The organism is Pseudoalteromonas sp. MQS005, assembly GCF_001661605.1.
Classification (GTDB): domain Bacteria; phylum Pseudomonadota; class Gammaproteobacteria; order Enterobacterales; family Alteromonadaceae; genus Pseudoalteromonas; species Pseudoalteromonas tetraodonis.
Window position 1 is genome coordinate 115343 of record NZ_LYRQ01000002.1, and the last position, 57671, is coordinate 173013.

General features: G+C 39.7%; 55 protein-coding genes (2 of these 55 running past the window's edge). 29 read left to right on the forward strand and 26 right to left on the reverse strand.

The genetic code is table 11. From position 1 onward, the window contains the following. The 6 genes in view from A9479_RS01600 to trpA are tightly spaced (at most 10 nt apart) and all read left to right on the forward strand, a layout consistent with a single transcriptional unit that may run on beyond the window. Positions 1-160, forward strand: the 3' end of a protein-coding gene (locus tag A9479_RS01600; protein ID WP_064662523.1) for an anthranilate synthase component 1. Its footprint begins 1409 nt before the window's first position; the window shows 160 of its 1569 coding nt (coding positions 1410-1569); its start codon lies beyond the left edge, outside the window; the stop codon is at positions 158-160. 1 nt (position 161) lies between these two features. Continuing rightward, positions 162-764 (forward strand): aminodeoxychorismate/anthranilate synthase component II, encoded by a 603-nt coding sequence (locus A9479_RS01605; protein WP_013465081.1) that lies wholly within the window; start codon positions 162-164, stop codon positions 762-764. Between the two features lie 10 nt (positions 765-774). Beyond that, positions 775-1812, forward strand: a complete 1038-nt coding sequence (gene trpD, locus A9479_RS01610; RefSeq protein ID WP_064662524.1) for an anthranilate phosphoribosyltransferase — start codon at positions 775-777, stop codon at positions 1810-1812. Next, positions 1805-3169: a bifunctional indole-3-glycerol-phosphate synthase TrpC/phosphoribosylanthranilate isomerase TrpF gene (gene trpCF / locus A9479_RS01615; protein WP_064662525.1), complete on the forward strand. Its 1365-nt coding sequence runs from the start codon at positions 1805-1807 to the stop codon at positions 3167-3169. Before trpD ends, trpCF begins: the two co-directional genes overlap by 8 nt. A gap of 7 nt (positions 3170-3176) precedes the next feature. Continuing rightward, on the forward strand, positions 3177-4361 hold the full coding sequence (trpB, locus tag A9479_RS01620) for a tryptophan synthase subunit beta (protein WP_010390233.1): 1185 nt from the start codon (positions 3177-3179) through the stop codon (positions 4359-4361). After that, positions 4358-5179, forward strand: a complete 822-nt coding sequence (gene trpA, locus A9479_RS01625; RefSeq protein WP_013465084.1) for a tryptophan synthase subunit alpha — start codon at positions 4358-4360, stop codon at positions 5177-5179. The genes trpB and trpA overlap by 4 nt, the downstream gene beginning before the upstream one ends. Positions 5180-5252: 73 nt before the next feature. Here trpA and A9479_RS01630 read toward each other — a convergent pair whose 3' ends face one another. Then, positions 5253-5831 (reverse strand): type 1 glutamine amidotransferase domain-containing protein, encoded by a 579-nt coding sequence (locus A9479_RS01630; protein WP_033103345.1) that lies wholly within the window; start codon positions 5829-5831, stop codon positions 5253-5255. Between the two features lie 222 nt (positions 5832-6053). Beyond that, positions 6054-6323, reverse strand: a complete 270-nt coding sequence (locus A9479_RS01635; protein WP_058154739.1) for an HU family DNA-binding protein — start codon at positions 6321-6323, stop codon at positions 6054-6056. A gap of 231 nt (positions 6324-6554) precedes the next feature. On the opposite strand from A9479_RS01635, the gene A9479_RS01640 reads away from it, so the two are divergent. Then, positions 6555-7196 carry a CPBP family intramembrane glutamic endopeptidase gene (locus A9479_RS01640; protein WP_064662526.1) on the forward strand — a complete coding sequence of 214 codons (642 nt, stop codon included), beginning with the start codon at positions 6555-6557 and terminating at the stop codon, positions 7194-7196. 53 nt (positions 7197-7249) lie between these two features. On the opposite strand, the gene A9479_RS01645 is transcribed toward A9479_RS01640, so the two are convergent. Further along, positions 7250-8674 (reverse strand): sodium-dependent transporter, encoded by a 1425-nt coding sequence (locus A9479_RS01645; protein ID WP_013465088.1) that lies wholly within the window; start codon positions 8672-8674, stop codon positions 7250-7252. Positions 8675-8862: 188 nt separating this feature from the next. Between A9479_RS01645 and A9479_RS01650 the strand changes: the two genes are divergently transcribed. The 5 genes from A9479_RS01650 (at position 8863) to A9479_RS01670 (ending at position 11998) form a co-directional block, all read left to right on the forward strand. Beyond that, positions 8863-9165: a YciI family protein gene (locus tag A9479_RS01650; RefSeq protein ID WP_016900387.1), complete on the forward strand. Its 303-nt coding sequence runs from the start codon at positions 8863-8865 to the stop codon at positions 9163-9165. A gap of 163 nt (positions 9166-9328) precedes the next feature. Next, the gene (locus tag A9479_RS01655) at positions 9329-9589 is read left to right on the forward strand and encodes a PepSY domain-containing protein (protein WP_016900388.1); all 261 of its coding nucleotides are present in this window, start codon (positions 9329-9331) and stop codon (positions 9587-9589) included. Between the two features lie 3 nt (positions 9590-9592). Continuing rightward, positions 9593-10267, forward strand: coding sequence for a response regulator transcription factor (locus A9479_RS01660; RefSeq protein ID WP_008109187.1), 675 nt, complete (start codon positions 9593-9595; stop codon positions 10265-10267). After that, a complete protein-coding gene (locus tag A9479_RS01665) occupies positions 10261-11598 on the forward strand; it encodes an ATP-binding protein (RefSeq protein WP_064662527.1) in 1338 nt (445 codons plus the stop codon). The genes A9479_RS01660 and A9479_RS01665 overlap by 7 nt, the downstream gene beginning before the upstream one ends. Then, a complete protein-coding gene (locus tag A9479_RS01670) occupies positions 11585-11998 on the forward strand; it encodes a hypothetical protein (protein WP_013465092.1) in 414 nt (137 codons plus the stop codon). Before A9479_RS01665 ends, A9479_RS01670 begins: the two co-directional genes overlap by 14 nt. Before the next feature lie 130 nt (positions 11999-12128). Here A9479_RS01670 and A9479_RS01675 read toward each other — a convergent pair whose 3' ends face one another. Both A9479_RS01675 and A9479_RS01680 read right to left on the reverse strand, forming a co-directional pair. Next, positions 12129-12479: a VOC family protein gene (locus A9479_RS01675; protein ID WP_064662528.1), complete on the reverse strand. Its 351-nt coding sequence runs from the start codon at positions 12477-12479 to the stop codon at positions 12129-12131. A 194-nt stretch (positions 12480-12673) separates the two neighbouring features. Continuing rightward, complete coding sequence (locus tag A9479_RS01680; protein ID WP_064662529.1) at positions 12674-14596, reverse strand: hypothetical protein; 1923 nt, start codon at positions 14594-14596, stop codon at positions 12674-12676. Positions 14597-14918: 322 nt separating this feature from the next. Between A9479_RS01680 and A9479_RS01685 the strand changes: the two genes are divergently transcribed. Next, positions 14919-16001, forward strand: coding sequence for an FAD-dependent oxidoreductase (locus tag A9479_RS01685; RefSeq protein ID WP_064662530.1), 1083 nt, complete (start codon positions 14919-14921; stop codon positions 15999-16001). A 39-nt stretch (positions 16002-16040) separates the two neighbouring features. On the opposite strand, the gene A9479_RS01690 is transcribed toward A9479_RS01685, so the two are convergent. After that, positions 16041-17084, reverse strand: coding sequence for an AI-2E family transporter (locus A9479_RS01690; RefSeq protein WP_058154751.1), 1044 nt, complete (start codon positions 17082-17084; stop codon positions 16041-16043). A 168-nt stretch (positions 17085-17252) separates the two neighbouring features. Between A9479_RS01690 and A9479_RS01695 the strand changes: the two genes are divergently transcribed. Then, entirely contained in the window at positions 17253-18143 is an 891-nt protein-coding gene (locus A9479_RS01695; protein WP_064662531.1) for a TIGR01777 family oxidoreductase, read from the forward strand. A gap of 135 nt (positions 18144-18278) precedes the next feature. Next, on the forward strand, positions 18279-19457 hold the full coding sequence (locus tag A9479_RS01700; protein ID WP_064662532.1) for a GGDEF domain-containing protein: 1179 nt from the start codon (positions 18279-18281) through the stop codon (positions 19455-19457). A 62-nt stretch (positions 19458-19519) separates the two neighbouring features. Here A9479_RS01700 and A9479_RS01705 read toward each other — a convergent pair whose 3' ends face one another. Both A9479_RS01705 and A9479_RS01710 read right to left on the reverse strand, forming a co-directional pair. Further along, positions 19520-20188 (reverse strand): DUF2987 domain-containing protein, encoded by a 669-nt coding sequence (locus A9479_RS01705; protein WP_058154755.1) that lies wholly within the window; start codon positions 20186-20188, stop codon positions 19520-19522. Continuing rightward, complete coding sequence (locus A9479_RS01710; RefSeq protein ID WP_064662533.1) at positions 20181-20990, reverse strand: glucosaminidase domain-containing protein; 810 nt, start codon at positions 20988-20990, stop codon at positions 20181-20183. The genes A9479_RS01705 and A9479_RS01710 overlap by 8 nt, the downstream gene beginning before the upstream one ends. A gap of 181 nt (positions 20991-21171) precedes the next feature. Here A9479_RS01710 and A9479_RS01715 point away from each other — a divergent pair, with 181 nt between their 5' ends. After that, positions 21172-22464: an anti-phage deoxyguanosine triphosphatase gene (locus tag A9479_RS01715; RefSeq protein ID WP_064662534.1), complete on the forward strand. Its 1293-nt coding sequence runs from the start codon at positions 21172-21174 to the stop codon at positions 22462-22464. A 68-nt stretch (positions 22465-22532) separates the two neighbouring features. Here the strand turns inward: A9479_RS01715 and A9479_RS01720 are convergent, their stop codons facing one another. Next, positions 22533-24689: a prolyl oligopeptidase family protein gene (locus A9479_RS01720; protein ID WP_064662535.1), complete on the reverse strand. Its 2157-nt coding sequence runs from the start codon at positions 24687-24689 to the stop codon at positions 22533-22535. Positions 24690-24846: 157 nt separating this feature from the next. Here A9479_RS01720 and A9479_RS01725 point away from each other — a divergent pair, with 157 nt between their 5' ends. Next, a complete protein-coding gene (locus A9479_RS01725) occupies positions 24847-25158 on the forward strand; it encodes a DUF962 domain-containing protein (protein WP_064662536.1) in 312 nt (103 codons plus the stop codon). A 177-nt stretch (positions 25159-25335) separates the two neighbouring features. After that, positions 25336-27891 carry a TonB-dependent siderophore receptor gene (locus A9479_RS01730; protein WP_064662537.1) on the forward strand — a complete coding sequence of 852 codons (2556 nt, stop codon included), beginning with the start codon at positions 25336-25338 and terminating at the stop codon, positions 27889-27891. 328 nt (positions 27892-28219) lie between these two features. On the opposite strand, the gene A9479_RS01735 is transcribed toward A9479_RS01730, so the two are convergent. From A9479_RS01735 to A9479_RS01745, 3 genes are all read right to left on the reverse strand, one after another. Further along, positions 28220-29221 (reverse strand): branched-chain amino acid aminotransferase, encoded by a 1002-nt coding sequence (locus A9479_RS01735; protein ID WP_288369064.1) that lies wholly within the window; start codon positions 29219-29221, stop codon positions 28220-28222. Between the two features lie 225 nt (positions 29222-29446). Continuing rightward, on the reverse strand, positions 29447-30499 hold the full coding sequence (locus A9479_RS01740; RefSeq protein ID WP_064662538.1) for an acyl-CoA desaturase: 1053 nt from the start codon (positions 30497-30499) through the stop codon (positions 29447-29449). Further along, positions 30496-31539: a flavin reductase family protein gene (locus A9479_RS01745; protein ID WP_064662539.1), complete on the reverse strand. Its 1044-nt coding sequence runs from the start codon at positions 31537-31539 to the stop codon at positions 30496-30498. Before A9479_RS01745 ends, A9479_RS01740 begins: the two co-directional genes overlap by 4 nt. 367 nt (positions 31540-31906) lie before the next feature. On the opposite strand from A9479_RS01745, the gene A9479_RS01750 reads away from it, so the two are divergent. The 3 genes from A9479_RS01750 to A9479_RS01760 all read left to right on the forward strand — a co-directional run bounded on the left by A9479_RS01750 (position 31907) and on the right by A9479_RS01760 (position 34182). Beyond that, a complete protein-coding gene (locus tag A9479_RS01750; protein WP_064662540.1) occupies positions 31907-33067 on the forward strand; it encodes a PQQ-dependent sugar dehydrogenase in 1161 nt (386 codons plus the stop codon). A 92-nt stretch (positions 33068-33159) separates the two neighbouring features. Next, a complete protein-coding gene (locus A9479_RS01755; RefSeq protein ID WP_024603117.1) occupies positions 33160-33339 on the forward strand; it encodes a DUF6435 family protein in 180 nt (59 codons plus the stop codon). 297 nt (positions 33340-33636) lie between these two features. After that, positions 33637-34182, forward strand: coding sequence for a hypothetical protein (locus A9479_RS01760; RefSeq protein WP_024603118.1), 546 nt, complete (start codon positions 33637-33639; stop codon positions 34180-34182). A 155-nt stretch (positions 34183-34337) separates the two neighbouring features. On the opposite strand, the gene A9479_RS01765 is transcribed toward A9479_RS01760, so the two are convergent. Then, positions 34338-35129, reverse strand: a complete 792-nt coding sequence (locus A9479_RS01765; RefSeq protein WP_064662541.1) for an SDR family oxidoreductase — start codon at positions 35127-35129, stop codon at positions 34338-34340. A 25-nt stretch (positions 35130-35154) separates the two neighbouring features. After that, a complete protein-coding gene (locus A9479_RS01770; protein WP_013465113.1) occupies positions 35155-35658 on the reverse strand; it encodes a DUF962 domain-containing protein in 504 nt (167 codons plus the stop codon). A gap of 181 nt (positions 35659-35839) precedes the next feature. Between A9479_RS01770 and A9479_RS01775 the strand changes: the two genes are divergently transcribed. After that, positions 35840-36238 carry a hypothetical protein gene (locus A9479_RS01775; RefSeq protein ID WP_064662542.1) on the forward strand — a complete coding sequence of 133 codons (399 nt, stop codon included), beginning with the start codon at positions 35840-35842 and terminating at the stop codon, positions 36236-36238. A 329-nt stretch (positions 36239-36567) separates the two neighbouring features. Here the strand turns inward: A9479_RS01775 and A9479_RS01780 are convergent, their stop codons facing one another. Both A9479_RS01780 and A9479_RS01785 read right to left on the reverse strand, forming a co-directional pair. Beyond that, complete coding sequence (locus tag A9479_RS01780) at positions 36568-36984, reverse strand: hypothetical protein (RefSeq protein ID WP_064662543.1); 417 nt, start codon at positions 36982-36984, stop codon at positions 36568-36570. A gap of 125 nt (positions 36985-37109) precedes the next feature. Beyond that, positions 37110-38054, reverse strand: coding sequence for a LysR family transcriptional regulator (locus A9479_RS01785; RefSeq protein ID WP_024603121.1), 945 nt, complete (start codon positions 38052-38054; stop codon positions 37110-37112). A 124-nt stretch (positions 38055-38178) separates the two neighbouring features. On the opposite strand from A9479_RS01785, the gene A9479_RS01790 reads away from it, so the two are divergent. Both A9479_RS01790 and A9479_RS01795 read left to right on the forward strand, forming a co-directional pair. Beyond that, complete coding sequence (locus A9479_RS01790; protein ID WP_058154774.1) at positions 38179-39126, forward strand: sodium-dependent bicarbonate transport family permease; 948 nt, start codon at positions 38179-38181, stop codon at positions 39124-39126. A gap of 316 nt (positions 39127-39442) precedes the next feature. Beyond that, positions 39443-40612 (forward strand): MFS transporter, encoded by a 1170-nt coding sequence (locus tag A9479_RS01795; protein WP_036954465.1) that lies wholly within the window; start codon positions 39443-39445, stop codon positions 40610-40612. Positions 40613-40658: 46 nt separating this feature from the next. Here A9479_RS01795 and helD read toward each other — a convergent pair whose 3' ends face one another. Then, positions 40659-42782, reverse strand: coding sequence for a DNA helicase IV (gene helD / locus A9479_RS01800; RefSeq protein WP_064662544.1), 2124 nt, complete (start codon positions 42780-42782; stop codon positions 40659-40661). Positions 42783-42988: 206 nt separating this feature from the next. Here helD and A9479_RS01805 point away from each other — a divergent pair, with 206 nt between their 5' ends. Further along, positions 42989-45031: a methyl-accepting chemotaxis protein gene (locus tag A9479_RS01805; protein WP_064662545.1), complete on the forward strand. Its 2043-nt coding sequence runs from the start codon at positions 42989-42991 to the stop codon at positions 45029-45031. Between the two features lie 72 nt (positions 45032-45103). On the opposite strand, the gene A9479_RS01810 is transcribed toward A9479_RS01805, so the two are convergent. The 3 genes from A9479_RS01810 to A9479_RS01820 all read right to left on the reverse strand — a co-directional run bounded on the left by A9479_RS01810 (position 45104) and on the right by A9479_RS01820 (position 47322). After that, positions 45104-45811, reverse strand: coding sequence for a pirin-like bicupin family protein (locus A9479_RS01810; protein WP_064662546.1), 708 nt, complete (start codon positions 45809-45811; stop codon positions 45104-45106). A 29-nt stretch (positions 45812-45840) separates the two neighbouring features. Next, positions 45841-46791 carry a glutathione S-transferase family protein gene (locus tag A9479_RS01815; RefSeq protein WP_064662547.1) on the reverse strand — a complete coding sequence of 317 codons (951 nt, stop codon included), beginning with the start codon at positions 46789-46791 and terminating at the stop codon, positions 45841-45843. A 78-nt stretch (positions 46792-46869) separates the two neighbouring features. Next, positions 46870-47322 (reverse strand): DoxX family protein, encoded by a 453-nt coding sequence (locus A9479_RS01820; protein ID WP_064662548.1) that lies wholly within the window; start codon positions 47320-47322, stop codon positions 46870-46872. A gap of 124 nt (positions 47323-47446) precedes the next feature. On the opposite strand from A9479_RS01820, the gene A9479_RS01825 reads away from it, so the two are divergent. Then, complete coding sequence (locus tag A9479_RS01825; RefSeq protein ID WP_064662549.1) at positions 47447-48346, forward strand: LysR substrate-binding domain-containing protein; 900 nt, start codon at positions 47447-47449, stop codon at positions 48344-48346. Between the two features lie 74 nt (positions 48347-48420). Here A9479_RS01825 and A9479_RS01830 read toward each other — a convergent pair whose 3' ends face one another. The 3 genes from A9479_RS01830 to A9479_RS01840 form a co-directional block, all read right to left on the reverse strand. Further along, complete coding sequence (locus A9479_RS01830; RefSeq protein ID WP_013465125.1) at positions 48421-48831, reverse strand: hypothetical protein; 411 nt, start codon at positions 48829-48831, stop codon at positions 48421-48423. Between the two features lie 207 nt (positions 48832-49038). Then, positions 49039-49884 carry an HDOD domain-containing protein gene (locus A9479_RS01835; RefSeq protein ID WP_033103322.1) on the reverse strand — a complete coding sequence of 282 codons (846 nt, stop codon included), beginning with the start codon at positions 49882-49884 and terminating at the stop codon, positions 49039-49041. Between the two features lie 182 nt (positions 49885-50066). Beyond that, positions 50067-51365 carry a porin gene (locus A9479_RS01840; RefSeq protein WP_064662550.1) on the reverse strand — a complete coding sequence of 433 codons (1299 nt, stop codon included), beginning with the start codon at positions 51363-51365 and terminating at the stop codon, positions 50067-50069. Positions 51366-51713: 348 nt separating this feature from the next. Between A9479_RS01840 and A9479_RS01845 the strand changes: the two genes are divergently transcribed. Beyond that, positions 51714-51959: a hypothetical protein gene (locus A9479_RS01845; protein WP_013465128.1), complete on the forward strand. Its 246-nt coding sequence runs from the start codon at positions 51714-51716 to the stop codon at positions 51957-51959. A gap of 76 nt (positions 51960-52035) precedes the next feature. Here A9479_RS01845 and A9479_RS01850 read toward each other — a convergent pair whose 3' ends face one another. Next, positions 52036-53379, reverse strand: coding sequence for an SPFH domain-containing protein (locus A9479_RS01850; protein WP_064662551.1), 1344 nt, complete (start codon positions 53377-53379; stop codon positions 52036-52038). Then, positions 53372-53710 (reverse strand): hypothetical protein, encoded by a 339-nt coding sequence (locus A9479_RS01855; protein ID WP_028835109.1) that lies wholly within the window; start codon positions 53708-53710, stop codon positions 53372-53374. The genes A9479_RS01850 and A9479_RS01855 overlap by 8 nt, the downstream gene beginning before the upstream one ends. Before the next feature lie 512 nt (positions 53711-54222). On the opposite strand from A9479_RS01855, the gene A9479_RS01860 reads away from it, so the two are divergent. After that, positions 54223-56355 (forward strand): pre-peptidase C-terminal domain-containing protein, encoded by a 2133-nt coding sequence (locus A9479_RS01860; RefSeq protein ID WP_064662552.1) that lies wholly within the window; start codon positions 54223-54225, stop codon positions 56353-56355. A 172-nt stretch (positions 56356-56527) separates the two neighbouring features. Here A9479_RS01860 and A9479_RS01865 read toward each other — a convergent pair whose 3' ends face one another. Further along, positions 56528-57340 carry an alpha/beta fold hydrolase gene (locus A9479_RS01865; RefSeq protein ID WP_064662553.1) on the reverse strand — a complete coding sequence of 271 codons (813 nt, stop codon included), beginning with the start codon at positions 57338-57340 and terminating at the stop codon, positions 56528-56530. Positions 57341-57589: 249 nt separating this feature from the next. On the opposite strand from A9479_RS01865, the gene sbcB reads away from it, so the two are divergent. Continuing rightward, positions 57590-57671: the beginning of an exodeoxyribonuclease I gene (sbcB, locus tag A9479_RS01870; protein WP_013465132.1), read on the forward strand. The gene runs 1364 nt beyond the window's last position; the window shows 82 of its 1446 coding nt (coding positions 1-82); the start codon lies at positions 57590-57592; the stop codon falls past the right edge of the window.

Sequence of the window (57671 nt, forward strand, 5' to 3'; positions counted from 1 at the left end):
TATTGTTATTCGTGCAGCCTTTGTTAAAAATAATATTGCTTATGTGCAAGCTGGCGCTGGGGTTGTGTTTGATTCAGACCCAATGTCAGAGGCTAACGAAACCCGCGCTAAAGCACAGGCGGTGATCACCGCGATTAAATCGACATATGAGGCTGTATAAAATGAGTGAAGCACACCCTATTAAAATTTACTTTTTAGATAACTTTGACTCATTTAGCTATAACCTTGTTGATGAACTAACAATGCTAGGTGCTGAGTTAGTTGTTTACAGAAATAACATTAGCGCTGAAGTAATATTCAACAAAATGCAGGCAGAGCATAAGCAGGTATTATTGGTTTTATCGCCAGGCCCAGGGGCACCGAGTGATGCGGGCTGCCTAATGGAATTAATTAGCCTGTGCAAAGGTAAATTCCCGATGCTGGGCATTTGTTTAGGCCAACAAGCACTAACACAAAGTTACGGCGGAGTAATCGGTCATGCTGGTGAAACCGTACATGGTAAATCATCAATAATTGAGTTAGACGATCACCCGGTGTTTAACGGAATGGGCAGCACTATGCCAGTGGCGCGTTATCACTCATTAATGGCCACAAAAGTACCTGATAACTTAGCGGTTATTGCAAAGTATCAAGATATTCCAATGGCTATTTATCATCATCAAGACACTGCGCTGGGTTATCAATTCCACCCAGAATCTATTTTAACGCCCAATGGCGCTATGCTGCTACAGCAAAGCGTTGCCTATTTAACGCGTGCCAAATAAAGGGAACATTATGACTACACAATTACAAAACTCGCTTAATGTTCAACAGGCTATTGAGCACGTTATTGCCAAGCAATCATTGAGCTATGCACAAGCAAAAACACTTTTTGATCAAATAATGCAAGGGAATATGAGCGATATTGAGCTCTCTGCACTGTTAATTAGCCTTAAAATGAAAGGTGAAATAAGCGATGAAATCGCTGGTGCTGCGGCCTCAATGCGTGAAAACGCCGTGGCATTTACAACCATTAAAACTCAACTTGCCGATAGCTGTGGTACCGGTGGCGATGGTTCAAACACTATCAATATCAGTACAACCGCGGCAATTGTCGCAGCCGCTGTCGGTGTTAATATGGTAAAACATGGAAATCGCAGTGTATCGAGTAACTCAGGGTCTGCTGATTTACTCAAAGCCTTGGGGATCAATATTGATATGACTCCCACACAAGCGGCTAAATGCCTTGAACATACAAATTTTACCTTTTTATTTGCACCGCACTATCACAGCGGCGTGCGCCATGCGATGAACGTACGAACCACTTTAAAAACCCGTACTATTTTTAATATTCTTGGGCCGCTAGCTAATCCCGCTGCTCCAGATGTTCAATTGCTGGGGGTATACGATGAATCTTTGTGCCTACCTATGGCGCAAACTCTTCATACTCTGGGCACTAAACGCGCTATGATAGTTCACGGCTCTGGCACCGACGAAATTGCCTTGCATGGCCCAACACAGGTTGTTGAGCTGGATAACGGCAAAATCACCCAATACACACTCAACCCTAGTGATTTTGACCTTGCAAACTATTCACTTGAACAATTAGCCGGTGAAGGCCCACAATACAATGCAAACGCCAGCCTTGCCATTTTACAGGGCAAAGGTAGCGAGGCACATAACGCCGCTATTATTGTTAACGTTGCTGCATTGCTGTACTTAACTGGCCAAGCACAATCGTTAAAACAAGGTGCACAAATAACACACTCATTATTACGTTCAGGCAAGGCCATGGACACACTAAATGCAATTATTGAGGTAAGTCATGGCTAATGTATTAGACAAAATTATTGCCGATAAAAAAATAGAACTCATTGAACGCAAAGCGGCACGCCCACTTGAGAGCTTTAAGCATCAAGCTGAACCGACTGAGCGTAGCTTTTATCAAGCGTTAGCAGCACCTGGCACGCAGTTTATTTTAGAGTGTAAAAAGGCATCGCCTTCTAAAGGGTTAATTCGTCAGCCGTTTGATTTAACAGAAATCACCCAAGCGTATAAGCAGTATGCCACTTGTATGAGTGTATTAACTGACGAAAAGTACTTTCAGGGTAGCTTTGATTACCTTGCGTTTGTGCGCAGCCAAGTAGAGCAGCCACTTATTTGTAAAGACTTTTTTATTGATGAATACCAAGTCTATATGGCACGTATTTATGGTGGTGACGCTATTTTACTGATGCTATCAGTGCTTGACGATGAGCAGTATAAAGCGCTGCATGCCGTCGCCGATTCGTTAAATATGTCGGTACTAACTGAGGTGAGTAACGAAGAAGAAGTGCATCGTGCACTGGCACTCAATGCACAAATAATTGGGATTAATAATCGTGACTTGCGCGATTTAAGCACCGACTTAGCCACAACCGAACGACTACGTAAGCTTATTCCTAACGATAAAGTGGTTATTTCAGAGTCAGGTATTTATACCCATCAAGATGTAAAGCATTTAGCGCCTTTATGTAATGGATTCTTAATTGGCAGCTCATTAATGGCTGAGGCTGATTTATTACAAGCGTGTCGCCGCGTAATCCTAGGCGAAAACAAAGTTTGTGGATTAACCCGTAATCAAGATGCCATTGCGGCTTACGACAACGGTGCCCTTTATGGCGGATTAATTTTTTATCCAAAATCACCGCGCTTTGTCGATTTAGATTGCGCCAAAGAAATCAGCCAAAGTGCCCCTTTAAAATTTGTTGGGGTGTTTGTTAATGCCGCCATAGCAGAGGTTGCTGAGCACGCTAAACAATTAAAACTGTCTGCTGTTCAATTACATGGCCAAGAAGATGAACATTACATTGCATCGTTACGTAATGAACTACCACGTCATTGTGAAATATGGAAAGCACAGGCCATCAAAGATGCTTTGCCTCAACCTATTACAGGAGCCGATCGCCATTTATACGACACCCACAGTGATTCACAGGCTGGCGGCACAGGCAAAACATTTGATTGGTCGGTGCTTCGCGATACCACGACCCCATTTATGCTTGCTGGCGGCTTAAACCCAGACAATATTAGCGATGCACTTTTTCAAGGTGCTCTTGGGCTTGATTTAAATTCAGGTGTTGAAGAGTCTCCAGGTAAAAAGTGTGCAAACAAACTACATCATGCTTTTACAAGTATCAGAAATTATTGAGGTTAAAATGCAAAATCCAGCTTATTTTGGCGAGTTTGGCGGTATGTTTGTACCCGAACTGCTTGTCCCTGCGCTTAAGCAGTTAGAAAACGAATTTAATAAAGCACAAAAAGATCCTGAATTTCAGGCAGAGCTAAGTAAATTACTTAACGAGTATGCGGGTCGTCCTACCCCGCTTACTTTAACGCGTAACTTAGTTAAAAACCCAAAAGTAAAACTGTACTTAAAGCGTGAAGATTTACTCCACGGTGGTGCGCACAAAACAAACCAAGTTTTAGGCCAAGCACTGCTTACCAAACGTATGGGTAAAAAAGAAGTGATTGCTGAAACAGGCGCCGGCCAGCACGGCGTTGCAACGGCACTTGCCTGTGCGTTACTTGGACTAAAATGCCGCATTTATATGGGTGCAAAAGATGTTGAACGCCAACAACCAAATGTATTTAGAATGAAGCTAATGGGCGCTGAAGTTATTCCGGTAACCGCAGGCTCGGGTACATTAAAAGATGCGGTTAACGAGGCACTGCGTGATTGGTCTGCCAATTATCAAGAGGCTCATTACCTTTTAGGTACTGCAGCGGGTCCTCACCCATTCCCGACTATTGTACGTGAATATCAAAAAATAATTGGTGAAGAAGCAAAACAACAAGTACTTAAAGCCGAAGGCCGTTTGCCTGATGCGGTTATTGCGTGTGTAGGCGGTGGGTCAAACGCAATTGGTATGTTTACCGATTTTATTGATGAGCCAAGCGTTAAACTCATTGGCGTTGAACCTGCAGGTAAAGGGTTAGACACGCACGAACATGGCGCAACTATCTGTAAAGGAACAAAAGGTATTTTGCACGGTACTTACACTTATATTATGCAAAATACAGATGGCCAAATTGAAGAGTCTTACTCTGTATCGGCGGGACTAGATTACCCCGCAGTTGGCCCTCAACATGCCTTTTTGCACGAAACTGGCCGTGCTCAATATGTCGGTATTACCGACACCAAAGCACTTGATGCCTTTCAAGCATTGGCTAAACACGAAGGGATTATTCCTGCGCTTGAATCAAGTCATGCGCTAGCCTATGCCCTCGAATATGCAGAAGAGCAAACGCAAGACAGTATCATTGTTATTAATTTAAGTGGTCGTGGCGACAAAGACTTAGCCCACGTACACAAGGTATTATCAGAGGAAGGTCAACTATGAGCCACGTAAAAACTGACCGTTACGGACAAATGTTTGCCGCACTAAAAGAGCAAAACCAAGGTGCGTTTGTACCGTTTGTGACCATTGGCGATCCGGGTAAAGCGCAAAGCATCGAAATTATTAAAAGCTTAATTGATGGCGGCGCTGACGGGCTTGAATTAGGTATTCCGTTTTCCGACCCGATTGCCGATGGCCCTGTCATTCAAAAAGCCAATATTCGTGCCTTAAACGTGCATATTAATACGCAAGACTGCTTTGATATTATTAAAGAGATCCGTGAATATAACGCCGACATTCCAATTGGTTTGTTATTGTATTCAAACTTAATATTTAAACGTGGCTTAGAAAAGTTTTACACCGATGCAAAAGCTGTGGGTGTTGACTCTATTTTAGTGGCTGATGTGCCATTGCATGAGTCTAAAATGTTTAGAAAAGCCGCCATGGCCAATGGTATAGACCCGATTTTTATCGCTACACCGAACGCCAGTGACGATACCCTGCGTGAATGTGCATCATACGGCCGTGGCTACACCTACTTGCTTTCTCGTGCTGGGGTAACAGGTACAGACACCAAAGCACAAATGCCAGCAACCCATGTGGTTACGCGCTTACAAGAGTACCACAGTGCACCTGCATTATTAGGCTTTGGTATTTCAACGCCTGAAGATGTAAAAGCGGCACTTAAAGCCGGTGCTGCGGGGGCTATTTCGGGCTCTGCTGTGGTAAAAATTATTGAAGCAAACTTAGATGATTTAGATGCGATGACCTCGCAGCTAAAAACATTTGTAAGCGATATGAAAGCCGCTACTGCGCTTTAATAGCGAGCTGTGTTTTATCATTATCAATAAAAAAGGGCATGTAATATGCCCTTTTCTATTTAAAAGCCCAGAGCTAGTGCGCTTGGTGCTTACCTTCGAGTATTTCTTCAATAAATTTTGCATTAAATGCATCTAAATCTGCAGGGCTGCGGCTAGTGACTAAGCCGTTATCAACACACACTTCTTGATCTACCCAGTGAGCTCCGGCGTTAATTAAATCGCTTTTAATACTAGGGAAGGAAGTCACTTTTTTATCTCTGAGCTTATTAATTTCAGCTAATAACCACGGCGCGTGGCAAATAGCGGCCACAGGTTTATTTTTTTCTGCTCCAAAAAAGCCATCAACAAACGCTTTGGCATCTGTATTTTGACGTAAGCTATCGGGATTAAACAAACCACCCGGCAGTAAAAGTGCATCGTAGTCAGCGGCATTGGCATCTGATGCTAATTTATCAACGGTTACTTTTTCACCCCAATTATCTTTATTCCAACCTGTGATCTGCCCTTCTTTAATAGACACCACCTCTATATCCGCGCCCGCCTCTAGTAATGCGCTTTGCGGCGAAAGTAGCTCGCTTTGTTCAAATCCATCGGTGGCTAAAATGGCAATTTTTTTACCTTGTAAACGGGTGCTGCTATGTAAATTACTCATTAAATACTCCTTATCTTATTTTTTGATACACAGAGAGGTTTGCATATCACATACCAAAAATAACATACTGATAATATTGGCGTTTTATATAAAGAGATGAGAGTGCTATGTAAATTATTTACAGTGGTTGCAGATACTACACAGCCATTTTTTAAAAATAAAAATAGCCTGCAAGGTACATGCTTTGTTTGAATAACAAAACTCCCTTACAAGCACTGACAATTAAAGGCTGTCTTTTAACGCTTTGGCTGGCTTAAATACGGCTTTATTAGCCCCTTCTATTTCTATTGCTTCGCCGGTTTGTGGATTACGACCCGTACGGGCTGGGTAATAACTTAATGCAAAAGTGCCAAAACCAGATATTTGTACCTGATCGCCTTCAGACAATGATTTGGTAATCACCTTTTGTAAGCTGGTTAAAGCTAATTGCGCCTCTTTTTTTGTTAACTCGCTCGTGTGTGCCATGGCTGTAACAAGTTCTGCCTTATTCATTTTTTGCTCCTAAATACACGCGCTGGCTTTAGCCAACTAGCGTGGCAATACAATGATGTAAAAATAAAAGCAGGCAGGCTAAGGGTTGCAAGGGGGTAAGTCAACCTTAACCAAGGGCTAAGGGCCTTAGTGAGAGTCATTGGGTTTAAATATAATCAGCTTGGCTGTTTTATAGTCATAAAGATGACTTAATCGCTTGCTAAGGTGAAATAAAAATCACCGTGAGCAAACGTGAACGCTAATCAATACCGCTGGTTTGAATTTACCTTTATTTTTATCATCCTGCCTTTAATTGGCTTTAATATTCGCCAGTATTTATCTAATTGGCTTATTCCAGCACTGATCATTTTAATGAGTGTGTGCTGTATTCTGCTGCTAAACGACATTCACTTTAAGCGCTTTAGATTAACCAGTATGGGGCAGTTTTCTGCTGTGAAGCGCCGTATGTTTAGCTTTTTCTTTATTGGCGCATTATTTTCAGGGGTGTTTTATAACTTACTCTACCAAGGACACTGGTTTACTTTACCGCGTGAAAACCTCACCGATTGGCTGATGCTATTGCTGCTCTACCCTTTATTGTCGGTGATCCCGCAAGAGTTAATATTTAGAACGTATTTTTTTCATCGCTATAAGCGCATTATGCCCAGTAAATGGTTGCGCATTATTATTAGCGCCAGTGTATTTGCATTGGCACATATTATTTACGCCAATTGGATAGCTGTTAGTTTAGCGTTTGTCGGTGGCTTGCTGTTTGCCTATACCTACGCACAAAGTCGCTCAACTTTTGCCTGTGTTATTGAGCACAGCTTATGGGGCATTTGGATGTTTACATTGGGGATTGGTGACTACTTAGATTCGGGTGCACTGAATTAACTAACCGCAACAAAAAGCCGCGATAAGCGCGGCTTTATTAAATTAAGTTTTAATTAAAAACCAAAAATACTGATATTAAAAAACTTGGTCGCAACGGTGTTTACAAAAATAAGCAGTAAAATCGCTGGGATAAATGTTTGTAATGAAAAGTTAACGTACTTTTCCATAAAGCTATTCGCATAATTAGGCGAACCTTGTCTTAGCTCTTCACTTAAACGAACTTTCTTCCATTTATACATTACAAACAAACATACCATTAAACCATTGAGTGGTAAAATAGTGTCGTAGAATACGTCATATACAATATCAAAAAAGCTCTTGTTACCACTGCCGTAGCTAGTAAAGGTAGTTAGGCTGTCAATCATACCAAACGACATAATACACATAATGGTTAACACACCGGTTGATAAGGTAAGTATGCCTAGCGCTTTTTTACGGCTAATGCCTTTACGGTCACTTAGTGTGGCAGTCGGCACTTCTACAATTGATACCAACGATGTAATTGCAGCAAAAAATACCAGCAAAAAGAAAATAAACGCCACTGCAGAGGCACCAAAGTAGCCAATATCGTGTTGTAACGCTAATAAGATTTTTGGTAAGTACACAAAAATCATTGAAACTGACGAGTCAGATAACTTTGTCGGATCGGTATTTGGGTCAAAGCTAAAAATAGCCGGTAACACCATCAAGCCTGCAACAAAGGCAACTAATGAGTCGGTAATGGCAACCATTTTCGCACTGCCCACAATGTCATCTTTTTTAGAAATGTAAGAGGCATACGTAATTAAAATACCCATACCTAACGACAATGAGAAAAACGCTTGGCTCAATGCGCCATTAAGAACACTGGCATTCATTTTACTAAAATCAGGAATAATATAGTACTTCACACCCGCCATTGCGTTATCAAGGGTGAGTACGTAACCCACTAATATAATAAGCATGACAAATAACGCCGGCATCAAAAATTTAGCCGCTTTTTCTATGCCATCTTTTACGCCACCGACCAATATTAAGTTAACAATCACCACAACCAGTGCCATGTAGCCAAACACCGTGTAGCTGTTAATAAACTCATCAAAGTGCCCAGGGTTTGCCAACTTATCCAAATTACCAAATGCGGTTTGGCTTAAGTAACCAAAAATCCACACCGTGATCACCATGTAAAAAACGGCAATCATAAATGGCGTTAACACGGCTAAAAAGCCAGCAAACTTCCATTTCTTATCGTTATTGGCTAACGCCTTGTATGCACCAAGAGGATCTTTTTGTGCGTGGCGACCCATAGCCATTTCGGCCATCATGACGGGTAAACAAATGAATGCGACGAACAAAGCATAGACGAGCAAAAATGCACCACCGCCATTCTTAGTCGCAGAAACTGGAAAGCCTACTAAGTTACCAATGCCCACAGCAGAACCCGCCGCTGCTAATATAAATCCTAAGCGGGAGCTAAAGTGCTCTCTATTTTCACTCATGTAATAACCTTGTTATTATTTATCTTATCCAAGGGACTCTACCAGTGTTACACAACGCTTTTCAAGCAATTACCGCGTAAAAAAACATTCTTGCTGTAAACATCGCCATAAACACTTTTAATTCACCATTTATCAACGCTATGCTAGTATGCAGTTAATTAAATTTAACAAGTTTTGAGAGTATTTTTATGTTGTATATGATTTATTCAACGGACGTCCAGAACAGCTTAGAGCACAGAAAAGCCGCTCGCCCTGCTCATTTAGCACGTTTACAAACGCTAGAAAACGAAGGTCGACTATTAACAGCCGGCCCCCTTCCAGCGGTTGATAGTGAAGACCCTCAAGATGCGGGCTTTACTGGCTCTTTAGTGATTGCTGAATTTAACTCTTTAGAAGATGCCAGAGAATGGGCCGCAGATGATCCTTATGTTGCGGGTGGCGTATATGAAAACTCAATCGTTAAACCATTCAAAAAAGTGTTCCCTGCTTAACATTAACGTGAGTTCCCCTGTTTAACTGCAACCAGTAATTCAGGGTTTGTTCACTCATTTTTAATTAGACTTTGTCTTATAAAAATTTAAATACTCAATAGAGTAATTAAATTTTAGTGGCTTAGTTTTTTAGGCTAAGCAGGTATGTTCTAGGAGTTTCGTAATGCGTGTATTATTAACACTCAATTTAATTGCTGTTTTTTGTTTGGCTAATGTTGCCCATGCAAATAATACTAACAGCACACCCGATAAAATTGAGATAAGCAAAAAGAAAGCAGTAATACTTGCAAAACAAACCACAGACGGTACAACATTAAAAATTTCAGAAGAAACACAATTTTATACAGTACGAATTTTAAAAGCTGACGGCCACGTCGTCGATTTGAAGATAAACAAAAAAACTGGCGAAGTGAAAAAGGATTAACCAATGCGAATTTTAGTAATAGAAGATGATTTACATTTGGCAGATAATCTGCGCAATGCATTAGAAAAAGAGCGTTACAGTGTTGATTTATGTCACGATGGCGAAGCGGGCCTTTTTCATATAACAGAATACCCTTTAGACATGGCAGTGGTTGATTTAGGCCTGCCTAAAATAGATGGCATAGAGCTTATAAACAAAGCCCGCGCCCAAGGGATCACTATCCCTATTTTAATTTTAACGGCGCGCGATCGCTGGCAAGACAAAGTTGAAGGCCTCGATGCGGGCGCTGACGACTACCTAACTAAGCCATTTCATGTTGAAGAACTCATTGCTCGCTGTAATGCGCTTATTCGTCGAAGTGCAGGTAAAGCAAACCCAGAAATGACAGCCGGCCCTATTAAAATTCATACGCGTTCACAACAAGTGTGGGTAAACGACAAAGAGCTAAGCTTAACCGCATACGAATATAAAGTACTTGAATACTTAATGGTTAACCCGCAAAAAGTAATTTCAAAGTCTGAGTTAACAGAACATATTTATGACCAAGATTTCGATCTTGATTCAAACGTCATTGAAGTGTTTGTATTGCGTTTACGTAAAAAGCTCGACCCTGACGGTGTGCTTAACCCAGTAGAAACACTACGTGGGCGTGGTTACAGGCTTAAAAGCCAGTGGTAGCACCGCAAATTTCGTTAAAAATAAGGCAAGGATTTATCCTTGTCTTTGTTTTATTAGTCGCCTTACCTATTTTGTTTTACTCCATAGGTAAGGCGTATTACGCGTCACTTGTTGATGCCACCGAAAAAAACCTCGAAGCGCACCTGTATTCACTCATCTCCGAGGTTGATTTTACCGAGCGCGGTATTATCATGCCCAGCTCTATCTTAACGCCCGAACTCAATAACCTAAACTCAGACACCTACGCCATGATTTACCGTGACGATGTGCCTATTTGGCATTCTGAGTCGGCGGTTAACGTTAACTTTGTTCCCCAATATATAGAGCCCAAAGCCGGTGCTGCAGACTTTAGACGCGTGGTTTATAACAACACCGCCTATTGGCAGTTAAGCTTAACGGTCATTCTTAATAATATTGACCAATCAGAGCAAGCACGATTTATTTTATTAAAACGCAACGATGCCCTACTGCGTTTAATGGACGGGTTTAAACAAACCTTAGTCGATTGGATGTTTATAATGGGGATTGCTATAGCAGGGTTAATGGCTATTGGTTTTATTTGGAGTGCAAGGCCGCTGCAGCGCCTAGATAAAGAAATAAAAGCTATTGAATCAGGCGATAATCAAGAAATTAAAGGCTTATACCCCGTTGAACTACAAACAATAAAAGCCGACCTCAACCTATTATTAGAGTCGCAGCAACGCCAAAAAGAGCGCTACCGCGCCTCACTCAGTGATTTAGCACATGCACTTAAAACGCCGTTAGCTGTATTAAAGTCAAGCCCACTGGCCAACGATGCCGACGCACAAGAACAACTCGACAGAATTAATGTGATGATCGAGCACCAATTAAAACGTGCTGCTACTGGGGCTTCCGATACATGGAAAAAGCAAACCCCCATCAAACCGGTTATCGACTCTATTTTAAGTGCGATGGGTAAAGTTTATCGCGATAAAGACATCATATTTAATTGCAAAGTGAGTGATAAAGATTACTTTTTAGGCGATAAAACCGATTTAATGGAGTTATTAGGTAACTTAATAGATAATGCCTGCAAAGCCTGTCGCTCCCAAGTCAGTATTGACGTTTCACAAGCTAAAACACTTAGCATTAGTATTTGTGATGACGGCCCGGGTATTCAACCAGATAAACGCGAGTCATTGCTTCAACGCGGTACGCGCCTTGATACTTACGAAAGTGGTCATGGTGTTGGCATGGCGATTGTATCTGACTTGGTGAAGTCGTATCACGGGTTGTTAACTATTTCTCAGTCGCAACGTTTGGGCGGCGCAAAATTTATTCTCGAGTTTAATTACCATGAAAAAAAGTAAGTATATCCTTTGTTTCACTCTAGCCCTATTATTTGCTTGGGCTGTTCCAAGCGTTGCAGCGCCGCTTGAATGCACACTTGAAAAGAACGCCCTACCCGAACAAATCAAAGCATATACACAATGTTTAGATGCCAAATTAAATAGAGTACAGCAAGAACAAGATAGCTGGATCCAAAAGCGTACCTTTGAACTATCTGCATTAGAAAGCGAAACCGGCAACACCCAAATTTTGTCATTATTTAAGCTAAGCATTAACGCTAAAGACAACTACATTCAAAGAAGTTGCCAATGGCGCTACATGCTAAAACAACCTAATGCACAACAAGCTGTTGTTACCTACAAAGAATGTGAAATAGCCATGACCGAGCAGTTTATTCAGCAGCTTAAAACGGCTCTTTAATTAGCTCATAGGTAAGCGATGTGTGCTTTGGTTTGGTTTGATTTGGTAATTAAGTGAAGAGTTTATTGGTGTTTAGGGAAGTGCAGTCTTAAAGGCTGAATTTTGTTAGTTTTTGTACTTTGCTATATGATTACTCAGACCATACCGCGAATTCATTTTCATTTGGATCGCTAAAGTGAAATCGTCTACCACCTGGAAATGAAAATATAGGCTTAATTATTTTGCCCCCTGCTTTCTCAATTTTATCTTGAGTCGCTTCAAGTTCATTACTATATAACACGATCAACGGGCTTCCATTTTTAGTAGAAACAACTAAATCAGACTTAAAGAAACCACCATCAACCCCTTGCGCGGTAAAACTACAATATTCTGGGCCATAATCTACAAATGACCAGCCAAACACCGTACTGAAGAAAGCCTTAGTAGCTGCAATATTTTGTGCAGGAATTTCAATATAGTTAATTTTATTATTTTGAGTCATTTTAGTTTTTACCCTTATTATCACTTATCTTATTTGTGGCTTGTGCTAGTAATATACAAAGGTAGCAGCAATGCTCGATTATATTTAATAAACTTTTATTGTCGAATTATAAGCAATTATCAGGTACTTAAAATAAGTGATATAAAAACATAAGCCAACCATATTTTTACTTTTTAAGCAGCTTGTTAGAAACTCTATAATTCAGCCGTATGGTATTTATACGGGCTATGTGATTTATCTATGCCGATCTCACCTTTTTTAGCTAAAACTTTTCCTGCCCATGCAGAAACTTTTTGAACGGTACATCCGACTGAGTCAGCAACTTCTCTAGCTGTAAGCCCTTCATCTGGTAAAATTTGTGATATTAAACCTAAGATTCTTATTTCTACTTCTGCGAAATTTCCATTTGTAACGGGCGCTTCTTGGTGAATGATTTCTATTAATTTCTCGTCATCATCAAAACATCGTTTAACTTTAGCGTGCTTGACTTTTTCCTCTGCGTAAATTTTTTTACATTCAGGGCACTGATAACTTTTTTGTTTTGACTCTAAAAAATATGGGTCAAACCCAGAGAGTACTGAATCGTAAATGAATCTAATTGGAGTGTATTCATCTTTTTTATCAGCGTACTTAATCTTAAATTCACTACAGACATCATAATCTATTGAATAAAGATTATATTTACCGCCATGTTTAGATGTTACATTTTCTGACATAAAGTGAATTAAAAAATTTTCACAAAGAACATTTAAATAATCATTTCGAATTGGATCTGCCATGAAGTGACTTGCAGGTCTGTCAGGGTATTTATTTTTTTCTTCTATTGCCCTCTCTAATATCGCATTCCACATATCTAAATGAAAACCTGGAACAAGCCTTTTTTTGACACTTCCAGTAAACTGTTTTTGGTATGTTTTTCTTGCACTACTAATACCATAATTAATTTCAGCTAAACCGATCTTACAATCAGGAGTAGAACTTGCCTGTGCAAAAGCATTTTGCAAAATAATACCAATAGTTCTTGATACGCCTAGCGTTTCTCTGGTGACCCTATATATGATTTCAGGAAAGTTAGATTTAAATACGTCGGTCACTTTCAGATTTGGACAAAACTTCTCTATTCGTTTGGTTATCAAAGTTTCAACAAATGTTTGAGTTTTATTGATCGCTGCAATTGTTCCATCGTATCTATCAGCATACTCATTAAAGTCGAGAGGAATCGGAAAAATATCCCGCCCGACAATAATTCGTTCACCAAAATCATAACGATCAGTAATAACGCCCACCTTGAAAAACATACCAATTCTAGAGCCTAAAAATGACTTTAAAAGAGCACTAAAGGTTGCTTGAGCTTCAGGACTTAGATCTGAATATTCATCAACAAACACATAAATAGAATCGATATCCGCTTTATTTTTTATATCGCTTATTTTATTTAGAAATTCTTGTACATTTAGACCTTTGATTTGATCTACGGTTTTACTTTGAGCAAGTTCATATGACTCGTTTTGTTTACCTGAAGCCTTTACTTTAGTATTTGATATTTCACCTGATACTTCAGAGCTTTCAATCGCTTTTCTAGCACTTGTTAAACTGACTTGCTTTGATGACGAAAGTGTAATTCCTTCAACTAAAACTTTTTCAATAAAATCTAAATCATTCAAAGCAGGATTTTCTTTAGAAAAAACAGCTAAAAACTTTTCTTCAAACATCAGATTAAGCTGTTTTTTTAACGACTCAATTATTTGACGAATGAAATGAATTTCTATTAAATTAAGATCGTTTTTTGAGTCAAAAAGATCATTGCAAGTGCTAAGATCTATATAAATTGGCAGTACTTTCTCTTGTGATATTAAACGAGCTTTACTTTTAAGTTTTGGAGATATTGATTTTAAACACTCGTAGTATCCCCTTAAAAGATTTGTTGTTTTTCCAGTTCCCCTTCTTCCACTAATAAAATTATCTTGTTTTTGAAGTAAACTTTCTAGTATTCCGAAGAAATCTATAAAGTACTCTTCTAAATCACCAAGCTCATTTAGGTTGTCAAGCGTGATGTAATCCGCTCGCAATATTGACTCAAAAGCACTTCTTAGTTTTTGTTTTTCTTGTACATTCATTATCTATTCCTAAAGCTTTAACGAGAATCATAAGTTTGATGAATTTCAAAAATTTAGTAATGCGCTATTTGGGCATATCTATACAACCGCCGCGCTCATTTTCCTTGTTATATAGTTTTAACAGATTAGCTAACACATTGCTATCATTAGGTTTTATTATTTTAAACATTACTAATTAACATTCTGTGCGCGCTTGGGTCATTTTCCTGAGTATGAGTGCACACTAAAGCTTACTCACTCAGCCCATAAAACGTTTTGACAAATCTGCATAAAAACCACAAACTACCTACCAGTAGATTGATTTAGCTAAAGTGATTTTAAAATGCATAAACCTGTGGTTATTATTGGTGGTGGCTTAGCGGGCTTATATGCCGCTTACAACCTAAAAAAGCGAAATATTCCGTTTTTATTATTAGAAGCCAAAGCCAATTTGGGTGGCCGAATTGCCTCTCACTTTTTGGCAACTAACAACATCATTGGCCATGATTTGGGCCCTACCTGGATATTTCCGCACCAGCCTAATATTCAACAGTTAGTTACTAATTTAAACATCCCTGTGTTTGAGCAATACACCCAAGGCGATGTGTTGTATCAAGCATCGCATACTGCCCCTGCTCAGCAAATTGCAGGCGCAGGTGAAATGCAGCTATTTAGAATACAAAACGGCATGACCCAGCTTATTAATGCGCTTTATCAGCAGCTTGACCCAAACACCGTTAAATTAGAGCACGCTGTTAGCGAAGTAAAAAAGCTCTCCGATGGCTGGCATATAAGCGCTAATTACCAAGGGAGTAAGCAGCACTTTACTTGCGCTCAGTTACTGTTGGCGTTACCCCCTAGAATGATCGGCCAGCATTTAACCCCGCATTTATGGGCTGATAATGTTTTAACTCAGCGTTTAACGTCGGTGCCGACGTGGATGGCTGGCCAAGCAAAGTTTGTTGCCACCTTTGAGCACGCTTTTTGGCGAGATAAAAACTTATCTGGGCAATGTTTTAGCCGTGTTGGCCCGTTAGTAGAAATACATGATGCGTCAGCAAGTGATCATGCTCACCCTGCTCTATTTGGCTTTATTGGCGTGCCTTACTTAAAGCGAAGTCAAGTAACTCGCGAGCAATTAACCCAAGCTTGCCTTGATCAGCTTGGTTATTTTTATGGTGAGCAGGCTTATACTGCCACTCATTGCACATTAAAAGATTGGGCTGAGGATGAATTTGTGGCCAACAAGGATGACCAACTAGGTGTATCGCAGCATCCTGAATTTAATTTTTCAGGGCTTGGCGAGCAGCTTAAACAGTTAAAAGTGCATTTTGTGGGCAGTGAGTTTGCAAAGCAGGAGGCTGGCTATTTAGAGGGGGCTATAAACGCCGTAGATAGCGCCTTAGCTAATTTAATAAATACTTAATAATGTTAAAGGCGTGCTTAGCCACGCCTTTGTAAAGCATTAGTTTTCTGATTTAATGACGGTTTCTTCACCTGTGCCAAGCATGGTTGCTAACCAACGCCCTTCGTCACTGGCTTCTAGCGCTATTTTTACAATCATGGTTAACGGCACCGATAACAACATACCCACAGAGCCTAATAGCCAGCCCCAAAATATTAACGATAAAAACACCACTAACGTAGAAAGCCCTAACCCTTTACCCATGTATTTAGGCTCTACAATATTACCCATTACGGTGTTTATAGTTAAATAACCCGCGCCAACAAGCCCTGCCACTAAGGGGCCTTGAGTAATAAGCGCCAGTAACAGTGCTGGCACAGCCGCTATGATTGAACCAATGTTAGGAATGTAATTAAGCATAAATGCCAATACACCCCAAAGTACAAAGTAATCAACATCGAGTATCCACAAGTAAAAACCAGCAATTACACCGGTGGCTAAACTTACTAGGGTTTTAATGGCCAAATAAGAGTTGATAGAGTCTAAAAAGCGGTCAATTTGCTTAATTTTGCTGTCGGGGTCGTCTAGTGCTAAATGAATTTTTTTGCCAAGTATGGGCCCTTCAAACAGCATAAAAACAACCGTTAAAATAATTAAAAACATATTGGCCATTACGCTACCTAAGCCGGTTAACATATTGGTGGCAACATCAACCATTTTACCGGGGTCGAACATAGACAAAATTTGTTCTTTATTAATTAAAATATTGTATTGCGAGGCCATATCAACCAGCCATACAAATTCTTCTTTTAACTGTGCTTTGTATTCAGGTAACTGCTTTGAAAAGTCATTAACCGACTGCCCCACTAAACCGCCTAAGCTAACACCTAAGCCCATAATAATAAGCACCACAAGCACCACCGCTATGCCTTTTGGAATACGGTAGCGAGCAAAAAAATTAATGAGTGGGCTACAAATAATGGCGATGAATGCTGCCAAAATAAACGGAATAACAATAGCACTTGCGGCTTTAATGCCCGCTAATACAATGACCAACGCTGCAAAAATAATTAAGCTTTTATTTACCCCAGTTAAACTTGCCAATACTCTTATCCTATTGCTGTTATTTGGCTTCAGTGTAAGGCAAAAGCTAATAGAATGAAATATTTATGGGTGATCATAATAATCAATGGTACGTATAAATTTGCAAATCGTTGAGCTGGGGAGTATAAATTTTAAACATCCCGCTTTATTTATAATTTTGGAGTTGCAATGCATATATTTTTTACAGGCGCCACGGGCTTGATTGGTAGGCACCTTTGCCCTTTCTTGTTGCACCACCACGACATTACGGTACTAAGTAGAAATCCAACCAAAGCTAAAGTGTTGTTAGGCCACAGAGTAAATGCTGTTAGCAGCTTAGACGATGTCGATTTAAATACGGTCGATATTGTCATTAATTTAGCCGGCGAACCTATCGTTAATAAACGCTGGAGTGATAAACAAAAAGCAAAAATACGTGATAGCCGAATTATTATTACCCAAGCCATAAGTGATGCAATTAATCAGTGTCATACACCACCACATACGTTTATTTCAGGCAGTGCAATAGGCTATTATGGTCGCCAAGGTAAAACCCAAGTTGATGAAAACAACACAGAACCGCACGATGAATTTAGTCACCAACTTTGTAAGGATTGGGAACTCGCTGCATTAAAAGCTGAGTCTGACGATACCCGTGTTTGCTTACTTCGCACAGGTATTGTACTGGCTAAAAAAGGCGGCGCACTTGGAAAAATGTTGCCTGCATTTAAGCTTTGTTTAGGCGGGCCAATTGGCAATGGCGAGCAAGGTATGTCGTGGATCCACATTGATGACATGGTGCAGCTCATTTTATTTTTGATTCGTAATCAAGATATCTCTGGTGCTGTAAATGCCACTGCCCCGCATCCGGTGAGCAATAAACAATTTAGCCAATCATTGGGCAAAGCATTGTCACGCCCTGCCTTTATGCCCATGCCTGCAGCTGTGCTCAATGTTTTAATGGGAGAAATGTCAGATCTACTCACAACCGGCCAATTTGTGGTGCCTAAAAAAGCATTAGAAAATAATTACCGTTTTCACTTTTCTGAAATCGATGCCGCATTAAAAAGTTTAGTTTAACGACTGGTCTTAAAGGGTTAAGTTTGTAGCGAGGGAGTATAAAGTTAATACTTTTTACTCCCTTGCTATTTTAGTGTTACTACCTAATAATGAGTTAAGTGTTATTTCTTATTCAGCTAAAAGAGCAACTAAAACATGCTTCATTTACCCACATTAATTAGCCTCTGTTTTATTCTTAACTTGTTTATTGCAGTGTTCTTTTTTTCTGTGTATTCATATAAAAAACAACCTAGCTTTTTATTTTTTGCTACTGCCTGCTGCTCTTTTATAACTGCTATTGCCCTAATTGGTTTGAGAGGGGTGATTGACTATCCACTTTTAACTTACTTTTTTGCTTACCTGTTTATTATTTTAACCCCACTCCTGCTTATTTTAGGGTTAATACCACAAAGTACGGTGCCTGCAGTAAAGCTAACGCCTTTATATTATGCCTGTGCTATATGTTGCACATTGCTACTTGCTGTGTATCTCATTGATGCGGGGCAAATTATTACCAGTATCATTACTGCCGTACTATTTAGCTACGCGGCCTATTTAATGATTAAAACCCCCAGTGTTGCTAAAGTACAGCAACGACTACTAATTGCCTGCTTTTCACTACACAGTGTAATAATGCTGTTGCAAGTTGTACTCCTTGTTTTACCCTACTTTAGCCAAATTAGTCAGGCGAACTTAGCCGCAGGGTTACAACTATTATTGGTCTCGCATTTATTTTTAACCACAGCCAGTGCGTTAATTCTGCCGTTTATTGCTTTTGCCAATGAAGAATCAAAACTAATAAACTTAGCGAATCACGATCCGCTCACACAATTATTAAACAGGCGAGGCTTTTTCCGCCTATGTAAAAAAATAACCCACACTGCACCGCTTAACAGCAGAGTGTCGTTAATTATGCTCGACATCGATCTTTTTAAACAAGTGAACGACCAATATGGTCATGAAACTGGCGACGAAGCAATAAAGTGGATTGCACAACATATTAACGAATTGTTTTTTGAAGCAGGCATTACCGCTCGAATTGGCGGAGAAGAGTTTGCTATTTTCCTTAACCAAAAAAATCTTACTCAAGCTAGGCAGTTAGCCCAAAAGCTATGCAGAAGTATTGATCAATATCCCTTTTATTTTAACGGTAATAGTATTGCACTGTCTGTTAGTGCTGGAGTAAGTAGCGCACTTATTCGCGATTTAAATATGCAAGAGCTGCTATTACAAGCTGATAAACGCCTATACCTTGCTAAAGAAACGGGCCGAAATAAAGTTGTTACTCATGATGAAAAAAGCGCACTCATGAATAGCCCCTCTGCCATTATTTAATTTAGGGATAAAAAAGCGAGGTCAAACCTGACCCCGCTTTATAATCAAACCAATTAATTTTATTACTTACTGATCCAAGGCGTTACTTTAACTACCTCGTTTATATCAGCCAATACTTTGGTGTCGTTTTGCCAGCTGTCTGTTACTTCAAAATAACATACTGATTCTTCGCATGTTATGCGCTCATCATCAAATTGTTTAGGCGCGTTAAAAGTAACAACCACCCCTTTTTGCTCAGGCAGTAAAAACCACATTAGTTTGCTAACAAAAAAGCCCGACAAGTCTGTTAAAAGCGCTTCAAGCTCATTATTAATGGTTAATAATGATTGCTTTGAAAAGGTTAGCCCTTCTAGCTCGTTGGCCTCTATTTGAAGCTTTAACTGACAATCATGAACCGGATTTTTAGGCTGAACCACAATCACCGCTTTGTCAGTATCAAGCTGCTTATCATACGGTAATAACAGTTGCGCTTTGTCAGTGTAATTAAGCGGGTACTCATTTTTTTCAGTTAAAATAGTCCCGCTTTTGATACTACATACTTCGTTAGTACCAATATCGCTAATATAAAAGTTTACGCGGGCGTACTGAAAATCGCCTTTGTTTACTACTTTTAAACGGTCGTAAAAACCGTCATACGACATAACAAACTCTTTAGCATAGGTGTTATTTGCCGCTATTGCTAAAAAGCAGGTCGCTATAGTCGTAACTAATTTTAATACTGGTTTATTCATCAAAGTACGCTCGGTTTTGATTGATCATCGTATTTAGCTCTTCAATATACGCTTCACCACGCTCTGAGTAGGACATCAGCCCAAGGGTTAGCTTAGTCGCCTTAATTGGCTTTTGCTGTGCGCGTAAATCTTCACGTATACTGCGTAATTGTTTATAAGCCTTATGCGTATTAATATTTCTAAAATATGACGTTACAGCAGCGCGAACCGATTTAAATGCAGCCACTTCATGCTCGGCTTCATTATTACGTCTTCTTGGCACCATGCCACAGCCTTTTTTGTAGCACCATTGGCCAAAAAAGTTTAAGCCTATTCGGGCAAAGCGTGAGGTACCCCATGCCGACTCATTAGCAGCTTGCATTAGGGCAAGTTCTTTAGGAATAATATCTACACGGCGCAGCGCTTGAGTTAGTGTAAGCGTGTCTAAGGTTTCAGGTAAGCGGTATAATTTAAGTATTTTTTTAATATCGCTCGCTTGTTTTTTACTTAACGGCTCGTCGTGTTCTAGCATCATGCGCGCAATTTCAATGTTTGCACGTTGCTGTAAAATCTTTTTGTTTTCGGCTTCTACATGGGGCTTAATGAAGTTAAAAAACGCATGCTTTTTCTCTTTTACATCGGTGTATTCTGAGAATTTTGGCAACTTAACATTATGCAATGGTTTTTCTTTCTTCTTTTCTTTTTTAATGTCGTCAGCACGTGTTTGTTCATCTGAAACAAACTCATCAGTTTGTATAAATGGATGAGTAAGTGCCCAAATAACAAGGGCGGCTAACAACAACTGAAAAATAGTTTTTAACATGTATTATCTCAATTAAACTCTAAGTTATGTATGGTGTAGTCACATACATACGAACACTCATTATACCTAAGCCACTTTATAAACGCGAATACCGAACAACTGAATAAAATTCATACGCCTATTGTGAGTTATTTATAATATACTAAGCGTTAAAGTCGTAGATATAGAGATAGGTTGTGACATGGATAAACAGTGGCAAAATAGAATAATTGAACAATATAAGCACCGCCCAAACGATAACCGCTCTCCTTGGCAAATAGACCGCTCTCGAATTATTCATGCTGCAGCATTTAGACGCCTTCAAGCCAAAACTCAAATAATGGGTATTGGTTTAAATGACTTTTATCGCACACGTCTTACCCATTCTTTAGAAGTATCGCAAATAGGCACGGGCATATTACGTCACTTAAAAGCCCTGCACCCTCGTTTTGAACATTTTCCATCAACCGGATTACTCGAAACCTTATGTTTAGCGCACGACATCGGCCATCCGCCCTTTGGGCACGGCGGAGAAATTGCGCTTAACTACATGATGCGTGATCATGGCGGGTTTGAAGGTAACGCACAAACACTACGAATAGTTGCCAAACTAGAGCCTTACAGTAATGGCTATGGCATGAACTTAACAAGGCGCACATTATTAGGGTTTATAAAGTACCCTGGTTTTATCAATCAGTTGTGGTACAACATTCCCAAAGTAGATAAACAACGCGCGTTTATAAAAGCCGACGACTGGCGACCTGCTAAAGGTATTTACAATGACGATGCACCTATATTTAATTGGATCATTGAACCACTGAGTCAAAATGATAAAGCATTATTAACCAGCCAAAATATTGTAGATTCATACCGAGCTAAAACACGCTATAAATCTCTCGATAGTGCCATTATGGAACTGGCTGATGACATTGCCTATGCCGTACACGATCTTGAAGATGCCATAGCCACCGATGTGTTAAGCCTAGACGATTGGTTAACCCATGCATTGCCGCACTTACAAGCACTCAACTATGATTGGTTAAATACGCTACTTAAATCACTTACAGAGCGATTATTTTCAAAACACGAACATGAGCGTAAAGATGCCATTGGTGAATTAGTAAATACCTTTATTATTCATATTCATTTAGACATACAAAACGATGCCTTTGAATGCCCTATTTTAAAGCACACCGCTAAATTAGATCAGCAATACGAAAGCGTATTACAAATACTTAAACATTTTGTATTTCAACGCTTGATACGCGACCCACAAATGCAACAAATAGAATTTAAAGGGCAGAACCTGCTTATTGAACTGTTTACCGCATTTGCCAGCGATCCAATGCGGTTATTACCCGAAACCACGCAAGCACTTTACCTAGAAGCCGAAAAACACCATCAAGGCATGCGAATTATTTGTGACTACTTAAGCGGTATGAGTGACGAATACGCTTATAAAACTTATCAACGGTTGTTCTCTCCCATACAATAAAGTAGTGAGCATAAAAAAAAACCGAGTCACTTAAGTAACTCGGCTTTTCGTTAGCTTATAAAGTCACATTAAAGTGATTTAATGCCCATGTTGTAAAGCGTAAAACCGTACATGTCGGCATAAAGGTCAATAATTTTACTGGTTGGCGTACCCGCACCGTGGCCTGCATTGGTTTCAATACGAATAAGCGTTGGATTAGTACCCGCTTGGTTCGCTTGAAGCTCTGCTGCAAATTTAAATGAATGCGACGGTACAACGCGGTCATCATGATCGCCTGTAGTGATCATAGTCGCCGGATATTCAACCCCTGCTTTTACATTATGAATTGGCGAGTAGCCTTTTAAGTAATCAAACATTTCTTTACTTTGGTCGCTAGTACCGTAATCGTATGCCCAACCAGCGCCAGCAGTAAAGGTATGATAACGAAGCATATCCAGTACACCTACCGCAGGTAACGCCACTTGAAATAAGTCAGGTCGCTGGGTCATTACGGCACCGACTAATAACCCGCCGTTTGAACCACCTCGCAGTGCTAGGCGCTTTTTAGAGGTGTATTTTTTATCTTGTAAGTATTGTGCGGCAGCAATAAAGTCGTCAAATACGTTTTGCTTTTGCAATTGCGTACCTGCTTTATGCCACTCTTTACCATACTCACCGCCACCACGAATGTTTGCCACTGCGTATACGCCGCCTTGCTCAAGCCAAGCCGCTGTTGTAGAGCTAAAGCGAGGTGTTAAGCTTATATTAAAGCCACCATAGCCATATAAAATAGTTGGGTTGCTACCGTCTAATTTAATATCACTTTTGTAAGTAATAATCATCGGTACTTTAGTGCCATCTTTAGAGGTATAAAATACTTGCTCAGAGGTGTAGTTGTCGCTATTAAAATCAATCCCTGACTTACGATATACTTTAGACTCACCACTTTGTACGTCAAAACTGTAAGTCGTCCCAGGTGTTTTGTAGTTAGTAAATGAGTAATAAAGCGTAGTTTGCTCTTTTTTACCGCCAAAACCACCCGCCGTACCAACGCCTGGTAAACTTATATCACGGATCAATTCGCCCTGCTTGTTATACTGCTTCACTTTAGAAATAGCATCAACCATGTAGTTGGCAAAGAATGTGTTACCGCCAAGCGTTACATTGAGTACGTTTACAGTTTCTGGAATAAAGTCTTGCCAGTTTTCAGGTTGCGGGTTGCTTGCATCAACCGTCACTACTTTTTTATTTGGAGCATTTAAGTTAGTAACCAAAAATAGCTTGCTACCTTCGTTATCAATCACGCTGGTATCAGAGTCGGTATTACCCACTACGGTAACAAACTCGCTATCTGGCTTAGTTAAATCTTTAATAAATAACTTATTGCCTGAGGTCGATACGCTAGCACTAATAAACAAATAACGGCCATCTTTGGTCGCTTTAGCGCCTACATAACGGTGTTTTTGCTCAGCGGTATCGCCAAATACTAGCGTATCCTCGCTTTGGGCTTGGCCTAATTTATGGTAGTACACTTTATGTTGATCAGTTTTTGCAGAAAGCTCACTGCCTTCTGGTTTGTCGTAGCTTGAATAATAAAAACCATCATTTGCCAACCAACTTACGCCACTAAATTTAACATCAACCAGTGCTTGCTCTACTTGCTCTTTGGTTTCGGTGTCTATAACAATGATTTTACGCCAATCACTGCCACCTTCCGATATTTGGTATGCTAACAATGAGCCATCTTCTGAAAATGATAAGCCCGACATTGAAGTGGTACCATCTTCACTAAAGGTATTAGGATCTAAGAAAATCTCAGCCTCGCCGCCGTCTTTACTGCGATATAAAACATACTGATTTTGCAGGCCATCATTTTTATAAAAATAGGTGTAGTCACCTTCGGTAAACGGCGCGCTGATTTTTTCGTAGTTCATTAACTTTTCAAGGCGCTGTTTTAACGTATCTCTGTACGGTATCTGCTCTAAATATGAAAAGGTTAGGTTGTTTTGTGTTTTAACCCATTGAGCCGTTTCATCACTCATATCATCTTCTAACCAACGATACGGATCAGCCACAGTTTCACCAAAGTAGCTATCAACCACGGTGCCTTTTTTAGTTTCAGGGTAATCTAGAGAGTTAACTGCTTTCATTGCTGTTTTTACTTCATTTTGAGTGGTGTTTTCTGCAGGTTGTGAACAACCCGCAAGTGCGATTACAACCGCACAGGTCAGTGTTTTTTTAAGCATTACTTTACCATTATTTTATTTATAGTCAGTCTAAACTATTAACTTTCACCGCTTTTGTCTATTAAGATGCGTTAAACGTCATTTATCGCTGTTAACCTGCGCTTAGTTACGCTTAAATACATTAATGAACAACGTTTAAACACCAATAGGCTAAGTAATGACAGACACTCAATCCTTTTCCAGCTTTAAACGCTTTTACCCTTATTACTTAAAAGAGCATCGTAATCAAACCTGTCGTAGATTGCACTTTATAGGCAGTAGTTTAGTACTGTTACTGACAGGCTATGCGTTTTTTAGCTCACAACTTATATTGTTATGGTTATTACCAGTGATTGGTTATGGCTTTGCGTGGGTTGGACATTTCTTTTTTGAAAAAAACCGCCCTGCTACATTTAAGCACCCGTTGTATAGTTTATGGGGCGATTGGGTAATGTTTAAAGATATACTCACAGGTAAAATCAAATGGTAAATGGCGACTTACGCTACAAGCTACTCAAATACTCCACCTGCCACTGTAAATAAATTGTAGATTGAATGTAATTCAATTGACCTTGGTTGTAAAAATGGTCTACCTTGACAACAGAAATTTCAATTAGTTCATTAATAATTGAATTACCTGTAGAGCATTGAATGAGGGAAACTAATCATGCAACTAAAACAGCTATTTACAGCAAAAAAAACCATAACACTCAGTGTTGCCGCAGCACTACTTGGATCGTGGTCGGTAAATGCCGCACAGCAAGAAACACAAGCAGAAGAAAATATTGAACAAATTAGTGTAATTGGCTCTCGCCGACTCGGCCGCACAGTTGAAGACAGCCCAGTTCCGATTGATATCATTAGCGGCGATGCCCTAAAAAGTTCAGGTCAAACTGAAACCAATGCACTACTGAGCACCTTATTACCAAGCTTTAATTTCCCTCAGCCATCAATCACCGATGGCAGCGACCATGTGCGCCCCGCTCAACTGCGTGGCTTAGCACCTGATCACACCTTAGTGCTCGTAAATGGTAAACGTCGCCATAGTAATGCACTGCTTAATTTAAATGGTTCAACCGGTCGTGGGTCATCATCGGTTGATTTAAACGCTATTCCAGCCAATGCCATTGAGCGAATAGAAGTATTGCGCGATGGTGCCGCTGCGCAATATGGCTCAGACGCCATTGCCGGTGTGATTAATATTGTCCTTAAAAGTAATAGCAGTGGCGGCAGCCTAGGTGCTGTATATGGAGCAAACATCACCGAAATGCAGGGTGTGCCTCAACTAGAATCCGTTTCTGAAGATGCCAATGGCAACTTAGCCTTTAATGAAGGCAGCGACCGTTCGCTGACCGACGGCCAAACCTTAACCCTGCAAGGTAATATGGGGTTTGAATTGGGCGATAACGGCTTTTTAAGTATTTCTACTGAATATCGCGACCGTAGCTCAACGAATCGCTCTGATTATGACCAGCGCGAAAATTACGCCCGCCTACCTGATGGCTCTCTTGATCCGCGTGAGTTCACATGGGATCGTTACAATCATAACTTTGGCAATGGCACCGTTGAAGACTTCGCGCTGTTTTATAATGCCGGTTATCAATTAACTAACGATGCCGAGCTTTACTCGTTTGGCTCTTACAGCAAGCGTGAAGGCGAAGGCGGAGGTTTTTATCGTCGCGCACAAGACAGCCGTAACGTAACAGATATTTATCCTGATGGCTTTTTACCGGTGATCACCTCAGATATTGACGATTTTTCGTTAGCACTTGGCGTAAAAGGTTTTGCTAATGAATGGAATTACGACGCTTCTGCTGTATACGGCCAAGATGCCTTTAACTTTGGTGTTATTGATAGCTTAAACACCTCATATGGACCTAGCAGTCAAACCAGTTTTGATGCCGGTACACTTACCTACGATCAGCTGACTATTAACCTTGATTTTAGCCGCGAGATTGATGCTGACTTTTTAGCTAGCGGAATTAACGTCGCAGTGGGTGCTGAGTATCGTCGTGAAGGCTACGAAATTCAGGCAGGCGAAGAAGCCTCATACGCACAAGGCACTTTTGGCCCTGGTGGCGCAGTAACCGACCCAGTTAATGGCCCATTTGGCTCTGCAGGTTCGCAAGTATTCCCAGGTTTCACACCTGAGTCTGCGGGTGATAACAGCCGCCATAATGTTAGCCTTTACGTTGATTTAGAAGCCTTTATTACAGATAACTGGAACGTTGCCGTCGCAGCGCGTTATGAAGACTACTCTGACTTTGGCGATACGCTTAATGGTAAAATTGCCACCCGTTATACGCTAACAGAAGATTTAGCATTACGCGGCTCTGTATCAACCGGCTTTAGAGCGCCCTCTCTGCAACAGCAATATTTTACTTCAGTGGCCACCGTGTTTGTTGATGGTATTCCAACACAAACAGGGACGTTTGCCCCAAGCAGTGATGTAGCCGTTGCATTGGGATCACCGGGCTTAGATGCAGAAGAAGCCACCAACTACGGGGTAGGTTTTACCTGGTCAACCGACTTTAATTTCAGCTTATCTGTGGATTATTACCAAATATTAATTGATGACCGTATTGTGTTATCAAATAACCTGTCGGGTGCAGGTGTAGCAAGCTTACTTGAGGGCACTGGAGCTAACCAAGGGCGGTTTTTCTTAAACGCGATTGATAGCAAAACCCGTGGCGTTGATGTGGTTGCCTCTTACAACCTAATGACCGAAAACTACGGTGATGTAGCGTTTAATTTAGGCTATAACTACGGCAAAAACGAAGTGACTAATATTATTGCCCCACCCGCTGAGCTACAAAGTGTAGGTGTTGAACAAGATAATTTGTTCTCGGGTAATGAACTGCGTCGTTTTGAAGTAAGTACCCCGCGTAATAAATACAACCTAAGCGCTACATGGACACTAAACGAATGGCGTACCACACTTCGCAGCACTCGCTATGGTGAAACACAAGACCCATCAGAAATTCCAGAGCGTAACGAAGTGCTCAAGCCAAAGTGGATCACCGACTTAGATGTTGCCTATGCACTTAATAACAACATTACTCTGAGCTTAGGCGCGAATAATGTGTTTGATGTATACCCAGATCCAACGCGTGATTTAGTGAGCGATGTAACCACTTTCTCTCGTTTGTTCTCTTACTCGGGCTTTTCGCCATTTGGTTTTAATGGCCGCTATGTTTACGGCAAAGTTGAAATGAAATTTTAAGCTGCAGCTAAAAACAAAAAGCCACACTATTTAGTGTGGCTTTTTAATAGATTAGGGTCTGTTGATCTTTCAAGGTTAAATTTGCAGCAGTCTGTTTGGTATTTAGGCAAGGCAGAGCCTATGTGGTGTGGTTATTCCCCATAAATAGGCGATAACGCAGCATCAATGCCAAACAGGCGCTGCCCGAAGGGTTCTGCCTAGGGACGATTTACTCTTTGTTGCTCGGTTTTTACTTAGCCCACTAGGTTACAAACCTCGCGCCGCGATTAAACCGCCCCTAGTTTGAACAAATTTTAATCCGCAAAGGTCAACAGACCCTAGAACCCGATTAGATTTTAGTTAACCAACCGTGTGTATCTTCACTTTTACCCCATTGAATATCGTTCAATGCTTGACGTAAACGTGCTGTTGTTGGTCCTGGTTCACCATTACCCACTTTGTATTCTTTATCGTTATGGATAAACGTACCTACTGGTGTTAATACTGCTGCAGTGCCTGAAAGTGCTGCCTCTGTACCTGGTTTTGCTGCACGCTCTAAAAGCTCAGTTACGGTAAAGTTACGCTCGCTTACCGTCATTCCTAAATCTTTCGCAATGGTTAAAATACTATTACGAGTAACACCATGTAAAAAGGTGCTGTCGAGTGCTTTAGTAATGATTTCGTTGCCATCAATTAATATGAAGTTGGCCGCACCGGTTTCTTGTACATCGCCGCCTGGGCAAAATAAAATTTGGTCGGCTTTATATTTAGTGCGCGCTGCTGATATTGGGCCTAATGCACTGGCGTAGTTGCCACCACTTTTAATCATACCCATATGCGGGGCACAGCGCATGCCGTCTTCTTCTAATAAAACACGTAGCGCGGTAGCACCACCTGAAAAGTAGTCACCCACTGGCGATAATAACGTATAAAGCAATGAACTCATTGAAGGCGCAGCCGCTTTGCCAATGGCAGCTTCAGTACCAATGTGGGTTGGGCGAATATACATAGAACCAGGAGGAAGCGGCGTTTCATCGGCGTATTCACGAACAATATCGATGATCATTGTTTTTAGCATCTCGCCATCAACCGCTGGTAAACTTAATAATTCAGAACTTTGCTGCATACGCGCAATATTTGCATCCATTCTAAAAATATTTACCGAACCATCTTCATGGCGAAAGGCTTTTAAACCTTCAAAACATGTACTTGAATAATGAAGAACGTGTGCACCTGCATGCAACTCAAGCTTATCGCAAGGAACAATTGAGCTTTCGCCCCACTGATTGTCAGAAAACTTAGCTTGAATCATCTGCGGCATAAACACAGTACCAAATGCGGCCATTTTTATTCTCTCTTGTGTGGTCTATTTTTCTCCATTGTATGACAACCCGCTACTATTTAACCATAGCAAAACAGGCTGTTTTTAAATTAATTAGACGAATTTTTTGCATGTACTGATGATTATTTAATCAAAAAAGCACTTGCTAACTCTTTAATGCAATAATCAGCTAACAATTTAAGGTTAGCTGATTATTTAATGCATACATTATAGTAGCGGCTATTTTATTAACCTCTATTTAAATGAATAACGAAATATACGTTTTAACACCGAGGTATATTGGTGAAAAAAACCGCCGGTGTTGTATGCAATGCCCTGCTTTTGTAAAGCAGCTTGCACTTGTGGTGCTATTTCTTGGTAGCGTGACGATGGCAAGTCTGGAAATAAATGGTGTTCAATTTGAAAACTTAAATGCCCCGTTAAAATATGAAACCAACGCGCCCCTTTAATGTTTGACGACCCAAGCGCTTGGCGATAATACCACTGACCTTGGCTTTCGTTTTCACAATCTTGCTCGTAAAAGGTATGCGTTTGCTCGGTAAAATGGCCACAAAAAATAATGGTTGATGTCCATAAATTACGAATTAGGTTCGCCAATAAGTTACCGCTTAGCACCCATAAAAACAGAGGCCCCGCTAAAAGTGGAAACAGCACATAGTCTTTAATTAATTGGCGCGCCCCTTTACTAAAAAAGCGTTTTTTTAACGTACTATGCGCTACAGCCCCTTTGCGGTTTGGCTTCTTTTTACCTATAAACACACGCTCACCCGCCAGCTCATGGTACGACACGCCCCACTGAAATAGCACACTTAAATTTAAATAGGTAATAAACTGCCAAGTATTTTTTAAACGCCATTTAAAGTCATTACTTAATCTTAATAAGCCATAACCAAAATCGCGGTCTTTGCCAATAATATTAGTGTAAGTATGGTGCTCAAAATTGTGTACTCGGTTCCAACTTTGGCCGTCGCAGGCTATATCCCACTCGTAGCTTTTAGAGTTAAGCTGTTTGTCGTTCATCCAATCGTATTGACCATGCATTACATTGTGGCCAATTTCCATGTTGTCGAGAATTTTAGCCAAAGCCAGTAATAACACACCCGCCACCCAAAGTAAGGGCTGAATAAAACCAAGCATTAATAAAATGCGCCCACCTATCTCGCACAGTCGCTGCTTGCGGACAATAGAGCGTATATAATTAGCATCCTTTTGCCCTACTTTGGCAAGCGTCGACATTTTTATGCCATCTAAATCTTCGGCTAATTGTTGATAATTTATGGTTGTCATAGCTGTAACTCCAAATCACTGACCGCTTGGCTAACACACAGTTGAATTAACTGCTCGCCGTTATCTGATAACTCACCGGTTTTTAAATTGCGCACCACGCCCGTTTTTTTAATGCACTGGCATTGATGACAAATACCAATCCCACACCCTCGCTGCACAGGTAGTTTTTTTGCCTCAAACTGAGTTAACAACACCTCATTCGCTGCTACGTCGTGGTGATCATTATTAATTTTTACAGTAAATTGACTGTCATCATTTAAGCTTGGCAATGCAAGGCCAAAGGCTTCTTGGTAATAGGTTAAATGATGCTGGTTTGCAAAATGTGCAATTTTTTGCATAAACGCTGCTGGCCCACAGCAGTAAATATCAGGATTGTCACCGATGTTTATATGCGTAGTTAATTGCGGGCTCTTATCACGAGTGAGTAACAAGTAAGAAAAATGCACATAACGCTCTGCTAATGCGGCAAGTTCTTCAACGCATTGGTGCTCATTAGCTTTTGCAAAATACAGTAATTTAATGGTGTGTTGAGTATTTGCTAATTGCTGGCTAAGCATTGCTAGCATAGGTGTAATACCCGAGCCACCAGCAACAAAGGTGCTGGCTTTATGCCAGCTTTTAAATACAAAGTCGCCACTTGGCGCAGAAATATTACACCACGACTGCGCTTTTAATGCGTTTTGCAACTGAGCTGTAAAACGTCCTTGCTCATTGGTTTTAATTAAAACTCGCAGCAATCCGGTTGTTTTGTATTGCGCGGGGCTGCAAGCAAGCGTAAATACACGGGTAAGTAAACGCCCGTTGAGCTCAAGCGTTAAACTAATATGCTGGCCCGCAATATGGGCGCGCCACTGTTTATTGGGTTTAAGCGTTACACTTAAAAACTGACCACTCAACGCGTGTACATCAACAATTTGCGCACGAAAAAAGCCGGCTCGCCATGCAGGTTTAACGACCTGTATTAAAGGCTCTATGTAAGCGGCAAAGCTTTGATGGTGTAAAAACCATTTTGAAAATTGGTCTAATACCGAAGTTAACATGGTGATTAATTCTCTACTTAAATCGACTACCCATCACTTTGTGTTAAGCGAATTCACGCAAACACATGTGCTGGGCTTTAAATATTTGAGCATACACGTGTAAGCTCAACTTTCAGCGCACAAGTGTACGCTCGAATTTTTAAATTTCAACCCCAATAGAGTAATTATTCAATTTTTTTAAAGCGGTATTTAATTCCTATACCCGCAAAGTTAGTTAAACACCTTAGGGACATAAACAAGCTCATAAAGCCTATAAACCAACATTAAAGCGGTTGAATAGTGTGCAATTTCATTCATCCCAAATACTTAACACTGTGATTAATAGCGTGCTAAGGTAGTTAAAATTTAGTTAATTTTGGAAGCCATTATGAACAAAGTAACAACGCGTAAAAAATTTTCTACACTCGCCACAGCCAGTTGTGTATTGGCATTTTCGGCGCTTACCAGCCTTAGTGCTCATGCAGTTGATTTTAAAGAACTGGATAAATTAGCGCTTAATGTAAAACCGGTCACTGTTGCCCAAGGGATTTCTATTCCCTGGGCTATTGAGGCTCTGCCAAACGGTGATTTATTAATAACCGAGCGCAGTGGCACCCTATATTTATTGCGTAAAAATACCACCAGCTTAACTAAAATTTTTGGGCTACCTAAAATTGATGCCAACGGCCAAGGCGGCCTACTTGATTTAGAGCTGCATCCTGATTTTGCTAATAATCAATGGCTGTATATCACTTACTCAAGCAGTGAAGGTGACGGTGCTGGCAGTAACACCGCACTTATGCGCGCAAAACTAAGTAACGATCGCAGCCAATTGCGCGAGCCACAACAATTATACAAAGGCGAGCATAACTCTAAAAAAGGCCAGCACTACGGCAGCCGCATTGTGTTTGATAACCAAAACTATGTGTATTTTTCGATTGGCGATCGCGGCTCGCGAGATATTAACCCACAAGATTTAAGCCGCGATGGTGGTAAAATTTATCGTTTACACGACGATGGTAAAATTCCAACCGACAACCCATTTGTAAACCAAAAAGACGCAAAATCAGCGATTTGGTCCTACGGGCATCGTAATCCACAAGGGATGTGGTTCGATGGTGAAAATAATGTATTTTGGGCACACGAACACGGCCCCCGTGGCGGCGATGAGCTTAATATGATTAAACCTAAAACTAACTACGGCTGGCCAGTGGTAAGCTATGGTATTAACTACAGTGGCACCTCGTTTACCGATTTAACCGAAAAATCAGGCATGCAAGCACCCACATTACAATGGACACCCTCTATTGCTCCTTCAGACATGCTGCTCGTAAAAGGTGACAAATATCCTGAGCTTAAAGGAAAATTTTTACTCGCTTCAATGAAATACGCGTTTATTAGCGTACTTGAAATAGCAGATGGCAATGTCGTTAAACAAAGTAAATTACTGGAAGGCATTGGTCGTATTCGCAGTCTAGCACAAAGTGATGATGGCACTATTTACTTAGGATTGGACGGCCAAGGCATTATGCGCCTTGACCCACAATAATCTTTTAATACGCTAATTACAGTAACAGCAAACTTTTTGCGTCTTCACTGCGTATTGTTACTGTAATTAGCTAATAAACAACGAGGGTGTTGATGTTTTCATTTTTAAAGCCAGATCCAATCAAAAAATTACGTAAAGAATACGACGCAAAATTAGAACAAGGCATGCAAGCGCAAAGAAAAGGCGATATAAAAAGCTACGCTATGTTAACCGACGAGGCTGAAAAAATTTGGAATGAAATAGAAGCGCTCGAAGCCAAAAAAGCCCAGTAAACATTTAACCAAATGAGTTTAAACCTATCCCCCGCATTAACAGTGCGGGGTTTGTATTTCCCAGACTAAATAACTTCGATAAACATTTATCCAACTAAGTAAAGTTAGATACACTTCTTATAAGTTCACTTTGCATTTCCCCCATCACGTTATTACAGCCCTATTGTTACGACACTCAAAAGCCATTTTATTTCTCGCATAATCAGTTGTTTACATTAAAGTTAATTAGTGGAATTATTAACCAATAATTACTTTCCTCTGTTTGAGGGATATCCACTTTTAGGTCACGGGGTATTTATGGAATTTAAGCAAGCACAAAAAGACATGGATCTCGCCTATTTTGGTGGCGCAACAGGTGTTGTTATTTCTGGGTTAGTTTGGTGTTTTGCTGGTTTAATTGCAGTACTGTATTCAACTAAAGCGAGTATGCTTACCCTGTTTATTGGTGGTATGTTTATACACCCGCTGGCTATGTTGCTATCAAAAGTACTTAAGCGCCCTGGACAACATGACTCCACAAACCCATTAGGCAAACTTGCTTTAGAAAGTACCGTTATTTTATTTGTTGGTTTTTTCCTCGCCTTCTATGTTTCTAAGCTGCATCTGCAATGGTTTTATCCAATAATGCTGTTGGCAATGGGTGTGCGTTATTTAATTTTTAATACTTTATATGGTGCAAAAGTTTATTGGCTTTTAGGTGCTGTGCTTATGCTAGCGGGAGTAGTTTGTATATTATTAAATGCTAACTTCGTCATTGGTGCTTTTGTTGGCGGCATAACAGAAGTTATATTTTCTATTGTGATCTTCAATAAATCAAAAGAGTCAGCAGTAAAAGCCTCGTAGCGAATTGTTATCTAAAAGGAAAGTTACAGATAAAGATACTCTTAGCTTAACACTATGCATCATTAACTTTAACGTCTCCATTATTTAAAAAATAGAAGTACACTGTCAGCACAAATTTAACTTAAATTTTTGCTAACAGTCCACTAATTCTCAGGCTATTTATATTCTACCTTGGCGGTTAAGCGATTAAATAAACTAGGGAAAAACCGTTTTATAAACGGTGCCCAGCCACTTAACCCTTGGCCAACCACTACTTCGTCTTTTTTATTGTAAATTGCGGTGATCATTTTCGATGCGGCTACATTTACATTCATACCATTTTCTATTGAAGGCTCAGGTTTGTTTTGTGCCTCTCCTTGCCCGTTCAATGAATTATGGGCAATCGCTGTTTTAATTGAGCCAGGGCAAATAGTTAAGCAATGTATATTGTGCTGCGCGACTTCGGCGCGTAAGCAATCCATAAAGCCTACTACAGCGTATTTACTGCCTGAATAACCCGTTCTAAACTTAGAGCCCACTTTGCCTGCCACGCTACTAATAGCCACTACAGAACCACTTTTTCGCGCCACCATTGAAGGTAGCACTGCTTTAGTGAGGGCAATTAAACCAAAGTAATTTACTTCCATGAGTTGGCGGTACACTTTAAAGTCATTTTCTAAAAATAAACTACGCTGTGATACGCCACCATTATTTATTAAAATATCAATTGGGCCTAAGCTATCTATTTGCGCTGATACATCCTGCAGTACAGTTTCGGGCTTTGATAAATCAAGGGGAAAAACACGATGCCCCTCGCCTTTTAACTCGTCTTTTACTTGGTTGAGTTTATCGATATTTCGCGCTGATAAAATAACCTTCGCACCTTGCTCTGCAAATTGTTTTGCAAGCTCTTCACCAATACCTGATGATGCACCGGTGATCCACACTGTTTTATTATTATAATCCATGGTTTACCTTATAGTCTTTGACTGATTATGCTTTAGTTGGGCCTGCTATTTCATTAACTTGCTGTTCTAAATTTTTATAAAAACCCATTAAAAATAACAGCTCTGCGGTGACATACAAAGGGCCAATAATTAAACCCACTAAATCATCAACAAAGGCGGGCTTTTTGCCTTCAAAATAATGACCAATAAACTGTAACACCCAGCCAAATACAAACACACCCACACCAATCGTCAGCCAAGATGTAAAGGGCATTGCGGCGATAGGCTGCGCTGCCACTAACAATAAAGTAAAAATGATGCCCATGATTAAACCTAGCGAAAAGCTCAGCATAAAATAGTAAACCACACTGGCAAGGACAAAAAGCTGCGCCCCATCGACATTAAAACTCCCTAGAGGAATTTCAACACGCGCTAGTAAGCACAATGCCGCAAATACAATCAGTGGAATACCAAAAAAGTGAGTTAATACGTTACGCTTTGAACGATGATACAAGCCATACTGGCCAAGTTGTTGTTGTAGAGTTTTCATCGGTTGATCCCGTTGTTATTTTTATAAGCAAAGTTCACCTTATAAAAAAGTGCGCACAATAACAACAAATACCGATGGTTATAAATTAAAAGGCTAACTAATGGCTCTATAATTGGGTATTGATGTAAACTATTTGAAATAAATGTTTAACTGTTGGCCTTTGTAATATAAGGAAATCATCATGTTATTAAAAGCCCTAGCCATAGGCTTATTACTTGCTTTAGGCGAGATAATTAATGGCAACATTCGGGTGCGAGTTCTGCATCGATTATATGGGCAACGACGCGCTAAAACACTTAGTTTACTCTCAGGCATCGCCATTATTTTTGCTATAACTTGGTTAGCCCTGCCATGGGTTGCCCCTACAAATTACCTAGATTGTTTTAAATTAGGCTTAATGTGGCTAATAATAATGCTTAGTTTAGATATTTTTGTGGGTAGGTATTTATTTAAATATAAGTGGCAGAGAATTTTTGATGACTTTAATCTCTTTAAAGGCAACTTGCTTAGTGTAGGCATGTTGATACTTTTTATATGCCCAAGCTTGGTTTTTTGGTTGCAGATGAAAGTTATGGTTTAGATCACTGCTCTAAAAGCGCAGCGTCTCTTCGCTCTCTTTGTGTATTAATCACTTAAAAATAATTTAAACTGATAGAAATGAATGAGGATAAAATGAGCAGGAAAAAATAAATTTATTTCAGCCGCTTACTCTAAAGTCGCAGCGTCTCTTCGCCCTCTTTGTAAATTGATCATAAAAAACAGTATGAGCTGAGAGAATTGAATGAGAAGCCATAAAAAATATGCTTTAGATCACTGCTCTAAAAGCGCAGCGTCTCATTGCCCTCTTTGTGCATAATTCTTAAAATCTATTTAAAATCAGAAGTAAATGAGCTTGCAACGTGTCGTTATCTAAGCTAACGCGGTTACAAGCTTGCCTTTTTCATGCGTAGGTTGCATGGCCATTCGATCAGTGCCTTTTTCGTATTCTTGCTCCAGCATTTTTTGTAACTCTGCAAGCTGCTCTTTAATGGTGTCTATATCAGCACCTTGCTCTTGAAGTTTTTCTGCCAATGCTTCGATTGCTGCTTTTAACTCAGCAATTTTTTCTTTATCAACTCCTAATCGTTGATAGATAAGCGCCTCTTGCGCATTTTCTAAAAAGCTTTTGTCTTGTGGCTTAGCGCTTGCGATTTGCGTTTGTTCGCTATCGCTGGTTTTAGCTGTTGCCGCAGGGCCAGAAGTTGCCGCTACTTCGTCAGCTTTTGCCGGTTTATTTATTGTACTAACATAAGTATTGTATTGATTTTTAAAGGTTATTGATGTCATCAGCTCAAATCCATTTTTGCGTTAAAATATCTATCTTTAACTATTTTCACTTAGATACTTGTATGTGAATGACTACAGCAACTTTAATACCAACTTATATTTGTTATTCGCTTCGCTTTAACTCTTTATTTTAAATTAAGCCCATTTAGCTCATTACGCACCCATTGCTTATCGAGATATTGCTCTAAATTCAGCTGGGCAAATTTTAAAAAGCTGCGCGCAGCATGAGAAATATGCCTGTCTGTGCGCACTACAAAATACCAATGGCTGGCTAAGCAGGTGTCGGTTACATTGAGCACTTTAAAACTGTTATCGCCTTTAGGTAATACATGATGGGAAAGCACCGCAATCCCCATTCCCGAGGAAACAGCAACCCGTATGGCTTCGTTACTGGCCATTTGCACACTATCACTAAGGACTAAACCACGGCTTTGTAATTCGCTTTCAAAAAGCATACGCGTAGCAGAGCCTGGCTCTCTTAATAAAAATCGATATGGCATTAAATCAGCTAATGTTAATGCTTTTACATCGGCAAGCGGATGATCAAGCGGCACAATAAAAACTAAGGGGTTATGTAAAAAACGCGCGGCTTGGGCATGTTCAAGTGATGGTGGGTGGCTAAACACATAAATGTCGTCTTCTCCACGCTCAAAACGCGCTAACACTGCAGAGCGGTTGCCAATTTCCAATGGCAGCTCTACATGGGGATGGGCATTACTGTAAGGCCCAAGTAACTTAGGCAAAATATATTGTGCAGTGTTTACCATGGCAATTTTACAGCGCCCGCGCTCCCCGCCTTTAAGCTCGGCTAAATAGTCTTGGTAATCATCAAAGTGCCCAAACACTTGCTCACAAGTTCTAAATAATTGTAAGCCAGCCTCGGTAACCTGTAATTTTTGCTGTTGCATAACAATTAAAGGCTCATTAACGGCTTCTTGTAAGCGCTTAATTTGCAAAGAAACGGTAGGCTGGGTTAAATGCAATTGCCGAGCTGTTTCGCTAATGGAGCCGGTTTTAACTACACTCATAAAGACTTCGAGTAGCCTAAATGATAGTTGCCTTATGTTCATTACTCACCTCATAGATTTTTATCTATAAGATACTATCATTCATTTTATTATTCACTATACAAAGATAGGCTTACAATAGCGCCGCTTAACAAATTGAGTAACTAATAACAAAAAGGAGAACAGTGTGCCTGATATCGTCGTAATGTTTTTTATTTTAGGATTAGTGGCGGGGATTTTACGTTCTGATTTAGCGATACCTAAAGCCACTTATGACACGCTAAGTCTATTGTTAATGCTCACCATAGGGTTAAAAGGTGGCATGGTGCTGCATGGAAATTTAAGCTGGCAGCTTCTTCCTGAAATGGCCTCGGTTATGTTACTCGGTGGCCTTATTCCCCTCACTCTTTACCCTATTTTAAAATATGTTGTTAGACTCAGTGTGGCTAATAGCGCCAGTATTGCCGCGCATTATGGCTCGGTAAGCGCAGGTACCTTTGCAGTTGCATTGGCTTATGCAGAGTCAGCTAAATTAGAGGTAGGTGCTGAGGTTACACTGTATTTAGTGATGCTCGAATTACCTGCCATTATTGTCGGTTTAATGCTGTATCGTAAACTCGATAAACAACATAGCCAAAGTAATACACTGTCACTCAAAGCGCTTTGGCACGAAACACTCACTAACAAAAGCGTGATTTTATTGGTAGGCGGTGTGATCATCGGAATGATGTATGGCACACAGCAAGGCAGTCAAGTAACCAGTCTTTTAACCAGTAGTTTTAAAGTAGTACTGGCATTGTTTTTACTTGAAATGGGTTTAGTGGCTGCGCAAACTCTGCGCCCATTTCCTTGGCAGCATTGGAGACTCGCTGCATTTGCTATTATTACTCCGCTATTTTTAGGTGCTATCGGCGTGGCTGTAGGCACACTATTAAAATTAGAATTAGGTTCGGTAGTGATACTCGGTAGCTTAGTGGCTAGTGCGTCTTATATTGCAGCCCCTGCGGCAATTAAAGCAGCCGTTCCCAAGGCTGATATTGGCCTAGCTATGCTCAGCTCTTTAGGGGTAACGTTTCCGTTTAATGTGATTGTTGGTATTGGTTTGTACCATAAGCTTGCGCTTGCCATGCACTAAAATAAACACCAATAAAGCCCAACATGGGCTTTTATTTTTTAACTATGCCCCACCATTACTAAGTTATTACCCTCTTTAAAAACTCAACAAATATAAAACAAAAACGCTAACTTATTTCTACAATCAGATTGCAATTAAGCGATTAGTTTACGTAAAAAAACATTTTAAAAATTATTTTGATTGAGCAATTAAAAAACACTTTACTTGGTATAAAAAGCAGCATAAATTCGCAGCCAAATTAATCTGCTTCAAATAATCGCGCCACTATCACACCTAAATCAGCAATTATTTAAACCCTTTTTATCGGAATAATCTAATGGTGGAACTTGCCGCTAATAGTAAATCAAATAATCCTTTAGCCCCTGTTATTGGTTTATCTTTTTTTGCTATTGCTTCGGGCTTTTTAATGAGCCTGATCCCGTTATCACTGAGTGCTTTTAAGTTAAGTATTGATCTTGCGCCTTGGCTTGCCAGCGTCTTTTATTTTGGTTTACTTATTGGCGCGCTGTGTATTGAGCGTGTGGTAGTAAAAATTGGCCACCGTATGGCATTTATCGCATTTTTAATGTTGCTGATCATCAGTGTTATTGCACAGATCATTTCCCCTACAGCCACAATGTGGTTAATTGCTCGCTTTGTTGCTGGTATTGCTGTTGCGGGAGTATTTGTAGTGGTTGAGTCGTGGTTGTTAATGGCGAATACACCTAAGGCGCGAGCTAAACGCTTAGGTTTATATATGACCTCTTTATATGGTGGCAGCGCTGTGGGGCAATTAGCAATCACACCGCTTGGCACTGAAGGTGCCGTACCGTATTTATTTGTCGTGGCCCTTTTGGCGTTGGCTATTTTAGCTCCATTATTAATTACAAAAGGCCAACCTAATGCTCAGCAATTACAAAAGCTGCCACTTAAAGAGTTAAAAACTCTCAGCCGCCCTGCTATTTTAGGCTGTTTAGTATCAGGATTATTACTAGGCCCTATTTACGGGTTATTACCAGTTTATATAGCCGCGCAAACTGATCAAGCCCAATATACCGGCTTACTTATGGCGGTGATTATTTTAGGTGGCATGCTGGTGCAACCTTTAGTGAGTTATTTATCAACCCGTATTATAAAAAGCTTACTTATGGCTATTTTTTGTTTTGTTGGTGCTGCCAGCGTAATGGGAATATTAAACGCACATAGCTTTGGCGGATTAGTTGTAAGTTACTTTGTATTAGGTGCGTGTAGTTTTGCACTTTATCCGATTGCAATTACTTTAGCGTGCGACTCCTTACCTATGGCAAAAATAGTGTCAGCAACTGAAATAATGCTGCTCAGCTACAGTGTCGGCTCTGTATTAGGCCCGTTGTTGGCAACGCATTTTTCTGATGCAAGCCATGGTGTGCTTATTTATTTAGGTGGTTGTTTAATTACCACCTGTATTTATATGCTCATAAAAAGTATGAAAAAAATACCCACAGGTAACACCCCTGTTGCAGGTTAACTAACGCGATAAACCGCTTAAGCTTATTCGTTTGCCACTAAGCGGTTTATACCTGCGCTACCACTTTAATAGCTATGTTTTTTAACTCTTTTAGCTCAATTTGATACTCGTTTATGAGCTCGTCAACAAAACAGCTGCGGTTGTTGTCATCACTTATGATAAACACCTTGTGTTTGGCACGAGTGAGCGCCACATAAAATAAGCGTCGCTCTTCGCTATGGGCATACAAATCTTTAGCGGGTAAGAGAGCTTCTAACATTGCAGGCGATGGCTTAGTGCTCGGAAATCCAAATTGCCCGCCATGCATACCTAATATAACTACATAATCGGCTTCTTTACCCTTTGAACCATGAAAGGTATCACACTCAATTTGTAATGAAGAAAAGGTGTGCTGCAAGGCGTTAATATCGGCTTTAGTAGGTAACTGAAAGCGATAGCGTGCCAGTAAATACACAACAGCGGGCTTATTTTTGTTGATAGTGTCGAGTAAATGGGCAAGTGCCCCATTATTTAGCTCAGCTATTTTTGTATTTTTGCTTGAGACAACATTCGCTGTTTTTAATACGCTAATAGCGGGCTTTGTCACTTGTGATAACGAGTTAATTTGCTTAGCTAACTGGGCAGGGCTTTTCATGATAAAACATGAAGCAACCTCACTAATTTTATTATTAAAACGAAACGTAACATCCAGTATGGTTTGTGTGGTAAAACCAAAATGTGCGGCAAATTCTGTGGTCAGGCGCATATCAGCACCACTAAAACGGTAAATAGCTTGCCAGTCATCCCCTACTACAAACAATGAGCTTCTAGGCTTACTATCGCGCAGCGCTTTAACCAGCGCCGCACGCGTAGGCGATATATCTTGAAATTCATCAACCATGATATAACGCCAAGGTGATATAAACTTTCCTGTATTAACATAATCGAGGGCTTTGAGGATCATATCGTCAAAGTCTATTTCACCTTGAGTATGTAAATAATGGTTATAGTTGGCTAATAATGGCTTTAATAATTTCCAAGCCTGCTGTATCTGCTTTGAATCGTTCTCAAGCGTTATATTTGCTGTTTTATACACGCTAATTAATTGACTAAATAAAGTCGCTAATTTGGTTAAATAACCGCCAGCTTTTATCTCTTTTAGAAGCGCTATATGATTAGGCTTTGCAGTGCTTAATTCAAACCCACTTTTAACGTCATTAAGATTGTTATTTATATAGTTTACCAATGCTTTAGCATACTGTGGCTTAGCATTAGCAAGCGATTCAAAACACCCTTCAACCCATTTTATTTTAGCTTTTTCGTTTTCAGCAAGTTTAGATATTTTAGGCGTTTTTCTCTCAACCTCACTAATAATTGTTAAACCTAAGCTGTGAAAAGTAGCGGTTTTTATAGCCTGTGTATTCAGCTTAGCTTTAATACGTTCGTCCATTTCACTGGCAGCTTGCTTACCATAGGCGAGTAATAAAATATCATCGTAATTAGCTTGCTCACTGTTAACTAAATAGCCCGCTCGCGCAACCATTACACTGGTTTTACCTGTGCCGGCACCGGCTAATACGAGGTTATTATCGTCATCGATGATGCATGCCCGTCTTTGCTTTTCAGTAAGTGGGTTTGCTTCAACGTTATCGAAAAAACCAGCATAACGCTGCAACTGGGTTTGTGTGTATTTATGCTGTAAAAAGCGAGTTAATGAATCGCTCCACTGACTATATTGTTCGAGCAGTTTTATTTGCGTGCTAACAACTGCCAATGCCTCACTCTTTTTTATCCAAGGTAACCAGCGGTTGTATTGTTGTTTAACGCGCTGTTTTATATCTGCCACATAGGATTGACGCAAAAATTGATGATGTGCAAATTGGTTAATATTTTCTAGCAGCTCATTTAATGGTTCAATATTATTATTGACCCATAGCTGATCCGTCTTGGCTTTAAGTATTCGGTGACTGCCATAAGCCCTCATCCACACTCGATACTGCCCAGACTGTGTTGAAAAACGTAGTGTTTGTCCAAGCACCCCATATTCATAACAAATAGGCGAGGTTAAATCGCACCAATTCAGTGTATCTGTGTGCTTTTTGTTGTTAATGACTAAACCTTGTTGATTAATATCAACAGCGAGGTGTGGGGTAAACAGGCGGCCAAATACGCTGGGGAAAATAGAATTCATTAACAGCAGAATTCCTTTATAAAAATGAACCAATTAACGCTATTTTAAGGTAATACGCGCTGTAAGGATAATAAATCTGGCGGTAAAATTTTCAACGCGTTAAAGTAGAACAAAAAACAACCAATCAATTTATCCATTTCCTTGGCATAACTCCCTATTGTGACTAATATTTACTCTACATACAGTGATTTAACAAGGATTGAAACATGCGAATTAACTCAATTAGAACCAAAGTTATTTTACCTATTGCTTTTTTAGCACTGATCCTTGCAGGTTTACTTATTTCAATTGCATCAATTACTTACATACAAGACAACGCGATGAAAAGGCAAACCGAAACCTTTTTTGAAGCCGTTACCGTTATTTTAAATGCTGACAGAGACATATACCAAGCACGTATTGCACTGGAAAATCTACTCAGTGCCACAGGCGATAATGAGACCAATAAAGCAGAGTTTTTAGAAAACGCTGAACAAGTCAAAGACCGCTTCAACAAATACTTAACGTACTTAAAAGATGAACAAGCACTATTGTCAAAACATGACTCTTTTTCTCGTTTTGAGCCTTTATACAATCAATGGCTAGACCACAGTAAAACGTTAATGGATTCCAGTCACTCACAAAGTAAAATGCAAAGTGATTTGAATCAAACTGAATCTGAATTTTTACAAATACGAGAAATGATGGATCAAGCAGGTGAAGAGCTTCGCATCCATACCAATAAACAGCAGCAAGATAAAGTCGGCTCAGAATTATTAAGTCGCTATGTAGAAGCAATGGCCGAGGTGCTCAATGCAGATAGAGATATATACCAAGCTCGACTAGCAAAACAAAAAATTGTAAACCAACATGGCGAATTGGCACAAAACCAAAAACTATTTGAAGAAAATGCAGCTCAGGTTATTCGTCGTTTTAATAGTTACCGCAGCTACTTAATTGATGAGCCACAACTGACACAAAAATACGCTAATTTTGATCAACTTTATCAACAGTGGTACGAGAAAGGAAAAGCGTTAGTTTACTCAAGTTCGGCTAATCAAATAGCCTTAATTGATGATAATTTAGCGCAAGCAGATAAAAGCTTTAATGAATTGAGAGAAATACTTGATATAGCGGGCGAAGAAGCGCGAACCTATGCCCGAAAAGTAAAACATGAAGTGCAAGCTAGCATTCAACTTTTTGAAAAAATTGTGTTTGTTATCATTATTATTGCCTTTATTGTTGCTTTAGCTGTGGGTTATTACATCCCTAAAAAACTCACCGACAATATAAATAATATTACTCTACGAATCCAAGAAATTGCCGCTGGTGATGGTGATTTAACGCAAAGAATTAATACTACATCACATGACGAGCTCGGTGAGCTGAGTAATGAGTTTGATAACTTTTTAGCGCACCTGCAGCAAATAATAAAAAACATTCAGCAGCAATCCATTCAACTAGGTACTGTGACCGGCGATCTTAATAATGTCTCTGATACCGCGATGGACGTGACCCAGCAACTTGCTAATGCGTCTGACTCTATTGTAAGCGCTGGTCATGAAATGGATATGGCAAACCAGCAAATGGCTGAGCTGGCTAAAAATACCGCCCACGAAGCTGATATTTCTAGCGAGCAGGTACAGCAAGGAGTTCAAGCCATTGATGTATCGAGTCAAGCAATTGAAGATTTAATCAATGATATTCAATCGGCTTTATCAAATTCTATTGAATTAGAAAGCAGCTCAACCGATATTACGTCTGTACTTGAGGTCATTAGAAATATTGCCGAACAAACTAACTTATTAGCGTTAAATGCCGCGATTGAGGCTGCCAGAGCTGGCGAGCAAGGCCGAGGGTTTGCCGTTGTCGCTGATGAGGTTAGAACGTTGGCTACTCGCACACAACAAAGCACCGATGAAATAGATACGATGATCCAACGCTTAAATAACAATGTAAAAGCGTCATCATATTCTATTAAAAACAGTCAAACAAATGCTAATGCCACACTCAGTAATTTTGATGCCGTTATTAGTATTTTTAGCAACCTAACTCACGCCTTTGAAAAAGTGCAGCAAATGTCGGCCGAAACCGCACAAGCAACACAAGAACAATCTCATGTAGCAAACGAGATTAATAGAAATTTGGTATCGTTAAAAGAACAGTCAGCACAAATGAAACAAATCTCTGAGCAAACAACACTGCAGTCAAAAAATGTATCAGCGCTTTACAAGCAAATGAAATCGCAGGTAGATAGCTTTAAAGTATAGTGCTGTAAGTTTGTAAAGCAATGGCGCAGTGTTTACTGCGCCGTTAAGATAAACCCAACTAAGCCGAATAGCCTAGGCTAGTGTATCAATAATAATTATTTCACACTCTGTTGTTGCAGTTAGCGTGATAAAATCAGCATGAGTGACCTCAGCACCATCCCCTTTGTTCATGGTAATTACACTGTTTTTGTCATCTACAGTAAATGCACCAACAGATGCAAGTACATAAGCTTGATGATCAATACGCTGAGTGATGGTGGTACCTTTTGCAATCTTTCCACCATAAATGCGTGCTTGTTGATTGATAAATAAGGTGTTACCCGCATCTTCTGCATAACCCGACACTAAAAGCGTAAGCTCGTTAGCTACGTCGGTCGGAAATTTTTTACTTTCCCAACGCGGCGGCACATCTTGTTTATTACTTTGAATCCAAATTTGATAAAAAGTAAGTGGCTCATTGGTACGATTATACTCAGAATGCACAATACCTCTGCCTGCACTCATTACCTGCACTTCACCTTGCTCGGTTATGCCTTTATTACCCATACTATCTTGATGAGTAATGGCACCACTGCGTATGAAACTAATAATTTCCATATTTTTGTGTGGATGCGCTCCAAATCCCATTTCAGGTGCAACCCAATCATCATTAACAACGCGTAGTGTACCAAAGCCCATACGTGCCGGATTATAGTAATGTGCAAAACTAAAATGATGTTTAGATTTAAGCCAACCGTGATCGGCACTGCCTAAACTATTCTTTGGATAATGATTGATCATGGTCTTTCCTCAAAAAGAATAAACATTAATTAATATGGACGTTCACGGTCGTGTGGAGCATCAAAATGATGCTTTGCACCCAGCGGTACTATTTGTGTTGGATTAATCGTTAAGTGGCTTACATAGTAATGCACCTTTGTGTACTCTAAATCGACTGTTTGTTTAACACCCGGTACTTGGTACAGCTCGTTAACGTAATTGCTAATATGGTGAAACTCGCTTAATTTTTGACGGTTACACTTAAAATGCCCGTGATACACCGCATCAAAGCGAATAAGGGTTGTAAATAAACGCCAATCAGCTTCTGTAATAACATCACCAACGAGATAGCGCTGCTTAGCTAAACGCGCTTCTAGCCAGTCTAAACTATCAAATAGTGCGGTGTAAGCCTCGTTGTAAGCTTCTTGTGTAGTAGCAAAACCGGCTTTATATACGCCGTTATTAATGGTGTTATAGACACGGTTATTCAGGGCTTCGATTTCTTCACGAAGTGGCTCTGGATAATAATCATCAGTATTGCCAGTGAGCTCATTAAACGCACTATTAAGCATACGAATGATCTCTATTGATTCATTATTTACAATAGTTTGCGTTTTTTTATCCCATAAAATCGGCACAGTAACCCGCCCTTCATAACTAGGATCGGCTTTTAAATACAATTGATAGGCGTAATCTAAGTTATAAAGTGGATCGCCCTGCTCGCCAAATTCCCAGCCGTTTTCCATCATGGGCGCTTCAACAATACTCATAGAAATAATGTCTTCGAGCTGCTTTAATTTACGAAAAATAATCGTTCTGTGCGCCCATGGGCACGCCAGCGATACATATAAATGATAACGCCCCGCCTCAGGGGTAAATTTGCTTTGTGGCGCTGATGAAATAGTATCCCTAAAACGGCTGTCTTGGCGTACAAATTTACCGTCGCTTTTTTCGGTGTCGTACCATTTATCGACCCATTCACCGTTAACAAGTAATCCCATGTCCGTCTCCTAAGTATGTAGAATGTGCCAACCTTACGTAGATTGGCAGCTTAAAGTTCAATCAGTTATGTGATCAGCTTATTGGTTTAATTTGTTATGAATTTTTCCATCAAGGGATAGCTTTCCAGCCCCTTGAATAAATAAGGCCAAGGTAATTGCCAACAACGATAAACCAAACTCGTAACCGTTGTTGCTCATAAATAAGCCGTTATCTATATGTACGGTAAAAATAGCAACCACCATAGTGATAGCCAGTACAAAACTCGCAGGACGCACCAGCAAACCAACGATGAGTAGTAATCCACCAAAAAATTCAGCGCCACCCGCCATTAATGCCATTAAATAGCCCGGTGCTAAGCCAATCGACTCCATCCATTGCCCTGTGCCTTCCAAGCCATAGCCACCAAACCACGCAAACAGTTTTTGTGCCCCATGAGCACTAAACACTAATCCTGCAATAAGCCTTAATGGTAGTGTTGCAAAAGACTGTTCAGTTTTTGTGATGGTAGCTGTGATATTTTTAATCGTCATAATGTTTACCTGTATTGTTTCTGTTGATTATGCAGCTATTGTATAAGTTGAATTAAAATTAAATAACTCCTATTATTTGCTTTATATGTTCAAATATTTTGAACAGTTAATATTTGGTATGATGATGAATACACCCCCTATTAGCATAGAAGCTTTGCTGGTATTAGACGCCATTGAGCATCGTGGCAGTTATGCAGCCGCTGCAGAACAACTTAATAAAGTGCCATCAGCCCTGTCGTATATTGTTAATAAACTTGAAGAGCAATTAAATGTAACTTTATTTCAGCGCCAAGGTCGGCGAGCAGTTTTAACCCCCGCAGGTAAACATTTACTGAGCGAGGGGCGTAAAGTGCTCAATGCTATAAATAATTTATCGGAGCAAACACAAACCATAGCTAATGGCTGGGAGCCTAGAATACGGATTGCTTGTGACTCAATTATTGACGTAACTAATGTTTTTGCTGCTTTGCAACAATTTTTAATTGAACATAAAAGCATTGAAATTGATGTAAAAGAAGAGGTCATGAGCGGTACATGGGAGGCGTTAATAGAAGACAATGTTGACTTAGTAATTGGTGCACCCGCCCCCGTGCCTGCTCAAAAAGGGATCAGAGCAGTGAAAATAACGGATATTCAAAATGTACTTGTGGTTCACCCATCCCACCCTTTAGCAAAAGAGCAAAAACCCATCAAGCCTAGTGATCTTGGTCAATACACCACAGTGATAGTTCATGACTCTGCAAAACAAAGTATTCCGTGGTCAGCTAATTTAATCGAAGGTAGTCAACGTTTTTATGTAAGCTCCGTAAAACAAAAAATTACCGCTATTTTATCGGGAATCGGGATTGGTTATTTACCAGTAAACCTTATTGCTGAACAAATTAAAGCTAAAAAACTTCATGTCGTGGAGCTCATTGAACCACGTCCTATTCAAGACTTATACCTTGCATGGAAAATAACCAACAAAGGTAAAGGATTAAAAAAATTGACTCAACTTTTAATCGACAATAATTTACAGACATGAAATAAGCCAACTACATAAATGCAAAAGCCCATGCTAACTAAATTAGCATGGGCTTTTTTAATCACTAATAGATGTTATAGAGCAAGATCTTGCTTAGCACGTGTTAAGTTGTGCGACACTAACTCGTTACCTGATATTTGCTGTGCTTCGTAAAAGTCAGATAACGCTGCGGTTTCGTTTTTAGCCATTAAACGGCCAACACCGCGGTTACTTAAAGCAAATGAAGTCAGCTCACGTACTTTAAAACGTGGGCCTGTACTTTGCTGTAATAATGTAATTGCTTTTGAACAAATTTCTTCAGCTTGGCTGTAGTTTTTTGATTTTACATTTAATGCGCAACTGTTAAATGCAACTTCGAATTCTTGTGGGGCTGTTGCAGCCTCTTCAATAACCATTAACTTGTAGTCACTTTGATCAGCCATTACAGCAGCTGAGCAAGTTAATAAAGAGCCAAGAGCGATGGTTTTGATAAGTGAGCGTTTCATGATTAGTTTCCTATTTGGTTAGTCGTGCTTGTTGCCGACAACTAAACTTTAGAGTGTTTACTTAATCTCGACAAACGATTAAAAACAAACCAATAAGTGAAAAAAACTAACCTATAGACTTTAGTCTAATTAAACTGAACATATTCGTTTTAATAAAAGCGACAAATAACCGCTCGTTTAACTAGGCTGCAAACCCGGCATGATTATTTACTGATTTAAGTAATCAATAACTTCTTCTTGTAAATCAATATATTCATCTTCAGACATATTTAACTTTTTAAGTATAAACGGTTCAAGGCGCTCCCAATCTTTAATTTTTTCATCACGTAAAATACTATTTACTATGCTTTCAGAGAGCTTTAACACACAAAAACAGAGCTGTTGATTAGGATCGGATGTGTCCTCAAGTAAACTTAAATCATGATGGCGTAGAATAAGCTGGCAAATATCTCTTGGTAAATGCCAACTCGATGCTAAGTAATAGCCGATAATGGCATGATTAGCGCCATAAACACGATCTTCAATATCAACTAAACTTTCTTTACTGCTTCTATTTGAACCATGCAGCACATTGACGTAGTCGTCATATTTAATCGCCATCGGAACTATGCCGCAATCATGAAATAAACCGAGCGTGTATAAGTATTCAACTGGAATTTTATTTTTTACTCGCTGCCCAACAATCATGTTTACATTAGCAATTTCAGACGCGTTATCCCAAAAACGCTCTAAACTAATACAACATGTTTTTTGTAAAAACATTTGCTTTAATTTAAGCGCAGGAATAAGTGCTTCTATGCCATTCCAACCTAAAAACATGATGGCTTGTTTTATGTCAGCAATGCTTCGCACTAAGCCGTAAGCGGGTGAATTAACAATTTTTAAAATAGCAGACGATATGGCCACATCTTTAGCAACTATATCTGCAGCAGCCATTAAAGACGGCTCATTTTGATGTGCTAATCTATCAAGATCATCTAAAATTTGCGGTTTTGGGGGAATAATAAAGTTTTTGTTTACATCAGATAATACCTGCTCATTAACGACAAACATCGATGTCTAGCCTCCAGCTAAGCTATATGGATTATTTAATTAATTCCATTTGAACTTTTATACTAGAAGTTGATTAGAGATTTATCAATTTGTAGGTGCTGAAATTGGTAGGGTAAAAATAATTTTTAAAACCAAAGCAGCACACGCCCGGTATATAGACGTGTGCTTTGAATACTAGCTTATTAGAAGTAATAGCCAATATTAATGTTGAAGCGGCGTTCAGTTTCGCTGCTATCGCCCGCTAATGAACCACCAACAAACGGCATGTTTTTACCATGAACTAAGTCAAAGTATGTAAATAAACCACCTGCAGCGACCGAGAAACCGGTTACGTTCATCCAGGTATCTTTGCTGTTGTCTGATTTGTCGTAAATAGCGCTGTAGTCATTATAAAACTGTAAGTTTGTTACTGCGCCCCATTGCACCGGCACACTGTATGCTACGTTTGCACTCGACATAGTTGCTTCCGCTGCCATGCTATCGTAAAACGAGTAAGCGCCTACAGCAATGCGGTTTACGTTATCAATATCGTAGTTGTATTCGCCATGTTGTAATTGCAAGTTCCAAGGGCCCATATTACTGTTTAAGTGAAGCGCCCATGCGTTATAGTCACCTGCGCGGTCAACACCATCATGCAAGCCACCAGCAAGCGCTGACACACCAATTTCAGTTTTACCACCCTCATGCTCTATGTGGTAGCCGTAACGACCTGAGAACGTATTATACTCGCCAATTGGATTGGTCGGCTCAGCGTAAACACCATCACCAGCTTCTCTAAAACCAACAATATCGTATGAGTAGCGATCGCTGCGGTTATCTACATAACCATCAACACCACCTAATTCATCATTTTTGAAAAAGCCTAAATCAAGCTGCCAGTTATCGGCAATTTTACGCTTAAATAACACCCCTAAATCGTGGTCGTCTTCAAGGCCTACGTAATAGTTAGTGCTGAAAAAGTAGTTATGTGAATTGTAAGGCCAGTTACCAAAAGGAACCTGAGTAATACCTGCTTGAACTTGCCAATCATCAGCAAAATCGTAAGCAGCATAGGCGTATTTAACAGCTGTCATGTAATCAAAAAAACGAATTTCAGCGTTTAGTTTTACATCACCCACATCGCCTGAGAAATTTAGACGAAAAATATCAAAGTTAAAATCGCCGCCGCGATTTTTATTGTCGTCATCATACGAGGTGTGGCTATAGTTGGTTCGAACAGCACCGCCAATTTTAATTCCCTGAGGCTTGTGTTCATGTTTAGCTACTTTAACTTCAGCTATATCTTCTTTCTGTTCAATGGTGCGCTCGATTGTCTTTTCACTTTTTTGCTCTGCTTTTGCAAGTTGCTTTTGCAGCATTTCCACTTGTTTTTGTAAGCTGCTTAATTGCTGCTTTACTTTATCAAGATCTGTATCTGCATGTGCCGGATGTGAAAAAACAACCATAGCCACTGCCAGTGCTAAAGGTTTCATAGGTGTCATAATTTGTCCTTGCTTGCCTTGTTGATGTTATTAACTCGAACTTGGTCAGCGTGAGCTAAGTACCTGCTTGATTTTACATGTTGTTTTACAATGATAACGTATTTTTACAACTCTTCAATTACACCTTGTGATTTTGCGCAACACAACAGCAACACACTAACTACTTTTTAGCAGGGTAAGCATGACAATTAATCATCATTTTAATAAATGAAAGCAGCAGCTTGCAAAATTAAAGCTTAAAAAAATAGTAGGATGATCATGTACCTATTTTTAATGTGTTATTATTTAAAAATCATATTTAAAACAGCCAGTTTGTTGCTACATATATAAATTAAGGATTCTCCAAAAATGAAAAATAACGATACCTTTAACACAATTGCTACGTTAATTTTTAAGCATCTTTATAATAACTTTCCAAGCCCAAGCCAGTTAGATCCTGAACAATTAATTAGCGATGCCTCAGATCATCAAGGTGAGCAAATAAAAGGAACAATTGCGTTTCTTCTTCATGAGGAATATATATTTTCGACGCCCAGCGCCACTTTTTTGCTAACCGAAAAAGGCTTTAGCCACGCTTTGTGTCCTAAGTTTTAAACTCACCACTTACAAAGCGATACCACAAAAAAAGCCCTAGCAATTAAAGCTAGGGCTTTATAATGATTTTTAACGTTTATTTTTTCTCTTTTTCTAAACGCTTCTTAAGGCTCAATGCCGCATCGGCCGCCAGTAAGCGCATAAATTCAGAGCCGTTATTTTGCTCACCCTGCCCTGCACCTATAACAATTTCAGGCACCAAGCGGCTGTTACCTAAGCTATTAAATAAAGCCGTTTGAATTTTAACTTCTGCTTTAAGTGTTTCATCAAATACATACTTAGGATCAAGCGCTGCTGATTTTGCGCGTAAACGTGCTTCAGCTAAAACGTCCATACCTAATGCTTCTAAGCGTTGCTGTTTTAAGATTTCTTCTTGCTCTTTTGCAAGCTCAGCCTTTACTGCAACACGTTGCTGGGCAGAAATAATCGCATTGGCTTTTATTCGCTCTGCATCAATTTGCTCTTTAATTTTTAGCTTTTCAGACTCAGCTCTTTGCTTTGCAATCGCTTGTTCGCCTAATGCCACTTCAGTACGTGCTTGTTGCTCTGCTTTTTTAAGGTTTTGTCTTGCCAGCGCTTCATCAGCAGCCGCTTGTTTTTGCGCCTCTAAACGCGCATTTACTTTATTTTCGTAATCAATATCAATAATACTCGCATCAACGACTGTGATCCCGTAAGAGCCTAAAATAGGCGCATTACGTAGCGGATTACCTTCATCATCCATTTTAATATTAATAGTAACGCGCTGTTGCTTACTTAAGTTACTTAAATCATCTGTTTTATCACGCTCACCGGTACTAATAATTTGCTCAGTAACAAAAATACCATTAGTCAGTTGATCAGAAAAATCCTGGCTTAACTGGCCATTACCACCTGAATAATGTTGTTCAACCGACATCATACGAGCCGACGCTTTTACATTTTCAGTGGTCGCACGCATTAAAAGGTTAGAAATTAGGGTTTCTTGAGAGCCAAATTCTTCATGAGTTTTTAATAAACCACGCAAAGCACCCGATTCACTAGCGGGTACGTTGCCAGGTAATCTAAAGCGGGAAACACCGCGTGCCCCACCGGTCGTGGTATCTAAGAATCGAATAGGAATGAGTGGTACAATGGCACTGGCTGTTGCGCTGCTATCGCCGGTAAAGTTAATTGAAATAACTTTTTTATAGGCTGATGTTGTACCAAATGCTTTTAAGTAAGGGCCTGCTTGATTTATTACCGTTAAATTACCGGTAAAAGCTGACTGATGAACTAGCCGTTCATCGGCTTCATTCCATGAAATAACCTGCGACGTTAATGTTGCAATCACGGCTAACACCACGACAACGGATGTTAGTAAAATCACATTACGACGACCAAAACGTGCCATAAATGAGGTGTTTTTTGCCTCAGCGACTGCTTGTTGTTCGCTATCCATTTTTAGTACTCTCCATGTTTAGTTTCTTTTTAACAAAATACGTAATTTCTTGTTCGCTTAAATGCGCACAAAAACTACCCGATCGATGCAAATCTATAAAAGTTGCAAGGATCTCTTGTTTGCCTTTAATTGTTTTTTCCTGGTTTTCTTGGGTTTGGTTTTTCTCGCTAAGTTGAGCAATGAGTTCATCAATAATGGTGTCTTTATCAAATAACACATTATATTCTTTTGACTTTCTTACTCGGCTCTTACGTATATTGCTGTAAATCACATAAAGCGCCACACACAAAATAATAACAAGCGTACTTAACCCAATAATATAAAAAATCATAACGTCTGCTTATATTAATTGAATAATTAACCCCAACAACAAATGTAACGGCTAGGTCACAGGTGTTAAGCCGATAATTTTACAGAATAACGACCCAAATAACAGAATTAAAACTTGGCTTGTGTATATTTTTGTAAAAATTAAATTAGATAAAAGTTCAATATCAGAAGTCTCAATATCTACAATATTACTTTTAGTGAGTGTTAGTAAAAGTTATTACCTGTATTGGTAACAGCCTATTAGACTCAACAGTGAACATCTTCTGTTCAAACTTTCATATTGAATACTAAGCCATTTATTCTTTTTAAAATGAGCTGATCTCAAAGTGAAAATTGCAATAATTTCCGAGTAAAGTTAAAAAAATTTAAATTTTTTACTGGCGAAGATTAAAATGCGACCTACCCTTAGTATGTAAATTAGGTACTGATTATTTGCTCAAAGTTAAATCATATGGGCATGCAGTTGATCGTTTACGTTACATCAAACCACTTATTAGTGAAAAGGATATAAAGATGAATAAATGTAAATATGCAACATTAATTGCCATTGCCATTTATGGACAACACAGTATTGCTGCTGTGGATGAGCTCACTATTTTACAACACACTCAAGAAGCAAAGAAAACCACAATCGCCAAACACGCTTCTACCCATGTAAAACTTTCTAAGCAATTTGCTATCGAAACTGCGCAAGGACACGTAATTACTCAAACTGTATCGCACCCTAATGCTGATTACATAAAGCTACATTTTAGCCAAGTAGATCTAAATGGTGACGCAAAGTTAGTCGTTAGAAGCGAAGACAACTCAGAGCGATATGAATATAGTAGTAATAATATGGACGCAGCAACAATCGATAGCTTAAACGGGGATGATGGTGTGCATTCATTTTCTTCTATGTCGGTATCAAATGACAGCGTTATCATTGAATATTACCCTGATCCAAAAAACAGTAAGCAGCAACACCAGTTTGGTGTTATTGATAGCTATTATTACGGCACTGAAAGCGCCAATATAAATATCAACCAACAAAATAATCTTGCCCCTTTGTCTACCTGCGGTATTAATGAGCGCAAAGATGTGCAGTGTTGGGCTAATTCCAACCCAACAGAGTTTGACCGCAGCCGCCCGGTAGCACGCTTAGTAATTGGTGGCCGCAGCTTATGTACCGGTTGGCGCGTTGGCAGCGATAATAAGTTATTTACCAATAACCACTGTATAGAGACTGCATCTGAGCTTGCCTCTACAGAAGTGTGGTTTAACTACCAAAATAAAAGTTGTAATGGGACAACCAGAGAAACCATTGTAAAAGTAACGGGTAAAGAGTTTTTTAAAACTGATTACACGTTAGATTATACGCTGTTCAGTGTTAATGACTTTGCCAATATTGAACAGTTTGGCTACTTAGGGCTTGATGTGCGAAACGCAGAGCAAAGTGAACGTATTTATATTCCGCAACATGGTTCAGGTAATCCTAAGGAGCTGTCGATTGAATCGGATCAAGACGCCAATGGTTTGTGCCAAGTTAATGCCCCCTCAACGAATGGGCGTGGAAGTAATACTGATATTGGATACTATTGTGACACTATAGGTGGCTCTTCCGGTTCTCCTGTTGTTGCAGCATCAAGTAATCGTGTTATTGCACTTCATCACTTAGGCGGATGCTACAATAAAGGCGCCAAAATAAGTAAGATTTGGCCCCAAGTCGCAACTTACTTTAATAACACAGTGCCTGTTGGCGATAACGACGGTAATACACCACTGCCACCTACCGCGCGTTTTGAATACAGCTGTGAACAATTACAGTGTAATTTTGATGCAACTGGTTCCAGCTCCGCAGGTACAATCATTAACTACAGTTGGAACTTTGGCGATAATCAAACCGATACAGGCGCAACTGTGATGCATAGTTTTGTCTCTGCGGGTGACTACGACGTTTCTGTTACTGTGAAAGATAGTAACAATAATACAAATACACTAACCCAAACTATTAGTGTTTCCGATGGTTCACCAACAGAAATTGAATTAACTAAAGGCCAAGCATTAACAGGCCAAAGTGCAGCATTAAATCAAGAGACTATTTACTATATTGATGTACCTGCAAATAGCACTAACATTTCAATCGGCATAACAGGTGGTTCGGGTGATGCAGACCTCTACGTTAAGAAAAATACAATACCTACCACAAACGATTACGACTGCCGACCATTTAGAAATGGTAACACTGAAAGCTGTAATATAAGTCAAGGAGAAGGTCGCTATTACGTTATGCTTAAAGCCTATAGCAGCTACAGTAATGTCACTATTATGGCTGATTATGAAAATAGCGCACCACCTACAGATAATGATACTCGTGTATTAACTTCTCGTGCTTATGGATTTCCAGATTTTTGGCAGCGCTATAGTTATGTAGTACCTACAGGCACAACTACTGTAAACATAAAAACATTGGGTGGCGAGGGAAATACTAACCTCTATGTTAGAGCGGATGCAGCGGTAACAAAAACACAATATGATTGCTTATCGAACAACAAAGGCAACAATGAAAGTTGTATCTTAGAGGTGAGTTCAGGCCAGACATTACAAATCGGCTTGTTAGGTGTCACTAATTACGATTGGGTTAAGCTTGTTGCAACTGCAAAATAATTAATATCATTTCCCTAAACAAAGCACTGCAGTAAACCTGCAGTGCTTTTTATTTGGGTTTAATTTACTCTTTTAATGCAGAGCGTATTAAACAACACAATAAGTAAAAAATGGCACCTATTACAAAAAGAACTCATAGTTAGTCGTAATTAAAAAACATAATCCGATCTCGCTATTGAGTGCGTGATAATAGCTTCAAAACTTGTTTAACTACCATTTCTGGCTCATCATTTTGTGGATAGTGGTAACTTTTACTGGTTAGCACTATCTCACCTTGAGGAAAAGCATTAGCCCAGTTTAAATGCAGTTCTCCCCACATTTCACGCCCTTTATCAGTAAAAAATAACACCGATGGATTTTCATATTTTTTAACTGAGGCAATAACCGTCACGGGAATATCTGCTATTTGTGGGTAATCGGGCAAAGGCCGCTTCGACCAAAAGTCTAAATACTGATTCGATATGCCGTTTTTCATATCATCACGTTTTATAGCAGCAATTTCTTTTTCAGCGCGCGGTAAATCAATCTTACGCATAATATCAACATCATGCTCTGAGGCGGGTTCAATTAACATTAACGCTTTAATGTTATCAGGGTAGCTTGCTGCAAATACCCTTGCGATATAAGCACCATAAGAATGCGCCACATAAACTACTGGTTCATCAATTTTTAGTGCTTTAAGCAGTAGTAAAGCCTCAGCAGCATATTCTTCTGAGCTATAGTTTTTCTTTATTTGCGCTGAGCCGCCATTGCCAATTCGAGAATAGCGAATTACTTTTGCATGCTTGATAAGCGAGTTATAAATGGGATCCCAATCACTCAGCCCTGCAGAGCCACCCGCCTCGAGTAAAACAGTGTGTTTACCACTACCCGCTATTTCATATTCAATATCAAAGCCATTTACTTTAACTTTTGCAAGCTCAGCAAACGCAGCGGTAGAGGTGATTAATACCCAAAATAGAGTCGTTTTTATTATTAGTTTCATGTTGTTAAAGCTAATTAGTAGTTAGCTTAAGTTTATAACATTAAGCACTATGTTTATAAATAATTTCTCTATCACATACCCTTAAAAATAAATAATCACGTCAATCACTCTTAAATCCTGTTTTGACTGATAGATTTCCCTATTCAAGCCTATAAACCTCTGTAACCCTATGCCATAATCTAAATAATTCATAAATTTAGTAACTTGGCGGTATATAAACCGTTTCAAGCTAACTTATAGGGTTTTTTAATGGCTTATCAAGAGCAAAACCAAGCAACAATCTACTGGCACGACTACGAGACCTGGGGGGCAAGCCCGCAAAAGGATAAGC

Bases quoted from the DNA above. Each gene is read 5' to 3' on its own strand.
- A9479_RS01680 (WP_064662529.1), bottom strand. From the start codon at position 14,596: ATGAATGTACAAGAAAAACAAAAACTAAGAAGTGCTTTTGAGTCAATA.
- A9479_RS01740 (WP_064662538.1), bottom strand. From the start codon at position 30,499: ATGACAACCATAAATTATCAACAATTAGCCGAAGATTTAGATGGCATA.
- A9479_RS01780 (WP_064662543.1), bottom strand. From the start codon at position 36,984: ATGACATCAATAACCTTTAAAAATCAATACAATACTTATGTTAGTACA.
- A9479_RS01675 (WP_064662528.1), bottom strand. From the start codon at position 12,479: ATGACTCAAAATAATAAAATTAACTATATTGAAATTCCTGCACAAAAT.
- A9479_RS01855 (WP_028835109.1), bottom strand. From the start codon at position 53,710: ATGATTTTTTATATTATTGGGTTAAGTACGCTTGTTATTATTTTGTGT.
- A9479_RS01725 (WP_064662536.1), top strand. From the start codon at position 24,847: ATGACAGACACTCAATCCTTTTCCAGCTTTAAACGCTTTTACCCTTAT.
- trpD (WP_064662524.1), top strand. From the start codon at position 775: ATGACTACACAATTACAAAACTCGCTTAATGTTCAACAGGCTATTGAG.
- A9479_RS01755 (WP_024603117.1), top strand. From the start codon at position 33,160: ATGTTTTCATTTTTAAAGCCAGATCCAATCAAAAAATTACGTAAAGAA.
- A9479_RS01720 (WP_064662535.1), bottom strand. From the start codon at position 24,689: ATGCTTAAAAAAACACTGACCTGTGCGGTTGTAATCGCACTTGCGGGT.
- A9479_RS01710 (WP_064662533.1), bottom strand. From the start codon at position 20,990: ATGTTAAAAACTATTTTTCAGTTGTTGTTAGCCGCCCTTGTTATTTGG.
- helD (WP_064662544.1), bottom strand. From the start codon at position 42,782: ATGAATTCTATTTTCCCCAGCGTATTTGGCCGCCTGTTTACCCCACAC.
- A9479_RS01765 (WP_064662541.1), bottom strand. From the start codon at position 35,129: ATGGATTATAATAATAAAACAGTGTGGATCACCGGTGCATCATCAGGT.
- A9479_RS01845 (WP_013465128.1), top strand. From the start codon at position 51,714: ATGAAAAATAACGATACCTTTAACACAATTGCTACGTTAATTTTTAAG.
- A9479_RS01865 (WP_064662553.1), bottom strand. From the start codon at position 57,340: ATGAAACTAATAATAAAAACGACTCTATTTTGGGTATTAATCACCTCT.
- A9479_RS01815 (WP_064662547.1), bottom strand. From the start codon at position 46,791: ATGGGATTACTTGTTAACGGTGAATGGGTCGATAAATGGTACGACACC.
- trpB (WP_010390233.1), top strand. From the start codon at position 3,177: ATGCAAAATCCAGCTTATTTTGGCGAGTTTGGCGGTATGTTTGTACCC.
- A9479_RS01805 (WP_064662545.1), top strand. From the start codon at position 42,989: ATGCGAATTAACTCAATTAGAACCAAAGTTATTTTACCTATTGCTTTT.
- A9479_RS01630 (WP_033103345.1), bottom strand. From the start codon at position 5,831: ATGAGTAATTTACATAGCAGCACCCGTTTACAAGGTAAAAAAATTGCC.
- A9479_RS01650 (WP_016900387.1), top strand. From the start codon at position 8,863: ATGTTGTATATGATTTATTCAACGGACGTCCAGAACAGCTTAGAGCAC.
- A9479_RS01840 (WP_064662550.1), bottom strand. From the start codon at position 51,365: ATGACACCTATGAAACCTTTAGCACTGGCAGTGGCTATGGTTGTTTTT.
- A9479_RS01685 (WP_064662530.1), top strand. From the start codon at position 14,919: ATGCATAAACCTGTGGTTATTATTGGTGGTGGCTTAGCGGGCTTATAT.
- A9479_RS01660 (WP_008109187.1), top strand. From the start codon at position 9,593: ATGCGAATTTTAGTAATAGAAGATGATTTACATTTGGCAGATAATCTG.
- A9479_RS01775 (WP_064662542.1), top strand. From the start codon at position 35,840: ATGTTATTAAAAGCCCTAGCCATAGGCTTATTACTTGCTTTAGGCGAG.
- A9479_RS01695 (WP_064662531.1), top strand. From the start codon at position 17,253: ATGCATATATTTTTTACAGGCGCCACGGGCTTGATTGGTAGGCACCTT.
- A9479_RS01750 (WP_064662540.1), top strand. From the start codon at position 31,907: ATGAACAAAGTAACAACGCGTAAAAAATTTTCTACACTCGCCACAGCC.
- A9479_RS01715 (WP_064662534.1), top strand. From the start codon at position 21,172: ATGGATAAACAGTGGCAAAATAGAATAATTGAACAATATAAGCACCGC.
- A9479_RS01730 (WP_064662537.1), top strand. From the start codon at position 25,336: ATGCAACTAAAACAGCTATTTACAGCAAAAAAAACCATAACACTCAGT.
- A9479_RS01850 (WP_064662551.1), bottom strand. From the start codon at position 53,379: ATGGATAGCGAACAACAAGCAGTCGCTGAGGCAAAAAACACCTCATTT.
- A9479_RS01785 (WP_024603121.1), bottom strand. From the start codon at position 38,054: ATGAACATAAGGCAACTATCATTTAGGCTACTCGAAGTCTTTATGAGT.
- A9479_RS01605 (WP_013465081.1), top strand. From the start codon at position 162: ATGAGTGAAGCACACCCTATTAAAATTTACTTTTTAGATAACTTTGAC.
- A9479_RS01670 (WP_013465092.1), top strand. From the start codon at position 11,585: ATGAAAAAAAGTAAGTATATCCTTTGTTTCACTCTAGCCCTATTATTT.
- A9479_RS01825 (WP_064662549.1), top strand. From the start codon at position 47,447: ATGAATACACCCCCTATTAGCATAGAAGCTTTGCTGGTATTAGACGCC.
- A9479_RS01860 (WP_064662552.1), top strand. From the start codon at position 54,223: ATGAATAAATGTAAATATGCAACATTAATTGCCATTGCCATTTATGGA.
- A9479_RS01700 (WP_064662532.1), top strand. From the start codon at position 18,279: ATGCTTCATTTACCCACATTAATTAGCCTCTGTTTTATTCTTAACTTG.
- A9479_RS01745 (WP_064662539.1), bottom strand. From the start codon at position 31,539: ATGTTAACTTCGGTATTAGACCAATTTTCAAAATGGTTTTTACACCAT.
- A9479_RS01645 (WP_013465088.1), bottom strand. From the start codon at position 8,674: ATGAGTGAAAATAGAGAGCACTTTAGCTCCCGCTTAGGATTTATATTA.
- A9479_RS01655 (WP_016900388.1), top strand. From the start codon at position 9,329: ATGCGTGTATTATTAACACTCAATTTAATTGCTGTTTTTTGTTTGGCT.
- A9479_RS01820 (WP_064662548.1), bottom strand. From the start codon at position 47,322: ATGACGATTAAAAATATCACAGCTACCATCACAAAAACTGAACAGTCT.
- A9479_RS01795 (WP_036954465.1), top strand. From the start codon at position 39,443: ATGGTGGAACTTGCCGCTAATAGTAAATCAAATAATCCTTTAGCCCCT.
- A9479_RS01810 (WP_064662546.1), bottom strand. From the start codon at position 45,811: ATGATCAATCATTATCCAAAGAATAGTTTAGGCAGTGCCGATCACGGT.
- A9479_RS01770 (WP_013465113.1), bottom strand. From the start codon at position 35,658: ATGAAAACTCTACAACAACAACTTGGCCAGTATGGCTTGTATCATCGT.
- trpCF (WP_064662525.1), top strand. From the start codon at position 1,805: ATGGCTAATGTATTAGACAAAATTATTGCCGATAAAAAAATAGAACTC.
- A9479_RS01835 (WP_033103322.1), bottom strand. From the start codon at position 49,884: ATGTTTGTCGTTAATGAGCAGGTATTATCTGATGTAAACAAAAACTTT.
- A9479_RS01830 (WP_013465125.1), bottom strand. From the start codon at position 48,831: ATGAAACGCTCACTTATCAAAACCATCGCTCTTGGCTCTTTATTAACT.
- A9479_RS01760 (WP_024603118.1), top strand. From the start codon at position 33,637: ATGGAATTTAAGCAAGCACAAAAAGACATGGATCTCGCCTATTTTGGT.
- A9479_RS01705 (WP_058154755.1), bottom strand. From the start codon at position 20,188: ATGAATAAACCAGTATTAAAATTAGTTACGACTATAGCGACCTGCTTT.
- A9479_RS01635 (WP_058154739.1), bottom strand. From the start codon at position 6,323: ATGAATAAGGCAGAACTTGTTACAGCCATGGCACACACGAGCGAGTTA.
- trpA (WP_013465084.1), top strand. From the start codon at position 4,358: ATGAGCCACGTAAAAACTGACCGTTACGGACAAATGTTTGCCGCACTA.